Raw genomic sequence first — 56,716 nt, 5'->3', positions numbered from 1 at the left:
GGACAAATCCTTTCTCTACGAATAGGCGAACAAGATTCTCCAATCAGACAAAGGCGCCCAGAGGCGCCTTTTCCATCCATGTCGATCAGGCCGCCAATACCTTGCGGATCTCCTGGATGGAGAGCTTGTACTGACGGGGGCACTGGCGCCATACGGTCAGCATGCGCTGGTACTTGTCACGCATGGCGATGTCGCTGGAGAGCTCGTCGCACGGGCACTTGAGTTCGGGGAAGCGCTTGTCCACTTCCAGCAGGAAGCAGACGTAGTCGGCCAGCTCCCGCTCCTGGCTGCGGCTGTAGCCGTTGAACTCCAGCCGGCTGGCATTGATTTCACCCTGATCGGCGCCATCCAGGTTGCCCCAGGAGATGGCCAGCGCATGGTGCAGCTCCAGGGTGTCGATCACCTCCTGGCAGGTGGCCAGATCCAGATGACCGAAGCTCTTCTCCAGTTCGAGGATCTGCAGGCAGTAGCCGCGCGCTATGATGGTGCTGGCCCGCTGGTAAGACGCCGCTTTCTCCGGATTGAGTTTGGCCAGGATCTCGTACTGGTTGCTCAGGATCAGGCGTTCGGTGTGGCTCATGTTCATGGGCTTTTCTCACTGGAAAATGAAACTGGGGTCACGTTAACCCATATCTCAGATGAATTTTTTGATCTGGCAGGGGAGGTTGGCGAGAAAGCCGGGTCGGGAACTCAAAACGGTTCTGCGACGGGTTAATTAATGGTAGCGGCTGCGCACTTGTGTTTCGGCCTGAGCTGGCAACAATGTGGGTGTCATTTGGCTTGTATCAACGGACTCGCCAAGGCCCCAATACAGGTGCATGCATGACCATCACAACCAGGACTCAGTCGCCGTGACCACAGGTTCTGGCCGACGGGGCAAGGAAAGGGCGGCCGAGATGGCGCCCCGCCGGGATGCGCTGGCTGATGCCGTCATCACGCAGCGAGACTGGCGAGCGGACAAGCGAAGGGCCTGCAGTTGCAGGCCCTTTTTGTATTGGGTGTTTTTCAGGCCGGGCGGGTTCAACCCTTGATGAGGTCGAGCACCACCTGATGGTGGTCGCTGGTCTTGAACTTGTCGAAGCGGTGGGCGACCTTGCCCTCTTCATCGATGAGGAAGCTCAGCCGGTGAATGCCGTCATACTCCTTGCCCATGAACTTCTTCGGGCCCCAGACGCCAAAGGCATCGGCCACCGCGTGCTCTTCATCGGCCAGCAGGCGGAAATTGAGGCTGTCGCGCTCCTCGAACTTCTTCAGGCGCTTGGCCGGATCCGGGCTGATGCCGAGCACCACCACGTTGAGGGCCGCCAGCTCGCTATTGACGTCACGCAGACCGCAGGCCTGCGTGGTACAGCCCGGGGTCATCGCCTTGGGGTAGAAATAGATGAGCACCTTCTTGCCGCGCAAGGAGGCAAGACGAACCGGGTTGCCGTCCTGATCGGGCAGGGAAAAGTCGGGGGCCTGGGTACCAGCCTGTAGTGGTTGCATGGGGTCTCCGAACGCCGTCAGGCGTGTTTGTTGTTGACGATGAATTCGAACGATTCTGCGCCCAGTTCGCGACAGAATCCGGCGAAGGCCGTTTCCGAGCCGGCGGTCTCTCCCTGCTTGGCCAGATTGAGCTGAAAGCTCGCCTTGAGCAGGTTGAAGGGTTGCTGTTCCAGGGTAATGGTCTGCATGGCCTGGATGTCCCAGCCGTGGTCGCTGAAGAACTGGGTGCACTGGCTTACGATACCGGGCTGGTCACGGATCAGGATCTCGGCGTTGGCGCTGATGTCGTACTGCAGTGAGTGGTGGCGCTCGGTGCGTTTCATCATGGTGATGAGATCCCACTCCTGACTGCGCAGGGGCAGGCTTATCTCGAGTTGCATCAGGCTGTTCCAGTCCCCGGACAGCAGCATGATGAAGGTGAATTCATTACCGAAGATACCAAGACGGCTGTCGACAATGTTGCAACCACAGCCACTGACGTGGCGGGTGACCTCATTGACTATGCCAGGCCTGTCCGTGCCTATGGCCGTTACGACCAGGTAGTGAGTCATAAATCTTCTCTCGTCCATTAGCTTGTTGCGAATGTGAGCGCAGTGGGCGTCGCCCTGACCGGGTGCCGGCCTTGGGCCATTCCCTGCGCTGGTACATGGCAACCTTGTAAGAATGCCGTGGCCGCGAGCCTTGTCTCGAGTCGAGAAGACCCGGGATTGGCGCAGGCCGTCGCGCTCGCGCACCGCTTTTTGTGCAGAATGGTATCACGGCTTGCCCCCTGCCTCCCTTGTTTTTCCAAGGGGGCAGCTTTACCATAACGCCCCTGAAAATCGGGAGAAATATCCATGTTACGCGGTAGTATCGTTGCCCTCGTTACCCCCATGCTGGCTTCAGGCGAAGTCGATTGGACCAGTCTGGCCGCCTTGGTCGATTATCATGTCAGCGCAGGCACCACCGCCATAGTGGCGGTTGGCACCACGGGGGAATCGGTGACCCTGAGCGAGCAGGAGCACATTGCCGTCGTGGAAAAAACCGTGGAACTGGCCGCCGGACGCATTCCCGTCATCGCCGGTTGCGGTTCCAACAATACTGCCCATGCCATCGCCCTGGCCAAACGATTCGCCGAAACGGGCGTGGTGGCGGGTCTCTCGGTTACCCCTTATTACAACAAACCCACCCAAGAAGGCCTCTATCGTCACTATTGTGCGATCGCCGAGGCTAGTGGTCTGCCCCAAATTCTTTATAATGTGCCCGGTCGCACCTGTTGCGATCTCAAACCGGAGACGGTAGCCCGACTGGCCAGGGTGCCCGGCATCATAGGTCTGAAAGAGGCCACCGGGGATCTGAGCCGTACTCCGCTGCTGCGTGAGCTGTGCGGAGCGGAATTCGCGCTTTATAGTGGCGATGATGCCAGTGGATGTGATTTTATGCTGCAAGGTGGCGACGGAGTCATTTCGGTCACCACCAATATTGCAGCGGCCCAGATGGCCGACATGTGTCGTGCAGCGCTGGCCGGTGATGCCGGTCTGGCCCATGACATCAACAATCGATTGATGCCGTTGCATCAGACTCTGTTCTGCGAACCGAGTCCCATCCCTGTGAAGTGGGCCTGTGCCCGACTGGGATTGATGGCGACGGCGACCTTGCGTCTGCCGCTCACCGACCTCACCCCCGAGGGCGAACAAGCGATGACGCGAGCACTGACCACTGCGGAGTTGATGGCGAGTGTTTAAAGCAAATGGAAAGGGAAATGCAGTGCGCCTGGTGCTGAGTGTGGCGACCGTTGCCGTGCTGGCAGCCTGTAGCTCACCCCAAGAGCGCAAGATGGCCAACCGTGGTTTCGAGTACGAGGATGCCCGCCTTGAAGGCCGCGCGTTCCTGGTGCCGGCCGGGTTGAGTACCCCCGCCTTTAACAGCAGCTTCGACATCCCGGCGCTGCCCGAGAGCAGCCGCGAAGGTGCCCTCGGCGCCAAGATTGACGTGCGCCCGCCCGCCCAGCTGCTGACCGTGGTACCGGGCAGCCAGGTGGTGCCCAATGCCAGCGAGCCCACAGTGGCCTTCTATGCCCTGAGCACCTCCCAGAGCGTGGAGCGCGATACCTGGGCCTTCCTGATGAACTTCCTGGCCCAGTACAAGGTGACCACTGAGAAGCTGGATCAGCAGGCCGGCGTGTTGCAGACCGGCTGGTTTGACAACACCAAGGCCCTCGACGGCTGGAGCGAAGAGGATGACGACTTCAACATCCGTCAGCGTTACCAGTTCACCCTGCGCAACGATGTCCAGCGTCACGCCGTCAACATGTCGGTGCGGGTACTGGATCACGAAGAGACCATAGACGGCGAGACCAGCACTGTGCTGACGCCGGCCGATGCCCAGCGCTACGCCACCCGCGCCCTGAACCAGTTCTCCCTCTATTACGACAAGCAGCTCAAGTCCCGCGAACAGCACAAGGCCAACGATGGCATGGGGCTGGAGCTGGGGCTGGACAACAACGAGCTGAGTGCCTGGATTGCCGACGGTTCCTTTGATCAGGTGTGGCGTCGCCTCAACCAGGTGTTGCCTGGCTATGGCTTCACCATCAAGGATACCCAGCAGTCTCTGGGCTGGATCGACGTCGAGTACGACGAGCCGGGCAGCGACTTCTGGAAGGCCAAGGGCAGCGAGCCGTTCAAACTGGAAGAGGAAAAGTATCGCTTCCAGCTTGGCGAGATGGCTGGGGGCAAGACCTCCATCACACTGTTCGACAAGGACAAGAAGCCAGTGTCGTCCGGTGTCATCTCCCAGATGTACATCAGCCTGTCCGAGGCATTCGCCAAGGGCCTGGCTGACCAGGCAGCAAAAACAGAATAGAAACAGGGGCCTAGTGCCCCTGTTTTGTTAGGTTAATCCCCCTGTAAATACAGGGTCTGATGCGCTTGATATGTTAACCCCCAGAAACAGGGGCCCTGTGCTCCCGTTTTATTCCTCCCACAAACAGGAAGTGTTATTAGCCATGAGTCTTGCAGATCAAGTATTGGCGGTGAATGACGATTTGCCGATCCGTACCGATAAACCTGTCCATTCCGGCAAAGTGCGCAGCGTCTACTGGTTGACCCCCGCAGACAGTGCCCGGCTCATCAAGGAGAAAGGCTATGATGTGCCAGCCGATGCGCCGCTTGCCCTCATGGTGATCAGTGACCGCATCTCTGCCTTCGACTGCATCTGGCAAGGTGTGGACGGGCTGAACGGCGTACCTGGCAAGGGGGCGGCACTCAACGCTATCTCCAGCCACTGGTTCAAGCTGTTCAAGGAGAAGGGACTGGCCGACAGCCATATCCTGGACATCCCGCACCCCTTCGTCTGGATCGTGCAAAAAGCCCGCCCCGTGATGATCGAGGCGATCGCCCGCCAGTACATCACAGGCTCCATGTGGCGTGCCTACAAGGATGGCGAGCGCGAGTTCTGCGGCATCACCTTGCCGGAAGGCCTGAAGAAGGATCAGAAGCTGCCGGAAATCCTCATCACTCCCTCCACCAAGGGTGTGCTGACAGGGCTGGATGGCGTGCCTGAGGCCGATGACGTCAACGTCTCCCGCGCCGATATAGAGCGTCACTACCAGGGCTTCAACTTCAGCAAGCTGGCCGATATCGACCGCTACGAAGTGCTGCTCAAGGAAGGCTTCAACGTCATCAGTGACGCCCTGGCCGAGCTGGATCAGATCTTCGTCGACACCAAGTTCGAGTTTGGCTATGTCCAGGACGCGGTCGGCAACGAGAAGCTCATCTATATGGATGAAGTGGGTACCCCCGACAGCTCCCGCATCTGGGATGGCGCCGCCCTGCGCGACGGCCAGATCGTCGAGAAGTCCAAAGAGGGTTTCCGTCAGTGGCTGCTCAACCACTTCCCGGATCCGGATATCCTGCTCAACAAGCACCGCATGCCGGAACGCTTCGCCCTGGCCCGTGACAACAAGTTGCCGACCGAGGTGATGATGGATATCTCCAACACCTACGTGGGGATCGCCGAGAAGATCATTGGTCAGCCGCTGGTGCGCAGTGCCAATCCCAAGCAGGAGATCATCGAGGTGCTGCGGGAGCAGTACGGTCTGATCGACTGAGGATCGCCGCTTTTTTTGTCGCCGGGAAACAAACGTTTGCCGGTGGCGAAAGGAACAGCCGACAAACAGACGGGCCCCAGTGCGGGGCCCGTTTTTATTGGTTTTTCAACTGTGTTGGCAAGGCGTCAGCCATTGACTTTGAACACCTGGCCGGTCTGCACGCCGAGCACGGATTTCTGGTAGGCCTGGGCCACCCGGGCGGCCGGCACCGGCACGAAGCCCGGGAAGAAGGCGGCGTATTTGTCCATCGATTCGGTCAGCACGGTCGGGCTCACCACGTTGATGCGCAGCCCCTTGGGCAGTTCGCAGGCTGCCGCCTTGACGAAGTGCTCTATGGCGCCGTTGATGGTGGTCGCACTGGCCCCCCAGTTGATGGGCTCCTCGCTCAGAATGCCGCTGATCAGGGTGATGGAACCCTTGTCATTCAGGTGGGGGATAGCGGCACGGGTCAGATTGATCTGGCCCATCAGCTTGCTCTCTATCCCCACTTGCCACTGCTCGTCCGTCATCTCGGTCAGGCCATTGAAGGCCACGCTGCCGCTGGCCACCACCAGTGCATCGAACGTCCCCAGCTTGGCAAACAGCGCCTTGATGGAGGCGGGGTCACGCATGTCGACAGTGGCATCGCCACGACTGTGACCGACCCGGATCACCTGGTGGTCTTTGGCAAGCAACTCACTGACGGCCGAGCCGACGGTGCCGGAGGCACCCACAATCACAATCTTCATCTGTTTCACTCCTGGTTGGGATGTGTTGATTCTAGCGCGATAAAAAGGGAGAAAAAGCGCGTAAAATAAACGCATTGTTTCCATATTGGAGCTAATGATGGATATCTCCCATCTGACCAGTTTTTACGAGGTGGTGCAGCGGGGCAGTTTTTCCGCCGCCGCCGATGCCCTGGGGGTGAGCAAGGGGATGCTGAGCCGCCATGTCAGCGCCCTGGAAGCCGCCCTCAATGCCCAGCTGTTGCAGCGCACCACCCGCCGCCTCAGCCTGACCGAGGCGGGCAAGACCCTCTACTTGCAGGCGGGGCAGATCTTCGCACTGGCCCGCCAGGCGGAGCAGGACATACAGGCGCTGACCGAGGAGGACAGTGGCCGGCTGCGCTTCACCTGCCCGGTCAGCACGGGGGATCGCATGGTGAGCGAGCTGCTCGGCCGCTTTGCAGAGCTCTGCCCGGGAGTGCAGGTCGAGCTCAACTTTACCAACGCCATGGTCGACATGAGCCAGGGAGAGCACGACATAGCCCTGCGCGCCATGAGCAGCATACCCGACAACCTGGTGGCGCTGCCGCTCGGTCAGCTCAAGGACGTGGTGGTGGCCAGTCCCGCCCTGCTGGCGCGGGAAGGCCTCCCCGCCACGCCCTATGAACTGAGCGGTCGCCCCTGCCTGTTGCAGGGCCACAACCCGGCCTGGGAGCAGTGGCACTTTCGCAAGGGAGAGGAGGAGGCCCACATTCTGGTGCAGGGCAAGGTGCGGGCCAATCACTACAGTACCGTACTGCAACTGGCCCGCGCGGGCATGGGATACGCCAAGTGTCCGCTGATGCTGGTGGAGCCCTGGCTGGCGAGCGGCGAGCTGGTGGCCGTGCTGGATCAGTGGCAGACAGGTCTGCACCCGTTGCACGTGCTGCATGCCCAGCAGCGGCGGGTTCCGCGCAAGATCCGGCTGTTCAAGCAGGTGCTGGCCCAGTGGTTTGCCGAGCGGCCCCACTACCTGTTGTGAGGGCTCTGCGCCGTTATTTTTCTGTCATCTTCGGCTGTTACCCTGCGCCCATCACAGCGATCAGGAAGATGAGCGAGCATGAAGGGTTATCAGGGTTGGGTTGGATTGACGCTGCTGTGCGCGGCGACGGGCATGAGTACGGCGCAGGCCGAGGTCGAGGTGGCGGTGCCAACGGATTTCCAGATCCTGGCGGTGAGCAGTGGCAAGTTGCAGGATGAGCAGCACGCCACCCTGGCGGACGGAGAGCAGCAACTGCTGGTGCGCTATGAGGGGGTGATCCCGAGCCGCAATAGCAGCGAGAACGATCGGCAGGTGCGATCCGAGCCGCAGGTGCTGCGCTATCAGGCCAGTCAACAGCGCCTGCAACTGGTGGCCAGCGTACCGGCCACCGAAAAGGGGATGCAGCTTTATGCCAGGGCCCCCGTGGTGGCGTTGCAGGCGGATGGCCGGGCGCTCTCCATCCAGCAGGATGCGCTGGTGACCAGCGGCATGCTGCTCGGCATGGACTGGCGTGCCCGGCTCGATGAGTACAATCGCGGCGCCGGCAAGGCGGCGCTGACGACAGCCGCCGTGGCCACCACTGCAACCGCAGGCGCCACGGCTCCCGCCTTGGCTACCCGCGAGCTGGAAGGGCAGTTGCAGCAGCTGTTCCTCAAAGCGGATCCCGAGCTTCGCAAGCGCTTCATCGGCTGGGCCGTGCCGCGACTTTAAGTTTGCGGCCCGTTGCAGTAACGTGGGGGCTCTCTTCGTGCATTGCGCCCACCTTATCCAACGAGGTCTTCATGTTTGAATTGCACACTCGCCTGCAGGCGGATACCCAGTTGCTCGGGGATCTGCCGCTTTGTCGTGTCCTGCTTGCCAAAGACAGCCAGTATCCCTGGCTCATCCTGGTGCCACGGGTCGCCAACTTGCGGGAGATTCACCATCTGGCGCCCGCGCAGCAGCAACAGCTGATGCAGGAGTCCTGCGCCCTGGCCACCCTGATGGAGCAGGCGCTGCGGCCGGACAAGATCAACGTGGCGGCGCTCGGCAATCTGGTGCCGCAACTGCATCTGCATCATGTCGCCCGTTTTACCACGGATCGGGCATGGCCAGGTCCCATCTGGGGAGCGCATCCCTCCTTGCCTCATGACGAGGCCAGCTTGCAGCAGGAGGCCGCCGGCTGGCGCCTCAAGCTCAGCCATCTGGCCGGTTTCATTCCGCTTGCCGCTGATAATTGAGTCAAGTGAGAGGCGGCTCGCTATTTCGAAGCCCAAGCCGCGCTATCTGTTAGAGTTATGGTATAGATAAGCCCATTTTCGATGTTCAGGAAGGTCCCATGATAGTGACAAGAGCCGACAACGATGCCGTATTGACCACAGAAGATGTGCTGCTGAGTCTGTGTCATTCGGTTACGGATGTATTGAGTGCGGCGACCCAGAGTCAGGTGCGTTTCTCCGGCATGGTGCAGCGGATCAGCAAGACCTGCCTCAAGCCGGATATCGGCTGTTTCGTGCTGTTTGATGGCGGCTTCTCCGGCCTGGTGGTGATCAACTTCTCCGCCTCTGCGGCCATGGAGCTCTATGAGAGCTACATGCTCAGCATGGGCCTCTCCAAGGAAGATCTCGCCATCTCCCACACCTCGGACGAGGTGAGCAACGTCATGGGCGAGCTGATGAACCAGATAGTCGGCAGCTTCACCGTCAAGGTGGGCCGGGATCTGCAGACTCACATCACCCAGAACCAGCCAAAGATGCTGGCGCTGAACAAGCAGGTGATGCTGAGCGTCGATACCAACCTCGACAACCCGGAAGCGCGCCGGGTCACCTTCTTCACCGCCCGCAACAACATCTTCTATCTGGAGCTGGCGATGGACAGGACAGAGTTCATCCGCATTCACAACGATGGCATGGATGAGGAGGAGCTGGATCCCGATGCCCTGATCGCCCAGACCAAGCTGGCGGCCGCCAAGCCGGCCCCGGTGGCCGCGCCGGTCGCCAACGAGCATGACGATTTGCTCGACTCGCTCGGTATCTGACGTCAGCCCAACGCTGAAGATGCCAAGGCCACCCATGGGTGGCCTTGTTGTTTGTTGCCGGGGGCGGGCTTAGAAGTTGTAGAGCAGGCCGGTACTGACGCGGCTGGACTGGCTGTCGTAGAAGCCGATGTCGGAGTTGGCCCTGGAATAGGCCGCAGTGAAGGTGGCGGCGAGGGCATCGACGCCGAACAGCTTGTGCCAGAAGAAGGTGCCGTTGATGGCAAACTCGTCCGCATCGGCACTTTGGTCGAAGAGAGGGTTTGCCTCGTCATACTTGCGCTTGCCGGCATAGAGGTTGCTGACGATGGACCACTGGGGACCGCGTTGGGCGTAGGTCAGCTTCAGACCCGTGTTCTTGAAGCTCTCGGCGCTGCCGTCGAGGCGGGCTTCCTTGTAGACGATGGCGGGCTCCAGCAACTGGTTGCCGCCAAAGTGCCACTGGTAGGAGAGCTCCATGTCGTGCATCTTGCCGTTGCGATCCAGCATATCGGCGTAGTGGGTGCCGTGGCTCTGGTCATACTGCTGGCCGCTGCGCTCCTCATCCATGTCCACTTCCCGGGTGGTCAGGGTGCCGTAGAAGTTGCTGCCCCAGATCTTGTCCCAGGCAAAACGCACCCCTTTTGACTTCACATCGGTGGAGCTGCGATCCACCCCGGTGGCGAAGGGATCGCTCCACAGTTCGACCGGCATGACGTTGAACACCAGCGAGGTAGCGACTATGCCCTTGTCACCCATCTCCTGACGCAGGCCGAGCTGCTGGGTGAAGTCGAAGCGCACCGCATCCTGGATCAGGTTGCCGAGGAAGATCTGGGTACGGGTATCGGCGAAGGTGTAGCGGATGTCGGCGTTGAGCAGCGGCGTCAGGCCACTCTCGCTGTCGGGGGCGCCGAGGTCATCGATGCGACTGTGGTTGTCATCGCCGGCATAGAAGTTGGACTTGTAGCTGACGGCGTTGACCCCGCCCAGCAGAAAGCCGGACCAGCCGGACTGCTTGGGGATCTCGCCCAGATCGGCGTGGGCGGCATTGGCTGCCAGCAGACCAAGACTCAGCAGGGTGAGATTGCGCATCGATGAGACTCCTGAAATATCAGATGGTTGAATTGAACAGCCGGACATTATAGCCAGCCAGGCTTAACTCGGGCTGACCGAATTGACTCCGGCATGCTACCCCAGTGCAAGGAGGAGGTTAATCGATAATTTATCGTGCGACGGCACAAGAGTTCGGCGCGCCGTGCTGGTATTCTGTTCGGCGAATATGGGGGAGAAAACAACAAGATGAAACAAATCAAATCCTGGGCGCAATATTACGTCGACCTGATGACCAAGCTGGGGCTGGTGCGCTTCAGCATGTTCCTGGCCACCGCCATCATAGTGCTGGCCGTCTCCATCCAGATGGGGGTCACCCTGTTTCTGCGCGGCACAGTGGACGTTGTCGATCTGGTGCGCTCTGTCTTCTTTGGCCTGCTGGTCACCCCCTGGGCCGTCTATTTTCTCTCCATCGTAGTGGATCAGCTGGAGGATTCCCGCCAGCGGCTGACCCGCATGGTGCGCAAGCTGCAAGACATGCGCGAGCGGGATCTGGAGCTCAACAGCCAGTTGCAGGAGAATATCAGCCGTCTCAACGCCCAGATCGCCGAGACCAACCGGGCCGAGACCCTGCGTCAGCAGGCGATCGAGGATCTGGAGAACGAGGTGTTCCAGCGGGAGAAGGCCCAGCTGCATCTGGGTGAGCGCACGGCCCTGCTGCGCTCCTTCATCGACTGCTCCCCCGATCTGGTCTACTACCGCAACGAAGACGAACAGTTCTCCGGCTGCAACCGCGCCATGGAGGAGCTCACCGGCAAGGTGGAGGCCGAACTCATCGGGCTGACCCCGTTCGACGTCTACAAGCAGGAGATAGCGAACAAGGTGGTGGAGACCGACAAGCAGGTCTTTGCCAGCAACGAGCCGCTCACCTATGAGCAGTGGCTGGAGTACCCCGACGGTCGCAAGGCCTACTTCGAGCTGCGCAAGGTGCCCTTCTTCGATCGCTTCGGCAAGCGGCTCGGCCTGCTCGGCTTTGGCCGCGACATCACCGAGCGCAAGCAGTATCAGGACAAGCTGGAGAAGGCGAGCCGCGACAAGACCACCTTCATCTCCACCATCAGCCATGAGCTGCGCACCCCGCTCAACGGCATAGTGGGGCTGAGCCGCATGCTGATGGATACGCCGCTCGATCCCAAGCAGCATCAGCAGCTCAAGACCATCCACCTGAGCGCGGTGACGCTCGGCAACATCTTCAATGACATCATAGATCTGGACAAACTCGACCGGCGCCGGCTGGAAATTGCGCCGACCCCCATCGACCTGCCCGCCTTCCTCGACGAGCTGGAGACGCTGTCGCGCATCCAGGCGGAGCAGAAGGGGCTCTATCTGCATTTCGACCGGGACGGCGACATGCCGCAATTCGTGATGGCCGATGGCACCCGGCTGCGCCAGGTGTTGTGGAACCTGGTGGGCAATGCGGTCAAGTTTACCGATGAGGGCGGGGTGACGGTACGTTGCCTCTCCCACGCGGCCGATGAGCCGGGCAAGCTGGCCCTGCACTTCGAGGTGGAGGATACCGGCGTCGGTATTCCTCGCGCCCAGCAGGAGAAGATCTTCGCCATGTACTATCAGGTGCAGGGCAAGAAACACGCCACCGGCACCGGCATAGGGCTGGCGGTCTCCCGTCAGCTGGTACAGGCCATGGGCGGCCAGCTCTACGTGGACAGCGATCCGGGTGAGGGCTCCTGCTTCACTGCCGAGCTGGAGGTGGACTGCGTCGAGCCTCAGGCCGCCGATGCCGAGCCCGAGATGCCCTCCCTGGATATCCTGCTGGTGGAGGACGTTGAGCTGAACGTGACGGTGGCCTGCGCCCTGCTCAACAAGCTCGGTCATCAGGTGCAGGTGGCACGGGACGGTGCCCAGGCGCTGGCCATGGCCAATCCCGATGACTTTGACCTGATCCTGCTGGACATCCAGCTGCCGGACATGACCGGCTTCGACGTGGCGGCCCAGCTGCTTGAGCGCTACGGCGACAGTTTGCCGCCCATGGTGGCGCTCACCGCCAACGCCACCGGCGATCGCCAGTACTATCGGGATCACGGCATGCAGGATGTGATCAACAAGCCGCTGGGCTCCAGGGCTGTGCGGGAGGTGATTGGCCACCTGTTTGCGGATCTCGCCGACGATGAGGCGGACGAGCAAGCCGATGCGGGCAGCCAGGATGAGCTGCTGGACTTGCCCTTCCTCACCGACTACGCCGATACGGTGGGCAAGCCGGTGCTGCTCTCCAGCGTCGATCTGTTCGAGAAGATGATGCCGGACTACATGGCGGTGCTCGACTCCAACATGATCGCCCGCGATCAGGCCGGCGTGGTGGAGGAGGCACACAAGATCAAGGGGGCGGCCGGCTCCATCGGTCTGCGCCGGCTGCAGCAGCTGGCCCAGCTGATCCAGAGCCCGGATCACCCCGCCTGGTGGGAGAACGTGGAGGACTGGATAGAGTCGCTGCGCCGCGAGTGTCCGGGTGATATCGCCAGATTGAAGCGCTGGCTGCTCTCATAGACGCGAGCCGCAGGCAAGGAGCCGCAACATGTATAGCCGTTTGATTACCCCTGGGCGCATCCATCGCTGGGGCGACGAAGCGCTGCTGGAGGCGACCGAGCTGGATCGCGCCCGCATAGTGCAGGCCGCGCCGGTGCGTCGACTGCAGCAGAAGACCCAGGTCTTTCCGCTCGATGTGAAGGCCTCGGTACGCAGCCGTCTCACCCATTCGCTGGAGGTGCAGGAGACCGGCCGCCAGATCAGCCGCCGCGTTCTGGCGGCGCTGCCGGCGGGCTCGGTGTGCGAGGGGGCCTTTATCAATCTGGTGGAGATGTCCTGCCTCTTGCACGATGTCGGCAACCCGCCGTTCGGCCACTTTGGCGAGCAGGTGATGAGCCAGTGGCTGGCACAGGCGCTGGATGATCTGTTTGCCGCTGCTCTTGGCCAGGCGCCCAGCCCGCAGTGGGCCGAACTGCGCCAGGATCTGCTGGTGTTCGACGGCAACGCCCAGAGCCTGCGGCTGGTGCACAGCCTGCACGAGCTGAATCTGACTCTGGGGCAGCTGGCCGCCCTGTGCAAGTATCCGCAGCAGCCCCTGCACGACGGTCAGCATCATGGCTGGGCCAGCAAGCGCGGCATCTTCTTCAGTGAACAACCCCTCTACCGTTCCCTGAGCCAGAGCCTGGGACTGGCGCCCGGTTGCCGCCACCCGCTGGTCTACATCATGGAGGCGGCCGACGACATCTCCTACTGCATCGCCGATCTCGAAGATGCGGTGGACAGGCGCATTCTCAGCCTGAGCGAGCTGCAACAGGCGCTGCGTCTGGCCGATGAGGGCGCCTACATGGCGGGCTTGCTGGCGGATGCCACCGCCTCTGACAGAGGCTTCTTCCCCCATTTTCGCCAGCAGCTGACCCGGGATCTGATCGCGCTGGCCGCCCACACCTATGTGAGCGAGCACGACATCATACTGAGTGGCGCCTATCCCCAGGCGTTGCTGCACGGTCAGGCGCCGGCGGCGCAGGTGCTCGACACCCTCAAGCAGGTGGCTCGCGAGCAGGTGTTCATGCGGCCCGAGGTGGAGGCGCTGGAGCTGGAAGGCTATGCCGCCCTGCGTGGCGTGCTCTCCACCTATGCCTGCCTGCTGGCGCTGCCTGCCAGCCAGTTCGAGCGACTGCTGGCCGGGCAGGGGGGCAGCGAGCTGTTCTTCGCCCGCCGCCTGTTTCACCGCCTGTCGGCCCGTCATCTCAAGGCATACCGGCTGGCGGTGGCCAACCGGGATCCCCGTTTCGACAAGGGTGCCGAACAGGAGTGGTACTACCGGGTGCGGCTGCTGCTCGACTATGTAAGCGGCATGACGGATACCTATGCGCTGGAAGAGTTCCGCCTCTTGTCCGGGATCTGACTCGCGCCAGGCAAATCCTGTGCGTGCCGTCCGGGAGCGGATGTGTGCGGCTGACGGGCGAGAGACCTGTGTCTCGTCTGGATATTGATAGATGGCTCACTCCCCATATGGGGGGTGAGGTTCTTGTATAAAATTCGGTCTTTTTTTAGACTGTGGCAACTTGTTCAACTTTCACTCGGTAAGGAGACGGATATGCAACATTCAATGCTAAACGTTGCGTTCGACCGCTGCATCAGCAGCGCGAAGACTCGTGCTCTTTTTCTGCCGCGTGGAGGAAACAGGTAACACCTGCTTTTTCATCACCCGCGGTTGTCCCGCAGGGTGATGCCCCCTCTCCGGGAGAACCGCACGTTCAACTGGAGAATATTATGTCTATCGAACTGATCCTGCTGCGCACCGTCGAATCCCTGGTTCAGAAGCGGATCACCCGGCTGGAACGCCGCACCAGTTACCTGCACCTCTCGCCTGCCTTGCTGAAAGACATAGGTCTGGAAGGGCAAAATGTGCAGATCGCCCACGTCCGTGAGCAGGAATATCAAACCGGCTTCCGGCTTGGGAATCGAATAACCTGATGATGTGGGGCTTGGCCCCCTTCTTGCAGGAAAATGGCAGGCTCAGGCCTGCCATTTTTCGTATCCGGTTGAGTTTGGTTACGAATTTTCATTCGCACATTTTGCCAAAATCTCTATCATCGCTCTCCGATCTGTTCAGGAGTTGTCCATGTTGCGTCTTTGCTATCGCGCCTTCCTGTTGTGCTGGCTTGCCTGCTGGAGCCTTGCCGCCGCGGCAGAAACCGGTCTGGACAAGGATCGACTGGGGCTGTCCGAGCGGCTGTGGCTCGCCTCGCGCAGCGACCTGGTGGTCGGTATGCCCTCGGTGGCCTGGCCCCCCTATGTCTATGCCAATAGCCGGGGTGGTTTCAGCGGCCCGCTCGACGATTTTGCCTCCCTGGTCGCGAGCCGGCTGGGACTGACCCTGCGCTACAAGACCTATCCCTACTATGCCGGAGCCCAGCAGGCCTTGCTCGATGGCGAGGTCGACATGCTGATCGGCGTGACCCCCAGCCACTCCCGGCAGCAACAGATGCGTTTTACCTCGGACCTCATGGGGCTGCCCCGTGGCATCCTGCTGGCGAAGGGAGATGACCAGCTGACCCTGCCGGCGGCCCGTCAACTGCGCTGGGTGTGTGAACACGGTTTCAGCTCCTGTGAGGAACTGGAGCAGCTTGGCATGGCGCACCTGGTGGAGGCCGACAGCAGCGACGAGGCTGTCTTCATGGTGAAGAAAGGTCTGGCGGATGCCTATCTGGCGGATCTGCCCGCCCTGGTTCGCTTGCAGCGCCTGCAACAGCAGGCCGGGCTCAAGGTGATCACCCCGGAGTGGGTGACCGATACCTCGCTGGCCATGGCGGTAGGCCCCAACAATCAGGGTCTGCTGGGCCTGCTGGAGCTGGCTCTCAACGATATCCCTCTCGATGAACGACGCCGCATTCTGGAGACTGGCGGCATAGTCGACTACGAACTGGCCAACGGCCCCCGTCAGATAGTGTTCAACCAGAGCGAGCTGGAGTGGCTGGCGCAGCACCCGACCCTGAGATTCGGCGTCGCCCCCGACTGGCCGGCGGTGAGTGAAATTGACGGCAATGGTCAGCTCAAGGGATTCCTCGCCGATCTGCTCAAGCTGCTCAGCATGCGCTCCGGCCTCAAATTCACCCTGGTGCCGACCAGCAGCTGGGCCGAGACTCAAGCGCTGTTCAAGGCGCGCAAGCTGGATCTCATTCCGGCCATTACCCCCACAGCCGAGCGGCGCCAGTACACACTGTTTACCCCGGATTACGCCTTCATTCACAGGGTGATCGCCGCCAGGCAGGGGGGCAAGGAGCTGGAAAACCTCAACGCACTCAAGGGCCACAAGGTGGGCATAGTCGGTGGTTCGGTCGAGGAGCTGATACTTGAGGAGGTGGGGGCCTATCCGGTGACGGTCAGCAGCGACACCAGGCTGTTGCCCCTGCTCGATCAGCATGAGGTCGACTATGTGCTGATGAGCATGACGACCCTGGAGCAGGCGCTGCAGAAGGGGTTCAACAATCGCTATCAGGTGGTCTTCTCCGGCAACGAGCTGCGGGTGCCTGTCGCCATGGCGGTGCACCAGCAAGATCCCATGCTGCAGCAGATCCTGACCAAGGTGCTGATCTCCATCCGGCCGGAGGAACTGGCCAAACTGGAGCACAAATGGCTCTCCTTGAGCATACAGACCGGCATCAATCCGGCGACCGTACTGCTCTGGTCCTCCTTCGGGATCGGCGCCTTCCTGCTCAGCGTCTTGCTGTTCATCGGCTGGAACCGCACGCTGCGCCGCCAGATAGTCCAGCGCCAGCTGGCCGAGCACAAGTTGAACGAGCAGCTGACCTTCGTGCAGACCCTGCTCAACTCCCTGCCCAACATGGTGGCGCTGCGGGATCGCGAGCAGCGTATCACCCTCTGCAATCAGGCCTATCGGGATGCCTTCATCGGGGCCAAGGTCGGCGATGATTGCGACGATCTCGACGGCATGCCGCCCCAGGAGCGGGAGCGGGTGCTCAGGGAGGAGCTGGCGGTGTGGCAGCGCGGTGAGCAGCTGGAAGGGGCGGGGTACAGCCGCCGCCAGGATGGTGCCATGTTCCACGTCATCTATGCCAAGCGCCCCTATCGTTCTCCGAACGGTGACATGCTGGGCGTACTGACCGTGCTCACCGACGTGACCCGCATCAAGGAGGCCGAGGAGCGGGCCCGCAAAGCGGAGACCCGGCTCACCCAGATCACCGACAGCATGCCGGGCATAGTCTATCAATACCTGTGGCAGGGGCCTGGCAAGGGCCGCTTCTTGTATGCCTCCCAGGGGGCGAGCGAGATCCTGGGCGCCAGTCAGCAAGATATTATGTCGGCCGAGTCGGGGGGCGAGGTGTTCGGCTTTACCGAAGAGGCGCTGCAGGACTTTGTCAGCAAGGTGGCCAATCATGCCGAGACGCTGGCGCCGCTCGATCTGGAGGTCAGGGTCGTGCGCCCCGAAGGGGATCGCTATTTGCAGGTACGCGGCAGTTTCGTGCCGCAGGAAGAGGGGGATCTGATCCTCAACGGGGTGATCCAGGACATCACGGCACTCAAGCGTCAGGAGAACGAGCTGCGAGAGGCGCGCGCCTATGCGGAACAGGCGATGCAGGTGCGCAGCCGCTTCCTCGCCACCATGAGCCACGAGCTCAGAACCCCCATCTCCGGCATGCACGGCATGTTGGAATTGCTGCAGATGAGCGAGCTGAACGAAGATCAGCGCTACATGCTGCGCAACGTCATCACCTCCACCAACAACCTGCTCTATCTGGTCAACGACGTGCTCGACTTCTCCAAGATAGAGGCGGGCCAGCTGCAGCTGCATTATCAGGATGGTCGCCTCGCCTCCGTGATCTGCGACGTGATCCGCGGTCATGCCACCCTGGCCCATGGCAAGGGGCTGAAGGTGACGCTGGAGTGGGCGCCCGAGGTGCCGGATCAGGCCCGCATCGACGTCGTGCGAGTGGGGCAGGTGCTCTCCAATCTGCTCAACAATGCGGTCAAGTTCACCGAGCGGGGCGAGATCCGCATCCAGGTCAGCTATCGCGCCGAGCAACTGTTCATCGCCGTCAGCGATACCGGCATCGGCATTGCCGAAGAGAAGCAGGATCGCCTGTTTACCCCGTTCGAGCAGGTGGAGTCCGACATAACCCGACGCTTCGGTGGCACCGGGCTGGGGCTGGCTATCTGTCATCAGCTGGCCCAGAAAATGGGGGGCAGCCTGGCCCTTGAGAGCAAACCGGGTCAGGGAACCCGGCTGACGTTCGGTTTCCCGCTGACGGAGTGCCAATGGGATGCGCCGCCGCTGGCAGGCCAGCACTGGTGGCTGTTTGGCGAGGATGCGGCCCTGCAGTCTGCCATGCTGCGGCTGGGGGCCAGCTTGAATCGTCTGGACCCGCAGCAGTGGCAGCAGCCGGTGAGTGGTTTGTTATTAGCGGAAGAGAGCTGGCTCGAACAGGCGCTGGGCAGCGAGTGGTCGACGCGTTTGCAGCAATCCGCCCTCAAGGGCATAGTGCTCTCCCCGCTGGAAGCGCTGCGTGGCCGCATGGGTTCGGATGCCTGGTGGCGCCTGGGTCAATCCCCGCTTTACCCCGATCTGTTGCTGGAGACCTGCCACCAGTTGCTGGGGGAAAAAGCGATCCATCCGGTGCAGGCCCATGCCGCTCAGTTGCAGGGGCGCGTGCTGGTGGCCGACGATCATCCCATCAATCGCGCCCTGCTGGCGCGCCAGCTTGCCATTCTCGGGGTGGATGCCGAGGTGGTGGACGATGGCGAGAAGGCGCTGCGCACCTGGCAGGGGCAGGACTTTTCCCTGCTGCTGACCGACTGTCACATGCCGGTGATGGATGGCTACAGCTTGACCCGGACCCTGCGGGCGCAGGGGGAGCAGGCTCCCATCATAGGGGTCACGGCCGATACGTCGGAAGGGGCCGGCCTGCAGATGCAGCAGGCCGGCATGAACGACATGCTGTTCAAGCCCTACACCCTGGATACCCTGCGCCAGATGCTGGCCCGCTGGCTGCCGGTGGTCGTGTCGGTGGACGAGGCGGTGCCACAACCGCCCGAACCGGCCAAAGAGCAGGGAGAGTGCTGGATCTCGCTGTTCGGGGATGAGGAGGTGGCCCGCAGCATGGCGCGGGAGTACCTGGATTCCAACCGCCAGGATGGCGATGACATGATGCAGGCGGTGGCCCGCCAGGATACCCATGCCCTGGTGGAGACGGCGCACCGCATCAAGGGCGCTGCCCGCATGGTGGGGCAGTTGGCATTGGCAGAGGAAGCGGCTCGACTCGAAGCGGCGGCCCGTCTGAAGCAGCTGGAAGAACTCACCGAGTTGAGTCAGACAGTACAGGCGCTGATGAACTCTATTACACGCGAAATTGGACTATGGCTCGATGAACAAGACACAGCATGAGTTGGTGATCATGGTGGTGGAAGACCACGCGTTCCAGCGCAAGGCACTGATGCACCAGATCCGTGGGCTCGGTTATCTCTCCCTGCTGGAGGCTCAGGACGGGCTGGAGGCGCTGGCCATGTGTCAGCGTCATCAGGTCGACATCCTGTTTTGCGATCTGCGCATGCCCGGCATGGACGGCATGGCATTGCTGCGCCGCCTCTCCCTTGGCGGCTTTCGTGGTGGCATCATCCTCTCCAGCGCGCTGGAAGATGACGTGGTCGAAGCCGTGCTGCGGATGAGCGCCGCCTATGGTCTGCAGGTGCTGGGGCGCATCGAGAAGCCCTCCAGCCAGCAGCAGATCAGCCAGCTGATCGGTGCCTGGCGGCCGCAACAGGAGCGGGCCCAGGAGGAGGACGGCCACAGCCTGACTCTGGATGAGTTGAGTCAGGCATTGGAGCAGGATCAGTTGCTGCCCTGGTATCAGCCCAAGGTGAGCTTTGGCTCGGGCCAGTGGGTCGGCATGGAGGCGCTGGCCCGCTGGCAGCACCCGGACTACGGCCTCATCTCGCCGGCTCGCTTCATCCCGCTGGCGGAGCACAACGGTCTCATCGACCAGCTGACCGAGGTGATCATCAGCAAGTCCCTGCGCGATGGCCACCTGTGGGAGCAGACCGGGCTCTCCCTCAACCTGTCGATGAACCTCTCCACCACCTCCCTCATCGAGGGGGATCTCTGCAACACCCTGATCAACCAGTGCCAGCGCTGGAGCATCAACCCCGAGCTCATCACCCTGGAGGTGACCGAGAGCTCGTTCGTGAAGGATCTGGGCAAGTCGCTGGAGGTGCTGACCCGGCTGCGAATGCACGGCTTCGGGCTCTCCATCGATGACTTCGGGACCGGCTACTCCTCCATGCAGCAGCTGGCCCTGCTGCCCTTCACCGAGCTCAAGCTGGACAGGTCCTTCGTCGATCGCTGCTATGAGGACCCCTCACGTTTGGCCATAATAGAGTCAAGTATCGAACTGGCCCGCAAACTGGGGCTCAAGTCGGTCGCCGAGGGGGTTGAGGATGAACTGACCTGGCGACTGCTGGCCAGATTGGGGTGCGACGTGTGTCAGGGCTTCTTCTCCGCCCGGCCCATGCCGCGCGATGAATTGATGGGGTGGCATGACACCTGGCGCGAACGGTTACCGGGTCTGATCGGGGACTGAGTGCCGGGCAGCATGCCCGCAGTTGAACAAGGACGTTCATGAAAATTTCAAGCAAGTTATTGCTCAGCTTCTGTTTTATCAACCTGTTGGTGTTCCTCTCCTCCGCCCTGGTCTATCACCAGCTTGGCCGGATCGGGCAGGCCGAAACCAATCTGCTGGAGCAGGCGCTGCCCGCCCTGCAGCGGGATGAGGCGAGCCAGAAGGCGCTGGTGGCGACCGTCTCCTCCTTGCGCGGTTACCTCATCCTTGGCAAGGATCCGGCCCAGGCCGCCCGCCTCAAGCAGGAGTGGGAAGGGGCCTGGCAGGCCATCGAACGGCAGCCGTTCACACCGGCCCTCGCCCAGTCCCTCAAGGCGTTCAAGGGCAATCAGGAGAAGGTGTGGGCCATCGCCCATACCGAGGAGAACCTGCCCGCCCACACACTCATGCTGCTGGAGGCGGGCCCGCTGGCGGAATCGGCCCTCGATCAGCTGCAATCCTTTGCCAATGAAGAGGTGGCCACCCCGCAGGATCAGCTGCCGGGGGATCGCCGGCTGCTGCTCAAGCAGGTGGGGGATGCCTACAACGGCCTCTCCAATGCGCTCTCCGCCCTGCGCGACTTCCTCATCTCGGGTGATCCCGAATATCGCACCAAATATCAGGACTACTACCAGTTCCACCAGCAGCGCGTCGCCGAGGTGAAACAGCAGCAGGCCAACTTTACCGAGGCCGAGAAGGGCCTCTGGTCGCTGTTTGAAGAGATGTCCGCCCCCTTCGCCGAGCTGGTGGGTCAGGTGATCAGCAAGCGTCAGGCGCCGGACTGGGATCAGGCCAACTACCTGATGGCGACCGATATCGAGCCTGCACTGACCCAGCTGGCCGGCCAGCTGGCGGCCCAGGTCACCCAGACCCGCGCCGAGGTGGACAGCATGGGCCACAAGATGGCCAGCGCCGGACAAACCATCAACCGTACCCTGCTGCTGGCCACCCTGACCGTCATAGTGCTGGGCACCCTGGTGGCCCTGCTGTTCAGCCGCCGCTTGACCCGGGACATCGCCAGCCTGGTGGTGCGGGCCGATCTGGTGGCCAACGGCCGTCTGCCGTCCCGCCCTCTGCCGGTGCAGAGCCAGGATGAACTGGGCGGGCTGACGGGCTCCATCAACCAGATGTCCCTGCAGCTGCGCCAGCTGGTCGGCGAGATCCAGGGGGCCGTGGGGCAGGTGGAGGGGGCGTGCGTCGAGGTCGGCGACACCACCCGGGCCATAGTCACCGATCTGGCGAGCCAGAATCAGCGGGTCGACACTGTGGCGGCGGCGATCGAACAGATGTCGGTCAGCACCCGGGATGTGGCGGGCAACATAGCCGACGCGGCCCGGGCCGCCCAGCAGGCCGAGGTGCAGACGCGGCAGGGGGGCAATGCCCTCGGCCGCATGACCGCCACCATGAAGGAGATAGCGACCATGATTGCCCAGGCCAATCAGGCCATGGGGCTGCTCAGCACCCAGAGCGAGCAGGTGGGGCGCGTCACCGAGGTGATCGCCACCATAGCCGAGCAGACCAATCTGCTGGCGCTCAACGCCGCCATCGAGGCAGCGCGAGCGGGGGAGCAGGGGCGTGGTTTTGCCGTGGTGGCCGATGAGGTGCGCCTGCTCGCCAGCCGTACCAGCCAGTCGACGGCCGAGATCAGCCAGACCATCGCCAGCATTCAGCAACAGACTCGCCAGACGGTGAGCACGGTCGGCAGCGGGACCCAGCTGGTGGAACAGGGCCGGGATGCGGTCGCGTCTGTGACGGAGACGCTCAGTGCCATGCTGCAGCTGGTGCAGGATCTGTCCGGTCAGCTGGGGGCGATCGCCACCGCCACCGAGCAGCAGTCCCGGGTTGCCCAGGAGGTGGCGGGCACTGTGGAGGAGATCGCCGGGCTCAGCCGGCAGTCGAGTCAGCGCAGCCAGCAGGGGGAGGAGATAGTGGCCAGACTGGCGCAGGATACGGGGCGGCTGACGTCCGTCATCAGCCGCTTCGAGCTGGATGCCTGAGGCGGCACCAGACGGCAAAAAAACGGGGCAGGCCGATGGGCCTGCCCCGTTTTTCAATCCAGGCGACGGAAGGCCTGATTGTCGAAATTGCTGGATGTCTCCTGATTGAGCGGACTGACCAGCAGGAGCGAGGCCTTGCTCGCCGGGTTAGTCCAGCCGGCGGAAAGACTGGTTGTCGAAACTGCTGGAGGTCTCCTGGTTCAGCAGGCTGACCAGCAGGCGTGAGGCCTTGCTCGCCATGGATGCCTGATGAGGCTTAGTCCAGCCGGCGGAAAGACTGGTTGTCGAAGCTGCTGGAGGTCTCCTGGTTCAGCAGGCTGACCAGCAGGATGGCGCGTTTCTCCCCATCCGGTTCCAGATAGATGGCCTCGAATCCGGCCAAAGGGCCAGATTCGATCAACACCTTGTCGCCCTGGGTCGGCAGGTTGGCGTAGCTGGCTCTCGCCTCGTCGCTGTCGTCGCGGCTCATCAACTGATAGACCAGCTGGCTGCTGATGGAGGTCCACTCCTTGCCGAAGTGGATGATGCGGCTGATGCCACGGGTCGACTTCAGGGTGACGGGGGTGACCTCTTCCAGATCCACATAGATGAACAGATAGTTGGGAAACATGGGTTCCCGCACCGGGACACGCTTGCCCCGCCGCAGCTTCTCGATTTCGACCATGGGGTAATAGGATTCAATCCCCTGGGCTTCGAGATGGGCGCGGGCGCGGGCCTCTTCCTTTGGCTTGCAGTAGGCCAGATACCATTTTTTCATGTTCTGTTACGTTCGTGTTGCCGTGCTCCCGGTTATGATAACCGCGGCAATAAAAAAGGCCACGCTTGGCGTGGCCTTTTTTGCAGAGTGAGTGATTACCAACCTTTGACTATGCCGCCTTTGAACAGTTCGTCAGCAGTTTTGTAGACTTCGTCGCTCTGGAAGGCCTGGACGAACTCCTTCACCTTGGCGTCATCCTTGTTGTTGCCACGGGAGACGATCAGGTTGACATAGGGGGAGTCCTTGTCTTCCACGAACAGACCGTCACGGCTTGGCAGCAGGTCGATCTGGGAGGCGTAGACTGTGTTGATGATGGCCAGATCCACGTCTTCCAGGGAACGGGGCAACTGGGCCGCTTCCAGTTCAACAATCTTCAGCTTCTTCGGGTTGCTGGCGATGTCGAGCACGGTCGCTTCCAGGCCGGTACCCTCTTTCAGGGTCAGCAGGCCCTGCTTTTGCAACAGGATCAGGGAACGGCCCAGGTTGGTCGGATCGTTCGGCACGGCGATCTGCGCACCCTCTTTCAGATCGGCCAGGGCCTTGATCTTCTTGGAGTAGCCGGCGATGGGGTAGACGAAGGTGTTGCCGACCGGCACCAGATCGAAGCCGCGATCCTTGACCTGGCTATCCAGATACGGTTTGTGCTGGAAGGCGTTCAGATCGATGCTGCCATCGTTCAGGGCCACGTTCGGGGTAGCGAAGTCGGAGAAGGTAACGACTTCGACGGTCAGACCGTACTTGTCCTTGGCGACCTTGGCCGCGGCTTCCACCAGCTGGGATTCCGCCCCGGCGATGGCGCCCACTTTCAGGGTCTTGTTCTCTTCTTTCTGACCACAACCGGCCAGAACCAGGCCAGCCAGCAGGGCAGCCGCAACGGATTTAATGCCAAATTTCATAAAAACCTCCTGTCAGAAATCGACGATTAACGATGATCACATGTGTTGACCAGGCGCTCACCTGCGCTCTGGATGAGTTGAACCAGTAAAACCAGAATGACGACGGTTGCCAGCATGACGGTGGGGTCAAAGCGCTGGTAGCCGTAGCGAATACCCACATCACCCAGACCACCGCCTCCGATGGCACCGGCCATGGCGGAGTAGTTCACCAGCGTGACCAGGGTAATGGTGACGCTGTTGACTATGCCGGGCAGGGCCTCGGGCAGCAGCACCTTGGTAATGATTTGCAAGGGTTTGGCACCCATGGCCTTGGCCGCTTCCAGCAAGCCGTCCGGCACCTCCATCAGGGCTCCTTCCACCAGACGGGCGATGAAGGGCACGGCACCTATGGTCAGCGGCACTATGGCGGCTATGGTGCCTATGCTGGTGCCGACGATCAGCCGGGTCAGCGGAATGATGGCGACCAGCAGAATGATGAAGGGCACTGAGCGGCCAATGTTGACCAGGATGCCGAGCAACTTGTTCAGGGCCGGGTTGGCCAGGATCTGGCCCACCTTGGTCACGTGCAGTGCCACACCCAGCGGCAGGCCGAGCAGGCAGCCAAACAGGGCGGAGGCAAACACCATCAGCAGGGTATCGCCGAGCGCTGTGACCAGCAGATTAATCATTGCTTCGGACATGACCCATTACCTCCAGCTGAATGTGATTGTGATCAGGGACTGCGTCTGGCAGCCCTTGAGGGCAGTGATGAGCAGATCAGTCATTGCTGCGGACATAACCCATGACCTCCAGCTGAATATGATTGTCTATCAGGAACTGCTGGGTCGCCTCGCACTGGGCCTCATCCCCGAACAGCTCCGCCAGCAGGAAGCCGAACTTGACGCCCCCGGCGTACTCGATATCGGCGCTCAGAATGCTGATGTCGATGTTGAAGCGACGGCTCGCCTCGGAAATCAGGGGCGTATCGACCGTGCTGCCGGTAAAGCCGAGCTTTACCAGCGGATAGCTGTTGGCCACCCGCTCGGCACTCATCCTGTCCTGATACTCCTGCGGCACCTCCAGATGTATGGTGGAGTGGATGAAGTCCCGTGCCAGCTGGGTCTTGGCGTTGCTGAAGAACCAGGCGACCTCGCCCTGCTCGATCAGGCTGCCGTCGCTGATGATGGCGACGTCATCACAGATCCCCTTCACCACGTCCATCTCGTGGGTGATGAGCAAGATGGTGAGCCCCAGTTTGACGTTGATCTCCTTGAGCAGGCTCAGGATCGAACGGGTAGTCTGCGGATCCAGGGCCGAAGTGGCCTCGTCACACAGCAGTACCTTGGGGGCCGGCGCCAGGGCGCGGGCGATGGCGACGCGCTGCTTCTGACCGCCTGACAGCTCGGACGGATAGGCGTGGGCGCGCGCTTCCAGCCCGACCAGGGCCAGCAATTCGTCGACTCTGGCCTGGATCTGGGCCTTGCTCCAGCCTGCCAGCTCCAGCGGGAACGCGATATTGGCGAACACGGTACGGGAGGAGAGCAGGTTGAAGTGCTGAAAAATCATGCCGATCTGGCGGCGGGCCTGGGTCAGCTCCCGCTCCGGCAGGGCGACCAGATCCTGGCCATCGACGATGACCTGGCCCTCTGTCGGGCGCTCCAGCAGGTTGACACAACGAATGAGGGTACTCTTGCCGGCCCCCGAGGCGCCGATCACCCCGAAAATCTTGCCTTGTGGCACATGCAGGCTCACGTCACGCAGGGCGTGCACGGCATCACTGCCTTTACCGTAGACTTTGTTGAGACCGTTCAACTTAATCATGGATTCTTCCGTGCTAACAGCCTTAAAGCACAGGGCGCTACAGGCGGGTGAATTGGGCAGAGGTTCCACTGGGTTGCTCTGTCATCATGGAGGATGATGCTAAGATGTCTGGATGGCTGTGTCAACGCGTGTTTATACTTCTAGACGTCTAAAAAAGTGCTAAGGATTCCCGTCTGCCGACTAACGCGGACGGTGATCTCGCTCACATCAATATTGTATTTGGCAGTGTAGCCATATCGCCGAATATCACATGGCAAATGTGGTCTTATCTCCTTCTTTATTAGTCTCGAGTCGGGTTTACCTGGTCATGCTGCTATCGCACCCGGATCGGCACAAATCATTCCACTTTGTTCTGATCGCTGCTTTCTTGGCCTGCGTCTTGATGCAGCGCAACAAGCGCCACGCTTGGGCTTGGATTGCAATTGCCTGTTTTTTATACTGAAAGGGCATGGTATGCAGGAGGGCAGAGCAATGCGATTTCAACAGATCAAGGACTTGCTGCTGTATCTGGAACTGGTTCATCACCAGCTCGGGCTCTGTTACGGGCGGCTGATGGCCGAGGTGGATGGCGAGCGCAGCCGCATGCTGCTGGCCTATCTGCAAGAGCGGGAGGAAGCGGCCAGGGCCCATCTGCACGACTACCTGGGCCAGCTGGGGGGCGGGATCAGGGAGACCTGGCTTGAGCGAGGGTTCAGCGAGGATCTGCTGCCTGACATCCAGCGGCTGTCACTGTCTGCCACGGCCCAGACTCAGGACATAGTGCAGCAGGTGTGCCGTCAGGAGGAGAAACTCATCGGCGAGCTGGGCCACCTGGCCCGCGAATGCCCGACGGAAGAGACGGCCGCCCTGCTGAGTGCGCTGTCATCGCTGGAGCAGACCCGCCTGACCCGGCTGGTGCACGGGGTGCATAGACTCGACGATATCTAGCACAGAGGCAATGAGAGAGGCCCGGCATCTGCCGGGCCTCTCTCATTCTCTGCCAGGCGTCCGGCTCAGCGGGGGGCCTGTTCCCGGCTGAGCTCGGCGGCATGGAGGGCGGCGCCTATGATGCCGGCCTGATTGAGGTTGGCGGCCGCCACCAGGGGGGCCCGGGTCTCAATCTTGTCGATGAACTTGTCGAGCTTGGAGGAGCTGCCGCCCCCCAGGATGAAGAGGTCGGGAGAGAACAGAAACTCCAGTCTGGCCAGGTATTTGTTGAAGCGTTTGCCCCAGCGGCTCCAGGAGAGATCCTCGCGTTTGCGCACCGCATCCGAGCAGTAGTGCTCGGCAACCATGCCTTCCAGCATCAGATGGCCCAGCTCGGTGTTGGGCAGCAGCTGGCCGTTGACGAACACGGCTGTGCCTATGCCGGTGCCGACCGTGATGAGGATGATGACACCCTTGCTGCGATCCTTGCCGGTCCCGAAGCGCATCTCGGCCAGGCCAGCCGCATCGGCATCGTTGATCACGTGGCAGGGCAGGCCGGTCACATCGGCAAACAGGTGGGCAGCATCGGTCTCAATCCAGCTCTTGTCGATGTTGGCCGCGCTCTTGGCGATGCCGTTGTGGATGGTGGCGGGAAAGCCGCAGCCCACCGGGCCCTTCCATTGGAAATGTTCCACCAGTGCCTTGAGGGTATGTGCAACGGCGGCCGGGGTGGCCGGTTGCGGCGTCACCAGACGATGGCGCTCGCCAATCAGCTCGCCCGTTTCGGTATCGACCAGGCATCCCTTGATCCCTGAGCCACCGATATCCACTCCCAACATCTGCATCAGATTGTTCCTTTTATAGTGCCGACGGTTAACCGTCGGCAGAGCATGAAAAAATGACGTGTATCCGGCAAGGGGCAGATCACTTATGCGTGATCCGGCAGACCTTTTTCGATGCAACGGATCAACAAGCGGGTTTTTTTGCTGTCATCCTGCTGGCGCCGGGCCAGGGTCGCCAGCGCCCACGCTATGTGCTCGGCCACCATGGGCTCTGCCTCGTTCTGCGCCAGCTGCAACGCGGCTATGACGTCTGGGGTGGCCGGGCCGTTGCCGAGTGCCACCGCCAGGTTGCGGCGCCAGCGCTGATAGCCGATACGCCGGATCGGGCTCCCCTCAGTGTGCTTGAGAAACTCGCTCTCGCTCCAGCGCCACAATTCGAGCAGCGGCGGGCGGTGCAGGTTGGGGCGCGGGCTGAAGTCGGGCTCGGGGCTCACATCCGCATAGCGATTCCAGGGGCAGATGAGCTGGCAGTCGTCACAACCATAGATGCGATTGCCCATCAGCGGTCTGAACTCTTCCGGGATGGGGCCGTCGTTCTCTATGGTGAGGTAGGAGATGCAGCGGCGCCCATCCACCATATAGGGCGCGACTATGGCGCCGGTCGGGCAGATATTGATGCAGGCCACGCACTTGCCGCACTGCTCTTTTTCCACCGGGGCATCCAGCGGCAGCGGCAGGCTGATCAGCAGCTCTCCCAGAAAGAAGAAGGAACCCGCCGACTCGTTGAGCAGCAGCGAATGCTTGCCGATCCAGCCCAGCCCAGCCTTGGCGGCCAGCGGCCGCTCCAGTATGGGGGCCGAGTCGACGAAGGGGCGCCACTCTCCCGTGGCCTGACAGAGTTCCCGGCAGCGTTGTTCTATGCGATCGCCCAACTGCTTGAGGCGGTTGCGCAGCACCTTGTGGTAGTCGCGGCCGAGGGCATAGCGGCTGATGTAGCCGAGGGTCGGGTCGCGCAGGGTGGCGGCGAAGCCGGCCTCGAAGGGGAGGTAGTTCATCCGCACCGACAGCACCCGCTGGGTGCCCGGCAGCAGCTCGTGGGGTCTGGCCCGCATCATGCCGTGGCGGGCCATGTAGTCCATGCTGCCGTGATGGCCGGCATCCAGCCAGGCCTGCAACCTGGGCTCTTCGAGGCTGAGATCCGTGTCCGTGATGCCGATCTGGTCAAATCCTAGCTCGCTCGCCCATAGCTTGATATCGTGGGCCAACTGCTGCAAATCAGGCGTGCTCATGCTGCATCCGGTCCCAAGGGCTGGATGTCCTGAGTCAACCTGCGGTGAAACTCAGGCGCGCTCATGCTGCATCCGGTCCCAAAGGCGGGATGTCCTGGGTCAACCGGCAGTGAAAATCAGCTGTGGTCATGTCGCATCGGGTGCCCGGCGCGTGTCAGCCAGGGCCAATGGATGAAAGTCAGGAGCCATCATGGTACAGGTCATCGGGGATGCTATCAGCGGGAAAGAGGTGCGCAGTTTACCACAATCACTGTGGCGGACTGAACAGATCCGCGCGCTGGAGCAGCGCTGGGCCGAGCGCGAAGGGCAGGAGCTCTACGCCCTGATGGAGCGGGCCGGTGCGGCGCTGCGCACCTATGCCACCCACCATTGGCCGCAGAGCCGCAACTGGTGGATCTTCGTCGGCCCGGGCAACAACGGCGGTGACGGCTATGTGCTGGCCCGCCTCGCCAGGCAGATCGGCCTCGAGCCCCAGGTGATCGGCGCGAGGGATCCCGCCGGGCTGAAGGGGGATGCCAGACGGGCCGCCGATGAGTGGCTGGCGCAGGGCGGGACAGTGCTGATGGCCGGCGCGAGCGAGCTTGATTCACTGCCGCCGCCGGATCTGGTGATAGATGCACTGCTCGGCACAGGTGTCCATACCCCCCTCTCGCCGCTTCTGACAAAGATCGTCGCAACAATCAATAGCTTGGGAGCGCCGGTGTTGGCGGTGGATCTGCCCTCCGGCCTCGATGCCGACACGGGCCGTGCCATGGGGGCCCTGGTCCGTGCCAGCCGCACCCTCACCTTCATCGGCATCAAGCAGGGCATGCTCACCGGCGAGGGGGTGGATGGTGTCGGCCGGCTCGATTGCGATCCCCTCGGCGTCACGCCGGAGGCTGGCCTGCAAGCGGCTGCCGAACGGATCGATTACCCCGGCCTCAAACACCTGCTGACACCGCGCCAGCGCTCGGCCCACAAGGGTTCTCACGGCAAGGTGCTGCTGGTGGGGGGCAATGTGGGCATGCAGGGCGCCATAGTGCTGGCGGGTCTTGCCTGCCTGCGGGCAGGAGCCGGGCTGGTACGGGTATGTCAGCACCCGAGTCATGGTTCCGTCAGCCTTTATCAAGCCGAGTTGATGAATACGCAGGTCGATACGGATGAGCACTGGGCCTCGGTGCGACTGGTGGGGCCGGGACTCGGTCAGGACGAATGGGGTCGCCGCCATTTTGAGTCCTTGGTCAATGAGGGGACACGGCTGGTATTGGACGCCGATGGATTGAATTGGCTGGCGCTATGTCCCCGTCATCAGGATAATTGGGTGCTTACGCCTCACCCGGGTGAGGCGGCCCGCCTGCTGGGCTGCTCCATTGCCGAGATTGCAGCAGATCGTTTTGCCGCCGTGCGGCGCTTGCAGCAAGTTTTTGGCGGTGTCGTGCTGCTCAAGGGGGCGGGAACGCTCATCTGTGACGGCAAGGGGATAGCGCTCTGTGACGAGGGCAATCCCGGCATGGCCAGTGGCGGCATGGGCGATCTGTTATCTGGTATAATCGCCGCCCTTTTGGCCCAGGGCTGGTCTGCCGTCGAGGCAACCCGGCTGGGCGCAGTGATCCACGGGGAAGCGGCCGATCTGGCCGCCGCAGACGGAGAGCGGGGCATGCTGGCATCGGACCTGCTGCCTTTTATCCGTCGACTGGTTAATCCCGACACCATAACAAGTTAAAGAAGAACATGGCAAAACAGTTGATGATGACACTGCCGGACGAGGCAGCAACAGTGGCACTGGGTGGCCGTCTGGCACACGCCTGCCAGCAGGCGACCACGGTGTTCTTGCACGGCTCCCTCGGGGCCGGAAAAACCACCCTGACCCGTGGCTGGGTGCAGGGGCTGGGCCATCAGGGCAAGGTCAAGAGCCCGACCTACACCCTGGTCGAGCCCTATGAACTGGCCGAGTGGCAGGTTTACCACTTCGATCTCTACCGCCTGGCCGATCCGGAAGAGCTGGAGTTCATGGGCATTCGGGACTACTTTGCCGCCAATACCCTCTGCCTGGTGGAGTGGCCCGAAAAGGGTGAAGGCTGGCTGCCGGCGCCCGATCTCGACATTACCCTGACTTATGTAAACGAGCAGCGTGAGGCTCTGATAGAGGCTCGCACTGCGATTGGCGAAGCCATTCTGGAACGGTTGTCATCTACGTGCGCTTGATCCTTGTTATTGCCCTCTCTCTGATGGCCTTACCCTCCTGGGCGAATCAGCTCAAGAGTGTGCGGGTGTGGCCATCGCCGGATAACACCCGGGTGGTGCTCGACATGAGCAGCGCCCCCAATTACAACTACTTCACCCTGACAGGCCCGGATCGGCTGGTGATCGACCTCAAAGGGGCGAACAACGTCACCAATCTGGCCCGCATCGAGAACAACAGCGAGCTGGTGCGCAAGATCCGCGAGAGTTCTCCGCTGGAGAAGGGCGGCCTGCGACTGGTGCTGGACTTGAGCTCCACCATCAAGCCGGTGGTGTTCCCGCTGGCGCCGGCTGGCCCCTATGGCCACCGGCTGGTGATCGACCTGCCCTATGAAGAGAAAGCCTCCGCCGCCGTGCAGGCCGCGCCTGTTGGCGGCAAGGGCCGGGGGGTGGTGATCGCCATAGACCCGGGCCATGGCGGGGAAGATCCGGGCTCCATAGGTCCGCGCCGCACCTATGAGAAGCGGGTCACCCTGGCTGTCTCCCAGAAGCTGGCGGCACTCATCGACAGGGAACCCGGCATGCGCGCCGTGCTGACCCGTCGTGGCGACTACTTCGTCGATCTGAACAAGCGCTCCGAGATAGCCCGCAAGGCCAAGGCCGACCTGCTGGTGTCGGTGCATGCGGACAGTTTCCACAATTCCACCCCGCGCGGTGCCTCTGTCTGGGTGCTGTCGACCAACCGTGCCAATCGCGAGATGGGCAGCTGGCTGGAGAAGCAGGAGAAACAGGGCGAACTGCTGGGCGGGGTGGGCAAGGTATTGGCCGAATCCGATCCCAACCCCTATCTGGCGCAGACCTTCCTCGATCTCTCCATGGACAAGTCCCGCGCCGAGGGCTACGACGTCAGCCGCCAGATCCTGCGCTCCATGGGCAAGGTGGCCAGGTTGCACAAGAAGGCGCCGGAGCACGCCAGTCTGGCGGTGCTGAAAGCGCCGGACATCCCCTCTGTGCTGGTGGAGACGGGCTTCATCTCCAACCACGCAGAAGAGAAGCTGCTGGCGACCCCGGCCTATCAGGATCAGCTGGCTCGAGCCATCTTCGAAGGCATCCGCAACTACTACCGTGCCCACCCGACCAAGGGCGCCATGTTGACCGGCAAGGGGCAGGCCAGCAAGCCTGCGGCGGTCAGCAGACCCGTGGCGGTGAGCAAGCCTGCCGCCGTGAGCAAACCGGCGCAGGTGCAGTCGCAGCCCGTGGTGACCAACCGGATGCCGGCCACCGAGCCAAACCGCAGCAGTGATGGCGGCGCCCCGGTCAGCAGCGTCAGCAGCTCGTCCGGCGCCGGTGTGATCAAGCCCTATGTGGTGGCCGCCAAGGAGCCGAGCGTGCCTGTCAGCAGCGTGCAGAGCAACGACAAGGCCAGGATGATCCGCCATGTGGTCACCCGCGGCCAGAGTCTCTCTCGCCTCGCCGAGAAGTTCGGGGTGAGCCAGGCGCGCCTGGTGGAGATCAACAAACTCAAATCACGGGATATCCAGATAGGGCAGGTGCTCTATATCCCCCAAGAATAGAGACAGTGGGCAGCCAAGCCGCTCCCTGTTTTATCGCCTTTCCTGGCCAACCAGATTGCCGCAGGAGAGAGGGGGAGCGGCCCTGCTCAGTGGTGACTGGGTCTGGATCCCGCAAGACTAAAGGTCAGGAGCAAGCCATGCCGATCCGTATTTTACCGCCCATTCTGGCCAACCAGATTGCCGCAGGCGAAGTGGTGGAGCGGCCCTCTTCGGTCGTCAAGGAGCTGGTGGAAAACAGCCTGGACGCGGGGGCCGACCGGGTTGAGATCGACATCGACAAGGGCGGCGCCAAGCTGATCCGCATCCGTGACAATGGCTGCGGTGTCGCCAAAGATGAGCTGGTGCTGGCGTTGTCGCGCCACGCCACCTCCAAGGTGGCGACTCTGGATGATCTGGAAGGGATCTGCAGCCTGGGCTTTCGCGGCGAGGCGCTCGCCTCCATCAGCTCTGTCTCCCGTCTCACCTTCACCTCCCGCACCCAGGATCAGTCCGAGGCCTGGCAAGCCCAGGCGGAAGGGCGCGAGATGCAGGTCACCGTCAAGCCGGCGGCCCATCCGGTGGGCACCACGGTGGAGGTGGTGGACCTCTTCTTCAATACCCCCGCGCGGCGCAAGTTCATGCGCAGCGAAAAGACCGAATTCGCCCATATCGACGAGCTGGTGCGCCGCATCGCGCTCTCCCGTTTCGATGTCACCCTGATCCTGCGCCACAACGGCAAGGTGATGCGCCAGTACAAGGCCGCCAATACGGTGCCCGAGCAGGAGCGCCGCCTGGCCGCCGTCTGTGGCACCCCCTTCATGCACCACGCGCTGGCGGTGGAAAGCGAGCACAGCGACGTGCGCCTGTGGGGCTGGCTGGCGACCCCGCAGGGGGCCAGACCGCAAAACGATCTGCAATACACCTATGTGAACGGCCGCATGATGCGCGACAAGCTCATCAATCACGCCATCCGCCAGGCCTATGATGAGCTGCTGCCCGCCGACCGCTTTGCCGCCTATGTGCTCTATATCGAGCTGGATCCCCATCAGGTGGATGTGAACGTCCATCCGGCCAAGCACGAGGTGCGCTTCCATCAGGCGCGCCTCATCCACGACTTCATCTTTCAGGCGCTGTTCACCGCCCTGCACCGGGAGGCGGCCGCCAGAGCCGAACAGGGCGAGCCGCTGGCCGAGACCCTGGTCGAGCTGCCGGTCAGCGGGCAGATTGAATACCCGGGCCAGGCGCCCCGTCCCGAGTGGTACGGCGCCGAGCACAACTATCGGGCGCCGGCCCAGGAAGTGCGGGAAGGGGGCGGTGCAGGGCGGGCCGGCAATTATCAGCCACCCGAGCCCCCCAGCCGGGAGGCGATGCGTGGCATGGGCGCGCTGCTCACCACCTTGCCCGGTGCTGTGCCCGCGCCTGTCGTACCCGTCACCTCGGCGGTGACCGCCAACGCAGCCGTTCAGGCCGCGCCAGGCGTCTGGCGGGCGCTCACCCTGGTGGAGCAGGCCTATCTGCTGCTGGCGCGAGACGGCCAGCTGGCACTGCTCTCGCTGGTGCGGGCCGAGCGCCTGCTGCTGCGCAACTGGCTGCTGGAGGCCTGGGGGCAGGGACTGGCGGCGCAACCGCTGCTGCTGCCGGTCTCCTTCAAGTTGCCAAAGAACCTGATAGCGCTGGTTGAAGAGCAGGAACGTTTGCTCAAACGCATGGGGCTGGAGTTGAAAAACGGGGGGCGCGACACCATGATCCTGACTCGGGTGCCAGCCTTGCTGCGCCAGACCGATCTGGTGCGGTTATTACCCGAATTGTTGCAAATTATCGAGAGCGGATCTGACAGTGATGCGAGTCAGCTGGCTGAAGTATTATGCCAATGGTTGGTGGAGCAGGGGATAAGCCGCGAAAAAGTATATGATTTTTCAACTGCCAGTCGTTTGCTGACGGAACTTGTGACCGATTACGGTGACCAACTGGCAGACACGCGCATGGTGCGCCCCGTGTCGTTGGCGAGCGTGCTGGCCGAGTTTGCCGATGGCAACTGAGGGGCGGGATGACCGCCTCTTCGACCAATAGATAAGTTTTTGCAGGTGCGCCCGCTCCGGTGGCGACCATGCAAGGGGAGTTTTTCACGTGGCTGACTTGCCGACTGCAATTTTTCTGATGGGGCCGACGGCCTCCGGCAAGACGGATCTCGCCATCAATCTTTGTCAGGCCCTGCCCTGCGACATCATCAGCGTGGACTCTGCGCTCATCTATCGCGGCATGGACATAGGCACTGCCAAGCCGACGGCCGACGAGCTGGCCCTGGCACCCCACAAGCTGATCGACATGCTCGATCCTGCCTTGAGCTATTCGGCGGCGGATTTTTGCCGCGATGCCTTGCGGGAGATGGACGGCATAGTCGCCCGTGGCCGCATTCCGCTGCTGGTGGGGGGCACAATGCTCTATTTCAAGGCGCTGCTGGAGGGACTCTCGCCGCTGCCATCCGCCGACCCTGTCATTCGTGTCGGGATTGAGGAAGAGGCAGCTCGCCTCGGCTGGCAGGCGCTGCACGAGGAGCTGGTGCGCATAGACCCGGTTGCCGGGGCGCGCATCCATCCCAATGACCCGCAGCGTCTGAGTCGGGCACTCGAGGTCTATCGCATCAGTGGCAAGACGCTCACCGAGCTGACCCAGGTACAGGGGGAAGGATTACCCTATCGCGTGCATCAATTTGCCATCGCCCCGAGCGATCGCGCCCTGTTGCACCAGCGCATCGAACAGCGCTTTGACAAGATGTTGCAAAGCGGGTTCGAACAAGAGGTCAGGGCGCTCTATGAGCGGGGCGATCTCACCCCCGACTTGCCCGCTATTCGCTGCGTTGGCTACCGCCAAATGTGGGACTACCTGGCAGGGGAAGTGGAGTATGATGAGATGCGCTATCGCGGAATTGTTGCCACCCGCCAGTTGGCCAAGCGTCAAATGACCTGGTTGCGCGGTTGGCCTGAAGTCACCTGGTTGGAATCTGGTGAGTCTGGCAATCTGGCAAGGGTCGTTGCCCGTGCCGGAGTGGCTTGACACTCCTGTATAATCAGGTTGTTATATTGATATCCGGTGTTTAAAAACAACAAACTATAAGGAAAAGAAGATGGCTAAGGGGCAATCTCTCCAAGACCCGTTTTTGAATGCGCTGCGCCGTGAGCGGATTCCTGTTTCTATCTATTTGGTGAACGGCATCAAACTGCAGGGTCAGATCGAATCGTTTGACCAGTTTGTCATTTTGCTGAAGAACACCGTGAGCCAGATGGTCTACAAGCACGCCATTTCCACCGTGGTGCCGGCCCGTGCCGTCAACCATCACCAGCACGTCCCAGGCGCAGCTGGCGAAGAACAGGGTGAAGCCGAGGCGTGATATCCCGAGGCGAGACGACTCGCCAACCCAGATTCATCATGATTCCTGTCAAGGAGCAAGCGCTTGTTTGACCGTTATGAAGCCGGCGAACAGGCCGTTCTGGTACATGTCAACTTCAGCGATGAGGGTGAGCGGGAGGATCTGGAAGAGCTCAAGATGTTGGTGAGCTCGGCCGGGGTCAATGCGTTGGGGGTGGTCACCACCAACCGCAGTGCACCCAGCGCCAAATTTTTTGTCGGCAGCGGCAAGGCTGAAGAGATCGCGTCCCAGGTGCAGATGCTGGGCGCAGACGTGGTGATCTTCAACCATGCCCTGACCCCTGCCCAGGAGCGCAACCTGGAACGCCTGTTCCAGTGTCGGGTCGTGGACAGAACCGGCCTGATCCTGGATATCTTTGCCCAGCGCGCCCGTACCCACGAAGGCAAGTTGCAGGTCGAACTGGCCCAGTTACGCCATCTTTCTACTCGCCTGGTGCGAGGCTGGACCCACCTTGAGCGTCAGAAGGGCGGGATCGGTCTGCGCGGCCCGGGCGAAACCCAGCTGGAAACCGACCGCCGCCTGTTGCGTGAACGCATCAAGGCGATTTTGCGTCGGCTCGACAAAGTGGCCAAACAGCGGGAGCAGGGCCGTCGCGCCCGCAATCGCAATGAGGTGCCGACGGTTTCACTGGTGGGTTACACCAACGCCGGAAAGTCCACTTTGTTCAACCAACTTACAGCTGCCAGCGTGTATGCTGCCGACCAATTGTTCGCAACACTGGATCCCACCCTGCGTAAATTGGTGATCCGGGATGTGGGTGATGTGATCTTGGCGGATACAGTTGGATTTATTCGACACTTGCCCCATGATCTGGTCGCGGCCTTCAAGGCGACGCTGCAGGAGACCCGTGAAGCTGACTTGCTGCTGCACCTGGTGGACTGCGCCGATGAGCAGATGCAGGAAAATATCGATTCGGTGCAGCAGGTATTGGCCGAGATTGAGGCCGACGACCGACCCCAGCTGATGATCTGCAACAAGATCGACAAGCTGGCTGATCGTCCGGCGGGTCTGGAGCGGGATGATGAGGGGCGCCCGGTGCGGCTCTGGTTGTCTGCCCAGACGGGTGAAGGCTGTGAATACCTGTTTACGGCCCTGACCGAGTTGCTGGCCGGCTCCATGGTGCATCACACCCTGCAGTTGCCCCCTTCGGCCGCCAGATTGCGCAGTGCGCTCTATCGTCTGAAGGGCATTGAACAGGAAGGTTTCAGCGAGGAGGGGGATTTTGTCCTGGAGGTACGCTTGCAGCTTGCCGACTGGAACCGCCTCGTGAAACAGGAAGGCGAGAATTTACAACGCTTTATCAGGCATTGATTCGTCGATGAAGATGAATGCTTACAGGCTTCATCAGCGATTGATGGCCAGATAGAGTTGATATCCATCCGCTTGTATTAATGGAGATGCTGATGGCTTGGAATGAGCCTGGAAACAACGGCAAAGACCGTGACCCTTGGGGGAACAACGGCAAGAATCAGGGACCCCCTGATCTGGACGAGATGTTGCGCAAGGTAAGCCGCCGTTTTGGTGGTTTGCTGGGTGGTGGCAAGTCAGGTGGCGAGATGGGCCGTTTTGGTCTCTCTATCGCACTGGTCGTGGCCGTGGTGGTGTGGGTCGTCAGCGGCTTCTACACCATTCGCGAAGCCGAGCGGGGCGTGGTGCTGCGTTTTGGGGAGTATTCCCATAACGTGGATCCGGGCCTGCGCTGGAAACCGACCTTCATCGACCGGGTGATCCCGGTGGACGTCGAGTCTGTACGCTCCCTGCCGGCCTCCGGCTTCATGTTGACCCAGGACGAGAACGTGGTGCGGGTCGAGATGGACGTGCAATATCGCGTGGTCGATCCCGAGCAGTACCTGTTCAGCGTCACCAATGCTGACGAGAGTCTGGGTCAGGCCACCGACAGCGCCCTGCGCTATGTGGTGGGTCACACCCGGATGGACGATGTGCTGACCACGGGTCGTGAAAAGGTCCGTCAGGAAACCTGGCAGGTGATCGACAGTATCGTGGAGCCATATCACATGGGTCTGCAGATCGTCGACGTCAACTTCCTGCCGGCGCGTCCGCCGGAAGAGGTGAAAGACGCCTTCGATGACGCCATCTCCGCCCAGGAAGATGAGCAGCGCTTCATTCGTGAAGCGGAAGCCTATGCCCGTGAAGTGGAGCCAAAGGCCCGCGGTTCGGTCAAGCGTCTGGAACAGGAAGCCGAAGGTTACAAGTCTCAGATAGTGCTGAAGGCCAAGGGTGAAGTGGCTCGCTTCAACGAGTTGCTGCCCCAGTATCAGGCCGCGCCCGAGTTGACTCGCGAGCGTATCTACCTGGAAACCATGGAAGAGCTTTATCAACAGGCCAACAAGGTGCTGGTGGACATGCCGGCGGGTAACAACAGCATGATCTATCTGCCGCTCGACAAATTGTCTGGCAAGGCGAATGCGGTACAACCGGCTCGTCCGGCTGGCACGCCGGTAGTTGAATCGACCACGCCGTCCAACGAAGGGGCCAACTCCACACCGACCCCGCTGCGCAGCGGTGACCGTTTCAGCTCAGGGAGAAACTAATAGATGAAAAAAATAGCTATTGGTGTCATCGCTGTGGCCGCCATGGTCTGCTTCTCTTCCATCTTCATCATTGATGAAGGCCAGAAGGGCATAGTGGTGCAGTTTGGCAAGGTGAAGCGGGTTGAATCCGGCGAGCCGCGGCTCTATGAGCCTGGTTTGCACTTCAAGGTGCCGCTTATCGACCAGGTTCGCAAGATGGATGCCCGCATCCAGACCCTGGAAGGCCAGGCGGATCGCTTCGTCACCTCGGAGAAGAAAGACCTCATCATCGACTCCTACGTGAAGTGGAAGATCGAGGACTTCTCCAAGTACTACCTGGCAACCGGTGGTGGCAACAAGATCCAGGCCGAAGACCTGCTCAAGCGCAAGATCAACAACGGTCTGCGTTCCGAGATCGGTAACCGCACCATCAAGGACATAGTCTCTGGTGAGCGCAGTACCGTGATGGAAGATGCGCTGATGAAGATGGCGCGCTCCTCCGAGCTCGGCATCAAGGTGGTCGATGTGCGGATCAAGCAGATCAACCTGCCGGTGGAAGTCTCCAGCTCCATCTATCAGCGGATGCGTGCCGAGCGGACTGCCGTGGCCCGTGAGCATCGCTCCCAGGGCCGCGAGCAGGCCGAAATCCTGCGTGCCGACATCGACCGCAAGGTGACCGTCATGATCGCCGACGCCGAGAGTAATGCGCGTCAGTTGCGTGGTGAAGGGGATGCCGAAGCCGCCAAGATCTATGCCGACAGCTACAAGAAAGACCCCGAGTTTTTCAGCTTCGTGCGTAGCATGGAGGCCTATCGCAAGAGTTTTGCCGGTGGCAACGACCTGATGGTGCTCAAACCAGACAGCGAGTTCTTCCGCTACCTCAAGTCTCCTCACGGCACCAAGCAGTAAGGGACAAGCAATAAGACCAAAGGGCCTGATGATTCAGGCCCTTTTGCTTTATGGCGCCAGACCCCGTCGATACGGGCGGCTTTTTTGTGCAAGGAGCGGGAATGTTGACATCCATCTTGATGGGATTGGGGCTGCTATTGCTGTTTGAAGGGCTTGGCCCCCTGTTGATGCCGAAGGCCTGGCAGCAGATGCTGCGGCTGCTCAGTGATCAGCCACCCGAGCAGCTGCGCCGCATCGGTGGTTCGCTGGTGGTGGCGGGCACCGTGATCCTCTGGATGCTGAGCCATTGAGCCATCTGGCCGGCTCGGGCTACCAGCAAAGCGCAGACAATAAAAAAGAGGCCCCAGGGCCTCTTTTTTCATCCAGCAGGAGTCGTTGACTCAGGCGCTGCGCTGTACCGCCATCTGGGCCAGGGTTTCCAGCGCCTGCTTGTGCTGGGAGTCCGGCAGGACGGAGAGCGCTGCGATGGCCTTGTCGGCCTCTTGCCGGGCACGCATGCGGGAGTACTCCAGCGCACCTGTGCGATCCAGAATGGCCAGGATCCGGTCGAGATGCTCCATGCCGTTGCGGTGCTCGATGGCATCGCGCACCAGCTGACGCTCCTCGGGCGAGCCCACTTCCATGGCTCGCAGCAGCGGCAGGGTTGGCTTGCCTTCGGCCAGATCGTCACCGACGTTCTTGCCCATCTCATCGCTCTGGGAGCAGTAGTCCATCACGTCGTCGATGATCTGGAAGGCGGTACCCAGATACTTGCCGTAGTCGGTCATGGCCTGCTCGACGGGCTCGGGCTGATGGGTCAGCACGGCAGCGAGGCGGGTGGCGGCCTCGAACAGCTTGGCGGTCTTGCAATAGATGACCGTCATGTAGCTCTGTTCCGTGGTATCCGGATCGTTGCAGTTCATCAGCTGCAACACTTCGCCCTCGGCTATGGTGTTGGTGGCATCCGACAGTATCTCCATCACCTTGAGGTTGGAGAGTTCGCTCATCATCTGGAAGGAGCGGCTGTAGAGGTAGTCACCCACCAGCACGCTGGCGGCATTGCCAAACAGGGCGTTGGCCGTCTCCCGGCCGCGGCGCAGGTCGGATTCGTCGACCACGTCGTCGTGCAGCAGGGTAGAGGTATGAATGAATTCTATGATGGCGGCGAGCTTGAGATGATCCTGACCTTCGTATCCCAATGCGCGGGCGGCCATCACTGTCAGCATGGGGCGCATCCGTTTCCCGCCTGCACTGACAATATAGAAACCCAGCTGGTTGATCAGGCTGACATCGGATTGAAGTCTCGCCAGGATCAGTTCATTCACCGCCGTCATGTCGGCGGCACAGAGCGCACGGATAGTCTGTTGGTCCATAAGTCTCGTAACGTGACGGCAGCAATAACTGCGGTTTTAGTAATGGCGGGGATTCTACACGATTTCACAATGGGTTACAGTTAAGCGTTTATTCACGGCGGCAGATATGCGCACAAAATAAACTTTTTGCTAAATTGGCCTTGCCTGAGCAAATCGATTTGCGTAGAATGCCGGCCCATTGTTATAGGTTTTTGCGCGTGTCTGGCCTTGAGCAAAAGACACGCCTTTACGGAGTTAATCAAATGTACGCGGTATTCCAAAGCGGCGGAAAACAACACCGTGTGGCCGAAGGTCAAATCGTTCGTCTGGAAAAGCTGAACGTTGAGACTGGCGCTACCATCGACTTCAACGAAGTTCTGATGGTTGCTGCAGGCGACACTTTTAAAGTAGGTGCTCCTTTCGTTGAAGGTGGCAAGGTTGTAGCTGAAGTTGTGGCTCACGGCCGTGGCGAGAAAGTGACTATCGTCAAGTTCCGCCGTCGTAAGCACCATCGTAAGCAAGCGGGCCACCGTCAGTGGTTCACTGAAGTCAAAATCACTGGCATCAGCGCTTAATTAGAGGAGTCCGATAGATGGCACACAAAAAAGCTGGCGGTTCATCCCGCAACGGTCGCGATTCTGAAGCTAAACGCCTTGGCGTTAAGCGTTTCGGCGGCGAAACAGTTCTGGCAGGCAGCATCATCGTTCGTCAACGTGGTACCAAGTTCCACGCTGGCACCAACGTTGGTCTGGGCACCGATCACACCCTGTACGCGAAAGCGACTGGCAAGATCCTGTTCGAAGTTAAAGGTCCGCTGAATCGTAAGTACGTTAGCATAGTTGCTGAGTAATTACGGACCGCAAGGATCCGAAGCCCCGCCAACAGGCGGGGCTTTTGTTTTTCTGACGCAGTTTACGAAAAAACGGAACGCAGATGTGCCTGGTGTTGCACGAGGCATTCATCGCTAAGATGCGTATCGCCCGCAGGGGCCTGTACCACTATAATTGCGTATCGGTTTTTCGAATTAAGGTGACGGTTACCTATGAAGTTTGTTGATGAAGTCCAGATTCGAGTCGATGCCGGTGACGGTGGTAACGGTTGTGTCAGTTTTCGCCGGGAGTTGTATATTCCCAACGGTGGTCCGGATGGCGGAGACGGTGGCGATGGCGGCGATGTCTATCTGATTGCCGATGAAAACCTGAACACCCTGATCGATTACCGTTTCGAACGCTTCCATGCGGCCGAGCGCGGTGAGAACGGCCGCAGTGCCAACTGTACCGGTCATCGTGGCAAAGACAAGGTACTGCGCGTTCCTGTCGGAACCCGCGCCAGTGATGAAGATACCGGTGAGCGACTGGGCGACCTGACCACTCATGGTCAGAAGTTGATGGTTGCCAAGGGTGGTTTCCACGGTCTGGGCAACACCCGCTTCAAGAGCTCCGTCAACCGGGCGCCGCGCCAGAAGAGCAGCGGTACGCCGGGTGAAGTACGTACCCTGAAGCTGGAACTGCTGCTGCTGGCCGACGTCGGCATGCTGGGTCTGCCCAACGCGGGCAAGTCCACCTTTATCCGCGCCGTCTCTGCGGCCCGTCCGAAAGTGGCTGACTACCCCTTCACCACCCTGGTGCCCAACCTGGGCGTGGTGCGTGGCGAGAACTCCCGCTCCTTCGTGATCGCTGACATTCCGGGTCTGATCGAGGGTGCCGCCGAAGGCGCAGGTCTGGGGATCCGCTTCCTCAAGCACCTGGAGCGTTGCCGCGTGCTGCTTCACCTGGTGGATATCTGCCCGGTAGATGGCTCCGATCCGGCCGTGAATGCCGTGACTATCGTCAAGGAGCTGGAAAAATACAGCCCCGAGCTGGCGGGCAAGCCGCGCTGGCTGGTGTTCAACAAGATGGATCTGATCCTGGAAGAGGAAGCGGTCGAGGTGATGGAGCGCGTCAAGGCTGCGCTGGCATACGAAGGCCCTGTCTACCAGATCACGGCCATCAGCAAGGAAGGCACCAAGAAGGTGTGCTACGACATCCTGGATCTGCTGGATACCATGCCACGCACGCTGGTCGAAGATGCCAAGGACGCCATCGAGAAGGTGGAGTTCAAGTGGGACGATTACCACAAGAACCAGCTGGCCCAGGCCGAAGCTGAGGCCGCAGCGGCTTCCCTGGCCTTCGATGCGACCCTCGACGATGACGACGACTGGGATGATGACGAAGATGATGGCGTTGAAGTCATCTATGTTCGTGACTGATCACCCTGTCCTGCCTGATCGGTGTGGCATCCTGGCCCATCGATGAGAAAAACCGGAGTCTGGCAACAGACTCCGGTTTTTTTATGGGGCTCATCCGGCTGGCCCGATCATCATATAGATATATTTCTTATGTCACTTATTGCCTGCCAACCGCAACTGATTATACTGCGCACCTGAATGTAACCTTGTCGAAACAATATGCTAACCAATTGCAATGAATTGATATGCGTATCTGCTTGCGTGCATTCTTATGGAAGGTTTGCCTGTGAAAATATTTATGCTTGAAATGATCCATTAAGAGCTTGTTTGTGCATTTTATTGGGGTATTCTTGCGCCCGTTTTGCCGGGCGAGAGCATGGATATGCAGGTTTGCCTGGCTAAGGAAAAGTAACATTAAGGCTGTAGACCATGCTGGAAAAGACTCTGCAAGCACCTGCGCTCAATACCCGCCGCAATGTGCTGATGTTCCTGGTCCCGTCACTCATCGGGATCCTGCTGTTCATGACCCCCGTCATCTATGACGGAAACGTCACCATACCCGTGGCTGTGCTGGCGAAGCTGGTACAGACGGTGTTTGCCGATTATCTGGTGGCCATGGTCAGCGCCATCATCACCACCACCATGCTGATGACGCTGGTAGCCTGGCTGTTCAAGCCGGCCATCCTGGTCAGGCGCCCCTTCCTCAACAGCCTGTTCAACGTCTCCCCCTTCTGGGCCTGCGTACGGGTACTGGGCGGCATCTTCGTGCTGTTGACCTTCTTCGAAATCGGGCCCGAGGCACTGCGCTCCGGTGCCACCGGTGGTTTGGTGCTGCACGATCTGCTGCCTGTGCTGTTCTCGGTGTTCATTTTCGCCGGTCTGCTGTTGCCCTTGCTGCTGGACTTCGGTCTGCTGGAGTTCGTCGGCACCATGATGACCCGCATCATGCGCCCCGTGTTCCGCCTGCCAGGCCGTTCCGCCGTGGATTGCTTCGCTTCCTGGCTGGGGGATGGCAGCGTCGGCATTCTGCTGACCAGCAAGCAGTACGAAGGCAAGTTCTACACCCAGCGCGAAGCCGCGGTCATAGGTACCACCTTCTCGGCGGTTTCCATTACCTTCTGTCTGGTGGTGATCTCCCAGGTCCGGCTGGAACACATGTTCGTGCCCTTCTACCTGACCGTCTGCCTGGCCGGTGTGGTGGCTGCCATAGTCGTGCCGCGCCTGCCGCCGCTCTCCTGGAAGCAGGACGTCTATGCCGATGGCACCCCCCTGTGCCGTCAGCAGGAGTCAGTGCCTCATGAGCACAGCGTGCTGAGCTACGGCTATGAGCGGGCGCTGACCAAGGCCGAAAGCATGACGGACATGGGCGCGGTGGCGCGAGAAGGTGTGAAGAACGCACTCGACATGGTATTCGGCGTGTTGCCTGTGGTGATGGCCATAGGGACTTGTGCCCTGATGCTGGCCGAGCACACCTCCATCTTCAACTGGTTGGGGGCGCCCTTTGTGCCCTTGCTGGAGCTGCTGCAACTGCCGGATGCGGAAGCCGCCTCCAAGACCATCATGGTGGGCTTCGCCGACATGTTCATCCCGGCCGTGCTGGCCTCTACCATAGAGAGCGACATCACCCGCTTCGTGATCGCCGCCATGTCGGTCACCCAGCTCATCTACATGTCGGAAGTGGGTGCCCTGCTGCTGGGCAGCAAGATCCCGGTCAAGCTGTGGGAGCTGTTTGTCATCTTCCTGCTGCGCACCCTGGTCACGCTGCCGGTCATCGCCGGTGTGGCGCATCTGTTGTTCTAGGGCAGTTGTGCTGGATGCAAAACGGTCAACATAGGTTGGCCGTTTTTTGTGGTCGGCATTAGACCAAAGTGAGTCTTTTTAATAGTGGGGCTTTACATTAATGTAACAAGCTGAAAAAAGCGTGCCAGCCGAGCAGTAGGCAATTCAAATCGAACGTGGCCAGGAGTCACCCCATGACCTCACTGCTCAGCTACAGGGCCGGTCCCTGCGATCAGCCCCTGCTTCATCAGACCATAGGCGAATACCTGCAAGAGATAGCCGACCGCTTTCCCGAACGGCCCGCCGTTGTGGTGCGCCACCAGCAGATCCGCTGGAACTACCGCGAATACCTGACCCAGATAGACAGGTTGGCGCTGGGCTTGCTGGCGCTCGGCATCCAGCCGGGAGACAGGGTCGGCATCTGGTCACCAAACAACATAGAGTGGTGTCTGGTGCAGTTCGCCACCGCCCGCATCGGCGCCATCATGGTCTGCATCAATCCTGCCTACCGCAGCTACGAGCTGGAGTTTGCCATCAACAACGTGGGCTGCCGTGCCCTCATCTGTGCCAGTGCCTTCAAGGGCAGCGACTACCTCGCCATGCTCAATGAGCTGGCCCCGGAGCTGGCCAGTTCGCCGCCCGGGCAGCTGGTCAGCGCCCGCTTGCCGAGCCTGGCGATGGTGATCCGGCTCGGGGAGGAGGCCAGCGCCGGCATGCTCAACTTCGGTGCCGTGCTGGCGCTGGGGGACGAGCAGGATCCGGCCCGGCTTGCCCAGGTGGCGGCCGGCCTCAAGCCGGACGATGCGATCAACATCCAGTTCACCTCGGGCACCACGGGCAACCCCAAGGGCGCGACCTTGAGCCACGGCAACATACTCAACAACGGCCGTCAGGTGGCGCGGGGCATGGCGTTCAGCGAGCAGGACAGGCTCTGCATACCTGTGCCGCTCTATCACTGTTTCGGCATGGTGCTCGGCAACCTGGTCTGCATCAGCGTGGGGGCCTGCGCCCTGTTTCCATCGGAGGCGTTCGACCCTGTGGCGGCCCTGCAGATGGTGAGCGAGGAGCGTTGCACCGCCTTGCACGGCGTGCCGACCATGTTCATCGCCGAGCTGGAGCTGCCCGGCTTTGCGGAGTTTGATCTCTCCTCCCTGCGCACCGGCATCATGGCCGGGGCCATCTGCCCCGAGCCCTTGATGCGCAAGGTGCAAACCCTGATGCACATGACCGAGGTGACCATAGCCTACGGCCAGACAGAGTGCAGTCCCATCAACCACATGACCGCCATCGATGCGCCGCTGGACAAGCGGGTCACCACGGTCGGCCGCGCCCTCGATCACACCGAGATCAAACTGGTTGACCCGAGTGGAGAAACGGTGGCCATCGGCGAGCGGGGGGAGATCTGCTGTCGCAGCAAGGGGGTGATGCAGGGTTACTGGCAGGATCCTGCCAAGACGGCGGAGACCATAGACGAGGAGGGGTGGCTGCACTCGGGGGACATAGGCATCATGGACGAAGAGGGCTATGTGCAGATCGTCGGGCGCAGCAAGGAGCTGATCATCCGTGGTGGCGAGAACATCTATCCGCGCGAGATAGAGGAGCGGCTCTACGACCATCCGGCGGTGCAGGATGCGGCCGTGTTCGGGGTCGACAGCGAGCGCTATGGCGAGGAGGTGTGCGCCTGGGTCAAGCTCAGGCCCGGGCAGGAGGTCAGCGAGGAGGAGCTCAAGCACTTCCTGTCGGCCCGCATCGCCTACTTCAAGGTACCCAGGCATATCCGCTTCGTGGAGGAGTACCCCATGACGGTGACCGGCAAGCTGCAGAAGTTCAAGATGCGGGAGGCAATGAGCGATGAGCTGGCCCGCCAGCATGTCGAGGCGACGCGCTGAGGCGGTTCTGGTGCGATAAAAAAGGGCCCGCGGGCCCTTTTTCGTTGCCGGCTGCTTGCTAGCGCGGCGTGATGCTCAAGTCAGTGGGGCACTGAATGGTCAGCGAATGGACTGTACTGGCCACGCGATAAGGCTTGCCCGCCTTGTAGAGCTTCTTCTCCTCGTCATAGCTGCCCGTCGTGTATTGGGTGGAGTAGAGCGTCTGCTGACGGCGATCCGTCTCCTTGTAACCCTGGGGGCAGGTCTGGTTGGCCTGATTGAAACAGGCCGCCATGCTGCTGCACTCGATATAGAAGCCGTGCTGGCTGGCATCGGCCAGGTGCACCGGGGTGACTGTGGGCGGGGGAGGCGACAACAGGGAGCAGCCGGACAGCGCCAGTGCGCCCAGCATGATGAGATGTTTTGACATGGATAACCTGAACAGTGTGGTGTGACAAAGAGTGAGGGGGAGTCTTTTGCTTCCCCTTCGCTATAGGGGCACAGTTATAACCAAGCCGGTCCGCTCAGACCAGCGCACAAATGTAAGAAAATATGATCCCGCCCCCCCCCCCCCCCCCCTAGGCCAGTGTGGCCAGCAGGGCGGCTTCATCTACCTGGTCCAACTGCTCCGGCGCCAGAAAACGCTCGGCATAGTCGCGCCAGATGCCGCTGCCGACGAACAGGGCAAACAGCGCCGGGTCTATGTGCTGCTCGCGCACCATGCTCTGCATGATGGCCAGCGACTGGGCCACCGTCTTGCCCGACTTGTAGGGGCGATCGCTGGCGGTCAGCGCCTCGAAGATGTCGGCGATGGCCATGATGCGGGCCGGAATGCTCATCTGCTGCCCCAGCAACTGACGGGGGTAACCCTTGCCGTCCATGCGCTCATGGTGACCGCCGGCGATCTCGGGCACGCTGCGCAGGTGGCGCGGGAAGGGGAGCCGCTCCAGCATGCGGATGGTCTGGATGATGTGTTCGTTGATTTTGTAGCGCTCCTCCTCGGTGAGGGTGCCGCGGCCTATGGCCAGGTTGTAGCGCTCCCCCCGGTTGTAGAGATGGGTGGGCACCTTGACCTTGAAACCCCAGGGGTTGTGCTCATCCAGGCGGTCGTGGACGGGGCGGGGAATGAGGTGGGCCGCCTTGTCGGCCAGCAGCGGCTCGACGCAGGGCAGCGGCGCGGCGGGCTCGCTCTGGCGCAGCTTGAGTTCCTCCCGGCTGATGCCGAGTCTGTCATCCAGGGTGCGCAGCCAGGTGCGGCTGGCGATGGCATCCAGCCGTGTCAGCTTCTCCGGCGCCATCCACTCGCCCCCCAGGTTGCACTCGGCGACGAAGCCAAACTCCTGGTCCAGGATGCTCCAGAGCGGTGCCACCTCCGCTCTGGCCGCTTCCCGTTCGGACGCCGGCAGGCGGGCCGCCAGCGCCTCTATGTAACCGTCGCGCTTGAGCACCTCGAAGCGGGTGCGGATCTCGTGGATCCGGTCGTAGAGGGTCTCCAGCTTGGTGGCCTTGTCGACCACGAACTCCGGCGTGGTGACCTTGCCGCAGTCGTGCAGCCAGCTCGCGATATGGATGGCCTCCCACTCCTCCTCATTGAGCCGAAAGCCGGCGAACGGGCCCTGTTGCTGGGTACAGGCCGCCTCGGTCAGCATCCGGGTCAGCTCGGGCACGCGCTGGCAGTGACCCCCTGTGTAGGGGCTCTTGGCATCGATCGCGCCGGCCATCAGCTCGATGAAGGACTCCAGCAGCTGTTTCTGCTCCTCCAGCAGCCGCTGGTTCTCGATGGCGGAGGCCGAGGTGCCCGCCAGCGCCTCGATCAGGCTGATGCGCGAGGCCAGCTCGCGGGCGGAGCAGTCGGGCAGGATCAGCAGCAGGCAGCCGATCAGCTCCTGTCTATGGTTGCGCAGGGGCTCGGCCACCAGCTGGCAGGGGCCGGGGAAGGGGCCCCAGCTCGCCAGATGCTGCCGCCAGCCGCGCTCGTCGACGGCCAGGGTGAGCCGCTCTGTCTGGGCCAGCTTGCCGAGCAGCGCCTCCTGCCAGGGGACTTGCCCGGCAGGCAGGGCTTGCTGTCGCCAGCTCGCCTGGACCGCCACCATGCTCTTCTCCTGCGCCAGGTAGAGGCAGCCCCCTTGGGCCTGCACCGCGGCTATGGTCTCCTGCAGTATGCGGCTGAGCAGGGAGTCGAAGCGGTGTTCGGCCGCCAACGCCCGGCCCATGTTCATGAAGTTGCCCAGGGTCAGCCGCATGCCGGACATGGTACGGGCCAGATCGTCGATCTCGCGGATCGCCGACTCAGGCACCCGGCTCTCGCCGAAGTCGAAGTGCTGGATCCGCTCCGCCTCCTGGGTCAGGGCCAGCAGTGGGGTGGCGGTACGGCGGGAGACCAGCCAGATCACCGGCAACAACAACAACAAGCCCGCCAGCGCCCAGCCGAGATTGACCAGTGCCTCGTCGCGGGCCTGCTGGTAGAGCAGATCGGCCGACACCAGCAGGGCGATATGGAAGGGGGAACCCTCGCCGAGGGGGGAGAGGTTGACCAGCCAGTCGCTGTCATCGGCGGCGGTCAGGTTCAGTTCCACCGGACTGCTCAGCAGGGCGGGTTGGCGGCTGATCTGCTGTTGCAGGCGGGTCAGCACCGGATGGGATAGCGCCGACAGCGTGGGCAGCTGGCTCAGCTGCTCGAAGCTGGGCAGATGCCTGGGATCGGCGGCCAGCAGGGTGGCGTATTCGTCGAACAGGATCACCTGGCTCTGCGCCGGCAAGCGCAGCTTGCCGATCAGGGCCGACAGCCCCTCGACGCTGGTATCCAGCCCGATCACCGCCCGTCTGTCATCGCTCTCCACCGCCAGCGTCATGCCAGGCTCCTTGGTGGTAAAGAAGAGATAGGGACTGGTCGTGGCGATCCCCGTGCGCCAGCGTGCCTGCTTGTACCAGTCGCGGCTGCGGGGATCAAACTGGTACAGGGGCATGGCCCGGCGTTCGAGCAGGGTCAGCCGCTGATCGAAGTAGAGAAACTCCCCCTTGCCCTGATGCAGGCTCTGCACCAGCAGGGTGCTGGCGGCAGGCACCTTGTCCAGCTGGGCTCTGGCCCGTCCGGTCAGCTTGCGCACCAGGAAGAAGTCGCCATCCTCATAGCCGGCGTAGACGGCGCCATAACTGGGGCTGTTGGCCAGTACCTCCGCCAGTTGCGGCAGGTAGCCCAGGCGAGCATCCAGGCTGGTCATGGCCGCCAGCTGGCCGCTGCGCAGCAGGCTGAGCGACATGCGGGCCGGTCGCTCGTTAAGCTGGAGCGCGAGGGACAACTGTTCCCGGTATTGCAGAAAGTTCTGTCGCTCATGCTCCAGCCCCTGGCGCGCCCCTTGCTGGAACTGCAGTGCTATGAGGGCGCTGCCCAGCAGGGTAAACAGCAGGATGAAGAGGGTGGCGATATGCACATAGAAGGGTTTACGACCTGGCCTGGCACTTGTCATGGACGCATCCTTGTCACACGGGCGATTGCAGAGACGATCAACTACCAGTGTGCCAACAGGATGACAGAAAACACAATAAATGATTGAGCGGTATCAGGATATGGCATCGGATGTGACGGCCCCTGGCGGGGCCGTCTTGGGGATCACGCCAATACGGCGGCGGGGACCAGCTTGACGGGGGCGTCTTTCACCTCGTGCCACACCAGGTGGCTGTCCTGGTACTTGTAGTTGGCCGTGCCTGACTTCCAGTCTTCACTGAGCACCATGCGCAGCTCGAAGTTGGGCTGGATCACGGGGCCGATCCCGCCACCCTGCGGCCACTTGATGATGGGATAACCCTGAGCGGTTACCAGGATATGGCACAGCTTGGGCATGACACACATATAGGTGTACTGGCCCTTCAGTTCGGAGGCCATGTCCAGCGGTGGATTGGTTGCCTGGGTCAGGTGAGCGACGCCGTTTACCGTCTCCCCCGGGGTATAGACGGCCAGGTTCAGGTGCAGCAGTTGTGCTCCCGGCATGGCTTTGCCAATCTCGAAAGAGGCGAGGAAGAGGCCGGTCTTGGTGTCTGTGATTGCATTCATGCCTGTATTCTCCTGCAAGAAGAGGGTGGGTGTAGCTCACAACCAGACGACGAGCCACAGCATGCTAGCGCCTGCGGCCGGAGAGAGTAACTGTGCAACTTGTCAGTTGACGCCCCGTCAGGGCTGGCATAGCGCCACCCCACCTGATGCCAGGGCAGGGTAAATCAGGTGTGCGGCCTGTGTGACGCTTTCGGTTGTCGGCCTGCCAGAGATTGAGCGGGGCAATTCGCCGGCCCGATGCGTGATTCATTCAGGTATCTCGTGCTACATTGCCCTCCTTGTTACTGGTCTGTGAATCAATGGAGTGACCCATGTCTGCCATCCCCTATTCCGTGCTCGATCTGGTGCCCGTCCCCGAAGGATCCCAGCCGGCCGAGTCGTTCCGTCGTTCGCGTGAGTTGGCACAACATGCCGAGCGCTGGGGCTACCTGCGTTATTGGCTGGCCGAACACCACAACATGCCGGGCATCGCCAGCGCCGCCACCTCTGTGCTGATCGGCCACCTGGCGGGTGCCACCAACACACTGCGGATCGGCGCTGGCGGCATCATGCTGCCGAACCATTCGCCGCTGGTGATCGCCGAGCAATTCGGCACCCTGGCCTCGCTCTACCCTGATCGCATCGATCTGGGGCTGGGCCGGGCGCCCGGCACAGATCAGCGCACCATGCAGGCGCTGCGGCGCCAGCGCAGCGGCGAGGTGGACGAGTTCCCGGCGGATGTGCGCGAACTGATGAGCTACTTTGGGGACGAGGCGGGAGCGGTACAGGCGGTGCCGGGTCAGGGACTGCACCTACCCATCTGGTTGCTGGGCTCCAGCCTCTACAGCGCCCAGCTGGCGGCGGCCATGGGGCTGCCATTCGGCTTTGCCTCCCACTTCGCCCCCGCCCTGCTGTTGCGGGCACTGGAGATCTACCGTACCCAGTACCGCCCTTCGGTGCGCTGGCCCAAGCCTTATGCCGTGGTCTGCATCAACATGATCGCCGCCGACAGCGAGCGGGAGGCCCGCTTCCAGTTCACCACTGTGCAGCAGCAGTTCCTGCGCCTTTACCGCGGTGACGCGGGCAAGCTGCCCGCGCCCGTGGTCGAGCTGGGGGAAGAGTGGTCCCCCCGCGAACTGATGGCGATGGAGCAGACCCTGGCCCGCTCCCTGGTCGGCGATCCGGAGCGGGTGCGTCACGGCCTCAAGGCGCTGCTGGCCGAGACCCGGGCCGATGAGCTGATGTTCAACGGCCCCATCGTCGATCATCAGGCCCGTCTGCGCTCGTTCGAGATTGCGGCCGAGCTGATGAATAGCCTGTAAGCTGGCAGGCAGGGCTTGTCACTGTGGCGGGTCGAGCCAGGTGCTTGGCCCGCCGATTGACAACAGTGCTCATAACATGTTTTCAACGTATTGATTTTAAAGGATAGTCAGGTTGATGTCGGGCATCTGTCGTGTCACCGCCCTCCACTCAGGCCCTATGCTGGCCCTGTCAATCACCACAAGGAGCTCATGATGATCGTCAGGAAGTTGAGATTGCAGCGGGGTTGGTCCCAGGATCAATTGGCGACCCTGACTGGCCTGAGCGTTCGCACCATACAGCGGATCGAACAGGGTCAGCAGCCCGGACTGGAGTCTCTCAAGGCCCTGGCCTCCGTCTTTGAACTTGATGTGGCTCAGTTAGACGGGACGCAACAACAGGAGCGCGAGATGAGAGGGAATGAAACCATGGGTCAGGATGCGGTACAGGTGTCGGCAGAGGAGCGGGCGGCCATGCGTTATGTGGAGGGGCTCAAGGGCTTCTACTACCATATTGCCAGCTATGTGCTGGTAATTTGCGGGTTGTTTGTCATCAACTACCTCAGCAATCCGGATTATATCTGGGCCTGGTGGCCGGCGTTGGGCTGGGGATTGGGGTTGATCTCCCATGCCATCAATCTGTTCCAGCCCTTCAAGTTGTTCGGGCCCGAGTGGGAACGGCGTCAGATAGAGAAACGGCTGGGACGCAAGCTGTAACAGGTTCGTATGTCATGACCAATAAAAACGGGCCCGGCAGATGCCGAGCCCGTTCTATTTCAAATTCCTTGCATCACTTGGCGTGAGTGGGGCAGGGTGTCGCTATCAGGGCATCGTCTTCATAACGCCACAGGGTGAGACTGTTGCCCCAGACGCAGCCGGTATCCAGCGCCTTGATATCCTGCTTGCCGGTGTTGCCCATCAGGGCTGCCCAGTGGCCGAACACCAGTATGGGGTCATCCACGTGGTGTTCACGCTGCTCGAACCAGGGACGCAGGCCGGGTGTGGACTCCGTGGGGCCCTTCTTGCACTTGAACTCGAGCCGGCCGTCGAAATAGCAGAAGCGCATGCGGGTGAAGGTGTTGATGATGTAGCGGTAACGCTCGATACCGGACAGATCCTCACTCCAGCCATCGGGCAGATCGCCATACATGTTGTGCAGCAGCCAGCTGTACTGATCGCCGCGCAGCAGACTCTCCACTTCACGGGCACAGTTGCGCGCCGTGCGGGCGTCCCAGGCGGGGGAGATGCCGGCATGCACCATCATGATGGGCAGGTCAGGGTGCTCCGCCAGCAGGGGGCGATGACGCAGCCACTCCAGCAGTTCATCCCGATCCGGGGCCTCCATCAGGGCTTGCAGCTTGTCTTTCTTCTTGAGCGGCGCGACACCATCGGCCACCGCCAGCAGGTGCAGGTCGTGGTTGCCGAGCACCGTGACGGCGCGGCTTCCCAGTGACTTGACGAAGCGCAGTGTGTTGAGGGAGTCCGGGCCGCGGGCGACCAGGTCACCACAGAGCCAGAGCACATCGTTGCCGGGATCGAACTCGGCCAGATCCAGCAGACGGCGCAAGTCGTCATAACAGCCCTGGATATCGCCAATAAAACAGTTCGCCATGAAACCTCAGTTGATAATGTGGGGGACGGCCAGCGTAAAAGGCGCTATGGGCGCCTCGAACTGCTGTCCCGACGCATCTTGCAGGGTGTAGCTCCCTTCCATCACCCCCAGCGGGGTGGCGAGTGGCACGCCGCTCTGATAGCGAAAGGTCTCCCCTTCCGCAATCAGGGGCTGCTCCCCGACGACGCCGGGGCCCTCGACTTCCAGCATCTTGCCATTGGCATCCGTGATGAGCCAGCGCCGGTGCAGCAGCTGCGCCGGGCCGGGCCCCAGATTCTCAATTTCGATCAGATAGTGGAACTGGTAAGGGTCTTGGGTATCCGCCACATAACTGGGGTATGGGCGGATCACTATGTGCGGGTGTGCCACGGGATCAGGCCTGTTGCTGATCCGCCAGCCAGTTGGCGATCATGACGAACTGCTCGAGGGAGAGATTCTCCGGGCGCAGGTTGCCATCGATGCCAAGCTCGGTCAGCTGGGCGTCCGTGATGAAGTTGGCGAAGCTGTTGCGGATGGTCTTGCGGCGCTGGCCAAAGCCTTCGGTACAGACGCGGCTCAGGCAGCGGATGTCTTTGGCGACGATTGTCGGGTTCTTGTGCGGCACCAGACGGACCACGGCAGAATCCACTTTCGGTGCCGGTTTGAAGGCGCCGGGGCCCACTTCCAGTACCGGGATCACCTGGCAGTAGTACTGCACCATGACGCTCAGGCGGCCATAGGCCTTGCTGCCCGGACCGGCGGACATCCGCAGGACCACTTCCTTTTGCAGCATGAAGTGCATGTCTTCTACCCGATCGGCGAAATCGCACAGATGGAAGATGAGCGGGGTTGAGATGTTGTAGGGCAGGTTGCCGAAGATGCGCAGCGGCCCCTTGCCTTCCCCCATCAGGGTGCCGAAGTCGAAGCGCATGGCGTCGGCCTCGATCACGGTCAGCTTGTCCTTGAGGGTCGGATGCTCACGCAGGCGCGCAGCCAGATCCCGGTCAAGCTCGACCACGGTCATCTTGTCCATCTGGGAGGCGACCGGTTCGGTCAGCGCGGCCAGACCTGGACCTATCTCCACCAGGTTCTGACCCGGCTGCGGATTGATGGCGGCCACTATCTGATCGATCACATAGCGGTCGTGCAAGAAGTTCTGACCGAAACGCTTACGGGCCGTGTGGCCCATGTGCACCTTGTTGCTCTGCACCTTACTGCTCATATCTTTTTTTCTCTACCATCTTGATGGCGTGGTTAATCGCGGTGATCAGACTGCCCGGATCCGCCAGGCCCTTGCCTGCCAGATCCAGCGCAGTGCCGTGATCCACCGAAGTGCGGATGAAAGGAAGTCCAAGGGTGATATTGACCGAACTGCCGAAGCCCTTGTATTTGAGCACGGGCAGTCCCTGGTCGTGGTACATGGCGAGTACCGCATCCGCATCCTTGAGGTATTTGTCCTGGAACAGGGTATCAGCCGGCAGCGGGCCGACCAGATCTATCCCCTCCTGGCGCAAGCTGGCCAGGGCGGGTTCGATCACGTCAATCTCTTCACGGCCGAGATGGCCCCCTTCCCCGGCATGGGGATTGAGGCCGCAGACGTAAATTCGGGGTTTGGCGATGCCAAACTTGGTTTTGAGATCCGCATCCAGGATGCGGATCACCTTGCCGAGACGATCTTCGGTGATCGCCATCGCCACGTAGGCCAGCGGGATGTGAGTGGTCGCCAGCGCTACCCGCAAGCCTTCCGTCGCCAGCAGCATCACCACATCGGCGGTGCCCGACTGCTGGGCGAAGAACTCGGTATGACCGCTGAACGAGACACCCGCCTGGTTGATGATCCCCTTGTGCACCGGGCCGGTCACCACGGCGGCGAACTCGCCGCTGAGGTTGCCGTCGCAGGCGCGCTGTAGGGTCGCCAGCACATAGGCGCCATTGCCTTCATCGAGTTCACCCGGCACCACGGGGGCGCCCAGGGTGACCGGACAGAGGGTCAGGGTACCCGCCCGCTGCGGCTGGGCAGGGGCCTTGGCATCATAGGGTTCCAGCTCGATGGGCACCCCCAGCAGGGCGGCCCGTTCGAGCATCAGGGCGGGATCGGCGATCACCACCAGCTGGTGGGGCCAATCCTGCTGGGCTATCTGCAGCACCAGGTCCGGGCCTATCCCGGCCGGTTCACCCGGCGTGACGGCGAGACGACGACAGCTCATCAGCTGCCGGCGCCTTCGATCTGGATGTAGGCCTCGTCACGCAGCTCGTCCAGCCAGGCCTGGGACTCTTCGGTGAAGCGACGGTTGAAGATCAGCTGATAGGCGCGCTGTTCCTGGGCCTTGTTGGTGGCATCCTGGCTGCGACGCTCTTCCAGCTGGACAATGTGCCAGCCGTGGGTCGTGCGGAAGGGGGCGCTCAGCTCACCCGGCTTGAGGCGGTTGACCATGTCGCGGAATTCCGGCACGTAGACGTTGGGATCAGACCAGCCCAGTTCGCCGCCCTGCACCGCAGAGCCCGGATCTTCGGAATACTTCTCCGCCAGACTGGCGAAGCTGGCCTTGCCGCTCTTGATGTCGTGCAGTATGCCATCCAGCATGCCCTTGGCTTTTTCTTCGCTCAGGATGATGGAGGGCTTGATCAGGATGTGGCGGGCGCGCACTTCGGTCTGCACGACCTGCTGCTGACCCTTGGCATCGAACACCTTGATGATGTGCAGACCGGCGCCTGAGCGCAGCGGACCCACTATATCACCCTTCTTGGCGCCCTGTACCGCTTCGGCCATCAGGGTCGGCATCTCTTGCGGGCTCATCCAGCCCCAGTCGCCCCCTTCCAGCGCCTTGGGACCGTTGCTCTCGGCAATGGCCAGCTTGCGGAAGTCGGCCCCCTGCTTGAGGGCTGCCAGGATGCGTTCAATCTTGCTCTTGGCGGCGTTGAGCTGCTCGGCGCTCGGGTTGTCTGGCAGGGCAATCTGGATATGGCCGACATGGTACTGCTGTTGCTGCTGGCCCTGCTTGGCGAGTATGTCCACCACCTGCTTGACCTCCTGCTCGGAGATGTTGATGCGGCGGCGCACCTGGTTGCGGCGCACCTCGTTCATCAG

The 56,716-nt window shown here is 61.5% G+C and carries 52 protein-coding genes (2 of these 52 cut by a window edge); 32 read left to right on the top strand and 20 right to left on the bottom strand.

Going from position 1 to position 56,716, the window contains the following annotated elements; genetic code table 11:
• Positions 1–25, top strand: the end of a protein-coding gene (gene yfbV / locus CK910_RS00515; protein WP_042865674.1) for a terminus macrodomain insulation protein YfbV. The gene continues 416 nt to the left of window position 1, outside the view; only the last 25 of its 441 coding nucleotides appear in the window; its start codon lies off the left edge, out of view; the stop codon is at positions 23–25.
• A 60-nt stretch (positions 26–85) separates the two neighbouring features.
• Here yfbV and CK910_RS00510 read toward each other — a convergent pair whose 3' ends face one another.
• From CK910_RS00510 to CK910_RS00500, 3 genes are all read right to left on the bottom strand, one after another.
• The gene (locus CK910_RS00510) at positions 86–586 is read right to left on the bottom strand and encodes a YfbU family protein (protein ID WP_043556017.1); all 501 of its coding nucleotides are present in this window, start codon (positions 584–586) and stop codon (positions 86–88) included.
• 434 nt (positions 587–1,020) lie between these two features.
• Positions 1,021–1,485, bottom strand: a complete 465-nt coding sequence (gene bcp / locus CK910_RS00505; RefSeq protein ID WP_098980664.1) for a thioredoxin-dependent thiol peroxidase — start codon at positions 1,483–1,485, stop codon at positions 1,021–1,023.
• Between the two features lie 17 nt (positions 1,486–1,502).
• Positions 1,503–2,036, bottom strand: a complete 534-nt coding sequence (locus tag CK910_RS00500; protein ID WP_042865677.1) for a glycine cleavage system protein R — start codon at positions 2,034–2,036, stop codon at positions 1,503–1,505.
• A gap of 285 nt (positions 2,037–2,321) precedes the next feature.
• Here CK910_RS00500 and dapA point away from each other — a divergent pair, with 285 nt between their 5' ends.
• The 3 genes from dapA (at position 2,322) to CK910_RS00485 (ending at position 5,572) form a co-directional block, all read left to right on the top strand.
• The gene (dapA, locus tag CK910_RS00495) at positions 2,322–3,209 is read left to right on the top strand and encodes a 4-hydroxy-tetrahydrodipicolinate synthase (RefSeq protein WP_042865678.1); all 888 of its coding nucleotides are present in this window, start codon (positions 2,322–2,324) and stop codon (positions 3,207–3,209) included.
• Entirely contained in the window at positions 3,202–4,326 is a 1,125-nt protein-coding gene (gene bamC, locus CK910_RS00490) for an outer membrane protein assembly factor BamC (RefSeq protein WP_098980663.1), read from the top strand. Before dapA ends, bamC begins: the two co-directional genes overlap by 8 nt.
• Before the next feature lie 142 nt (positions 4,327–4,468).
• Entirely contained in the window at positions 4,469–5,572 is a 1,104-nt protein-coding gene (locus tag CK910_RS00485) for a phosphoribosylaminoimidazolesuccinocarboxamide synthase (protein WP_172955191.1), read from the top strand.
• A gap of 125 nt (positions 5,573–5,697) precedes the next feature.
• On the opposite strand, the gene CK910_RS00480 is transcribed toward CK910_RS00485, so the two are convergent.
• Entirely contained in the window at positions 5,698–6,300 is a 603-nt protein-coding gene (locus CK910_RS00480; protein ID WP_043141788.1) for a short chain dehydrogenase, read from the bottom strand.
• 97 nt (positions 6,301–6,397) lie between these two features.
• Here CK910_RS00480 and CK910_RS00475 point away from each other — a divergent pair, with 97 nt between their 5' ends.
• The 4 genes from CK910_RS00475 (at position 6,398) to CK910_RS00460 (ending at position 9,314) form a co-directional block, all read left to right on the top strand.
• Positions 6,398–7,297, top strand: a complete 900-nt coding sequence (locus CK910_RS00475; protein WP_098980662.1) for a LysR family transcriptional regulator — start codon at positions 6,398–6,400, stop codon at positions 7,295–7,297.
• Positions 7,298–7,375: 78 nt separating this feature from the next.
• Positions 7,376–8,008, top strand: coding sequence for a DUF2057 domain-containing protein (locus CK910_RS00470; RefSeq protein WP_043141793.1), 633 nt, complete (start codon positions 7,376–7,378; stop codon positions 8,006–8,008).
• Between the two features lie 71 nt (positions 8,009–8,079).
• Positions 8,080–8,517, top strand: a complete 438-nt coding sequence (locus CK910_RS00465) for an HIT domain-containing protein (RefSeq protein WP_098980661.1) — start codon at positions 8,080–8,082, stop codon at positions 8,515–8,517.
• Between the two features lie 98 nt (positions 8,518–8,615).
• Entirely contained in the window at positions 8,616–9,314 is a 699-nt protein-coding gene (locus CK910_RS00460; protein ID WP_042865686.1) for a DUF3334 family protein, read from the top strand.
• A 69-nt stretch (positions 9,315–9,383) separates the two neighbouring features.
• On the opposite strand, the gene CK910_RS00455 is transcribed toward CK910_RS00460, so the two are convergent.
• A complete protein-coding gene (locus CK910_RS00455; RefSeq protein WP_098980660.1) occupies positions 9,384–10,382 on the bottom strand; it encodes a DUF2860 family protein in 999 nt (332 codons plus the stop codon).
• Positions 10,383–10,589: 207 nt separating this feature from the next.
• Between CK910_RS00455 and arcB the strand changes: the two genes are divergently transcribed.
• From arcB to CK910_RS00425, 6 genes are all read left to right on the top strand, one after another.
• A complete protein-coding gene (gene arcB, locus CK910_RS00450) occupies positions 10,590–12,902 on the top strand; it encodes an aerobic respiration two-component sensor histidine kinase ArcB (protein ID WP_043554868.1) in 2,313 nt (770 codons plus the stop codon).
• Positions 12,903–12,930: 28 nt separating this feature from the next.
• A complete protein-coding gene (dgt, locus tag CK910_RS00445; protein WP_098980659.1) occupies positions 12,931–14,286 on the top strand; it encodes a dGTPase in 1,356 nt (451 codons plus the stop codon).
• 368 nt (positions 14,287–14,654) lie between these two features.
• Positions 14,655–14,858 carry a hypothetical protein gene (locus CK910_RS00440; protein WP_098980658.1) on the top strand — a complete coding sequence of 68 codons (204 nt, stop codon included), beginning with the start codon at positions 14,655–14,657 and terminating at the stop codon, positions 14,856–14,858.
• Positions 14,859–15,006: 148 nt separating this feature from the next.
• Complete coding sequence (locus tag CK910_RS00435) at positions 15,007–19,287, top strand: ATP-binding protein (protein WP_098980657.1); 4,281 nt, start codon at positions 15,007–15,009, stop codon at positions 19,285–19,287.
• Positions 19,268–20,479: an EAL domain-containing response regulator gene (locus tag CK910_RS00430; RefSeq protein WP_172955190.1), complete on the top strand. Its 1,212-nt coding sequence runs from the start codon at positions 19,268–19,270 to the stop codon at positions 20,477–20,479. Before CK910_RS00435 ends, CK910_RS00430 begins: the two co-directional genes overlap by 20 nt.
• 38 nt (positions 20,480–20,517) lie before the next feature.
• A complete protein-coding gene (locus CK910_RS00425) occupies positions 20,518–22,494 on the top strand; it encodes a methyl-accepting chemotaxis protein (protein WP_098980656.1) in 1,977 nt (658 codons plus the stop codon).
• 256 nt (positions 22,495–22,750) lie between these two features.
• Here the strand turns inward: CK910_RS00425 and rfaH are convergent, their stop codons facing one another.
• From rfaH to metN, 4 genes are all read right to left on the bottom strand, one after another.
• On the bottom strand, positions 22,751–23,251 hold the full coding sequence (rfaH, locus tag CK910_RS00420) for a transcription/translation regulatory transformer protein RfaH (protein ID WP_043141811.1): 501 nt from the start codon (positions 23,249–23,251) through the stop codon (positions 22,751–22,753).
• A gap of 95 nt (positions 23,252–23,346) precedes the next feature.
• Positions 23,347–24,147 (bottom strand): methionine ABC transporter substrate-binding lipoprotein MetQ, encoded by an 801-nt coding sequence (metQ, locus tag CK910_RS00415; protein ID WP_043141813.1) that lies wholly within the window; start codon positions 24,145–24,147, stop codon positions 23,347–23,349.
• 26 nt (positions 24,148–24,173) lie between these two features.
• Positions 24,174–24,827, bottom strand: coding sequence for a methionine ABC transporter permease (locus CK910_RS00410; RefSeq protein ID WP_098980655.1), 654 nt, complete (start codon positions 24,825–24,827; stop codon positions 24,174–24,176).
• A gap of 76 nt (positions 24,828–24,903) precedes the next feature.
• Entirely contained in the window at positions 24,904–25,947 is a 1,044-nt protein-coding gene (gene metN / locus CK910_RS00405; RefSeq protein WP_043141816.1) for a methionine ABC transporter ATP-binding protein MetN, read from the bottom strand.
• Between the two features lie 471 nt (positions 25,948–26,418).
• On the opposite strand from metN, the gene CK910_RS00395 reads away from it, so the two are divergent.
• Positions 26,419–26,874 carry a hypothetical protein gene (locus tag CK910_RS00395; RefSeq protein WP_098980653.1) on the top strand — a complete coding sequence of 152 codons (456 nt, stop codon included), beginning with the start codon at positions 26,419–26,421 and terminating at the stop codon, positions 26,872–26,874.
• Between the two features lie 65 nt (positions 26,875–26,939).
• On the opposite strand, the gene ppgK is transcribed toward CK910_RS00395, so the two are convergent.
• Together ppgK and queG are read right to left on the bottom strand one after the other, a co-directional pair.
• Positions 26,940–27,698, bottom strand: coding sequence for a polyphosphate--glucose phosphotransferase (gene ppgK / locus CK910_RS00390; protein ID WP_043141820.1), 759 nt, complete (start codon positions 27,696–27,698; stop codon positions 26,940–26,942).
• 83 nt (positions 27,699–27,781) lie between these two features.
• On the bottom strand, positions 27,782–28,924 hold the full coding sequence (gene queG, locus CK910_RS00385; RefSeq protein WP_098980652.1) for a tRNA epoxyqueuosine(34) reductase QueG: 1,143 nt from the start codon (positions 28,922–28,924) through the stop codon (positions 27,782–27,784).
• Between the two features lie 190 nt (positions 28,925–29,114).
• Between queG and CK910_RS00380 the strand changes: the two genes are divergently transcribed.
• The 10 genes from CK910_RS00380 (at position 29,115) to CK910_RS00335 (ending at position 39,794) form a co-directional block, all read left to right on the top strand.
• The gene (locus CK910_RS00380; protein ID WP_098980651.1) at positions 29,115–30,626 is read left to right on the top strand and encodes an NAD(P)H-hydrate dehydratase; all 1,512 of its coding nucleotides are present in this window, start codon (positions 29,115–29,117) and stop codon (positions 30,624–30,626) included.
• Between the two features lie 8 nt (positions 30,627–30,634).
• Entirely contained in the window at positions 30,635–31,108 is a 474-nt protein-coding gene (gene tsaE / locus CK910_RS00375) for a tRNA (adenosine(37)-N6)-threonylcarbamoyltransferase complex ATPase subunit type 1 TsaE (protein WP_042865703.1), read from the top strand.
• The gene (locus tag CK910_RS00370; protein ID WP_043141827.1) at positions 31,099–32,658 is read left to right on the top strand and encodes an N-acetylmuramoyl-L-alanine amidase; all 1,560 of its coding nucleotides are present in this window, start codon (positions 31,099–31,101) and stop codon (positions 32,656–32,658) included. The genes tsaE and CK910_RS00370 overlap by 10 nt, the downstream gene beginning before the upstream one ends.
• Positions 32,659–32,795: 137 nt before the next feature.
• Positions 32,796–34,676, top strand: a complete 1,881-nt coding sequence (gene mutL / locus CK910_RS00365) for a DNA mismatch repair endonuclease MutL (protein WP_098980650.1) — start codon at positions 32,796–32,798, stop codon at positions 34,674–34,676.
• A 97-nt stretch (positions 34,677–34,773) separates the two neighbouring features.
• On the top strand, positions 34,774–35,691 hold the full coding sequence (gene miaA / locus CK910_RS00360) for a tRNA (adenosine(37)-N6)-dimethylallyltransferase MiaA (RefSeq protein WP_098984940.1): 918 nt from the start codon (positions 34,774–34,776) through the stop codon (positions 35,689–35,691).
• A 70-nt stretch (positions 35,692–35,761) separates the two neighbouring features.
• Entirely contained in the window at positions 35,762–36,025 is a 264-nt protein-coding gene (hfq, locus tag CK910_RS00355; protein ID WP_005311664.1) for an RNA chaperone Hfq, read from the top strand.
• A gap of 63 nt (positions 36,026–36,088) precedes the next feature.
• Complete coding sequence (gene hflX, locus CK910_RS00350) at positions 36,089–37,375, top strand: ribosome rescue GTPase HflX (RefSeq protein WP_043135158.1); 1,287 nt, start codon at positions 36,089–36,091, stop codon at positions 37,373–37,375.
• Positions 37,376–37,467: 92 nt separating this feature from the next.
• The gene (gene hflK / locus CK910_RS00345; RefSeq protein ID WP_043135178.1) at positions 37,468–38,616 is read left to right on the top strand and encodes an FtsH protease activity modulator HflK; all 1,149 of its coding nucleotides are present in this window, start codon (positions 37,468–37,470) and stop codon (positions 38,614–38,616) included.
• A 3-nt stretch (positions 38,617–38,619) separates the two neighbouring features.
• Positions 38,620–39,504: a protease modulator HflC gene (hflC, locus tag CK910_RS00340; protein ID WP_005311670.1), complete on the top strand. Its 885-nt coding sequence runs from the start codon at positions 38,620–38,622 to the stop codon at positions 39,502–39,504.
• A gap of 101 nt (positions 39,505–39,605) precedes the next feature.
• Complete coding sequence (locus CK910_RS00335) at positions 39,606–39,794, top strand: DUF2065 domain-containing protein (protein ID WP_065403357.1); 189 nt, start codon at positions 39,606–39,608, stop codon at positions 39,792–39,794.
• 90 nt (positions 39,795–39,884) lie between these two features.
• Here the strand turns inward: CK910_RS00335 and ispB are convergent, their stop codons facing one another.
• Positions 39,885–40,856 carry an octaprenyl diphosphate synthase gene (ispB, locus tag CK910_RS00330; RefSeq protein WP_043554642.1) on the bottom strand — a complete coding sequence of 324 codons (972 nt, stop codon included), beginning with the start codon at positions 40,854–40,856 and terminating at the stop codon, positions 39,885–39,887.
• A gap of 242 nt (positions 40,857–41,098) precedes the next feature.
• Here ispB and rplU point away from each other — a divergent pair, with 242 nt between their 5' ends.
• The 5 genes from rplU to CK910_RS00305 all read left to right on the top strand — a co-directional run bounded on the left by rplU (position 41,099) and on the right by CK910_RS00305 (position 46,730).
• A complete protein-coding gene (rplU, locus tag CK910_RS00325) occupies positions 41,099–41,410 on the top strand; it encodes a 50S ribosomal protein L21 (RefSeq protein ID WP_005304210.1) in 312 nt (103 codons plus the stop codon).
• Between the two features lie 17 nt (positions 41,411–41,427).
• Positions 41,428–41,685, top strand: a complete 258-nt coding sequence (gene rpmA / locus CK910_RS00320; RefSeq protein WP_005311678.1) for a 50S ribosomal protein L27 — start codon at positions 41,428–41,430, stop codon at positions 41,683–41,685.
• Positions 41,686–41,877: 192 nt separating this feature from the next.
• Positions 41,878–43,083, top strand: coding sequence for an Obg family GTPase CgtA (gene cgtA / locus CK910_RS00315; RefSeq protein ID WP_098980649.1), 1,206 nt, complete (start codon positions 41,878–41,880; stop codon positions 43,081–43,083).
• A gap of 408 nt (positions 43,084–43,491) precedes the next feature.
• A complete protein-coding gene (locus CK910_RS00310; protein ID WP_098980648.1) occupies positions 43,492–44,862 on the top strand; it encodes a YjiH family protein in 1,371 nt (456 codons plus the stop codon).
• A 173-nt stretch (positions 44,863–45,035) separates the two neighbouring features.
• Positions 45,036–46,730, top strand: coding sequence for an AMP-binding protein (locus CK910_RS00305; RefSeq protein ID WP_098980647.1), 1,695 nt, complete (start codon positions 45,036–45,038; stop codon positions 46,728–46,730).
• Positions 46,731–46,788: 58 nt separating this feature from the next.
• Here the strand turns inward: CK910_RS00305 and CK910_RS00300 are convergent, their stop codons facing one another.
• The 3 genes from CK910_RS00300 to CK910_RS00290 all read right to left on the bottom strand — a co-directional run bounded on the left by CK910_RS00300 (position 46,789) and on the right by CK910_RS00290 (position 50,760).
• Entirely contained in the window at positions 46,789–47,139 is a 351-nt protein-coding gene (locus tag CK910_RS00300; protein ID WP_043135148.1) for a hypothetical protein, read from the bottom strand.
• Between the two features lie 148 nt (positions 47,140–47,287).
• Complete coding sequence (locus CK910_RS00295) at positions 47,288–50,260, bottom strand: HD domain-containing phosphohydrolase (protein WP_098980646.1); 2,973 nt, start codon at positions 50,258–50,260, stop codon at positions 47,288–47,290.
• A gap of 59 nt (positions 50,261–50,319) precedes the next feature.
• On the bottom strand, positions 50,320–50,760 hold the full coding sequence (locus CK910_RS00290; protein ID WP_098980645.1) for a DUF1842 domain-containing protein: 441 nt from the start codon (positions 50,758–50,760) through the stop codon (positions 50,320–50,322).
• 311 nt (positions 50,761–51,071) lie between these two features.
• On the opposite strand from CK910_RS00290, the gene CK910_RS00285 reads away from it, so the two are divergent.
• Both CK910_RS00285 and CK910_RS00280 read left to right on the top strand, forming a co-directional pair.
• On the top strand, positions 51,072–52,061 hold the full coding sequence (locus tag CK910_RS00285; protein WP_098980644.1) for a luciferase-like monooxygenase: 990 nt from the start codon (positions 51,072–51,074) through the stop codon (positions 52,059–52,061).
• Positions 52,062–52,253: 192 nt separating this feature from the next.
• Positions 52,254–52,754, top strand: coding sequence for a 2TM domain-containing protein (locus CK910_RS00280; protein WP_043135144.1), 501 nt, complete (start codon positions 52,254–52,256; stop codon positions 52,752–52,754).
• 73 nt (positions 52,755–52,827) lie between these two features.
• Here CK910_RS00280 and CK910_RS00275 read toward each other — a convergent pair whose 3' ends face one another.
• The 5 genes in view from CK910_RS00275 to surA are tightly spaced (at most 6 nt apart) and all read right to left on the bottom strand, a layout consistent with a single transcriptional unit that may run on beyond the window.
• Positions 52,828–53,649: a symmetrical bis(5'-nucleosyl)-tetraphosphatase gene (locus tag CK910_RS00275; protein WP_098980643.1), complete on the bottom strand. Its 822-nt coding sequence runs from the start codon at positions 53,647–53,649 to the stop codon at positions 52,828–52,830.
• Positions 53,650–53,655: 6 nt separating this feature from the next.
• Positions 53,656–54,018 (bottom strand): Co2+/Mg2+ efflux protein ApaG, encoded by a 363-nt coding sequence (gene apaG / locus CK910_RS00270; RefSeq protein ID WP_043135142.1) that lies wholly within the window; start codon positions 54,016–54,018, stop codon positions 53,656–53,658.
• A gap of 4 nt (positions 54,019–54,022) precedes the next feature.
• Positions 54,023–54,850, bottom strand: coding sequence for a 16S rRNA (adenine(1518)-N(6)/adenine(1519)-N(6))-dimethyltransferase RsmA (gene rsmA, locus CK910_RS00265; protein WP_011899041.1), 828 nt, complete (start codon positions 54,848–54,850; stop codon positions 54,023–54,025).
• A complete protein-coding gene (gene pdxA / locus CK910_RS00260) occupies positions 54,840–55,835 on the bottom strand; it encodes a 4-hydroxythreonine-4-phosphate dehydrogenase PdxA (protein WP_098980642.1) in 996 nt (331 codons plus the stop codon). Before pdxA ends, rsmA begins: the two co-directional genes overlap by 11 nt.
• A protein-coding gene (gene surA, locus CK910_RS00255; protein ID WP_043135140.1) for a peptidylprolyl isomerase SurA crosses the window boundary here: on the bottom strand, positions 55,835–56,716 show its 3' portion. Its footprint extends 417 nt past the window's final position; the window shows 882 of its 1,299 coding nt (coding positions 418–1,299); the start codon falls outside the window, past its right edge; the stop codon is at positions 55,835–55,837. Before surA ends, pdxA begins: the two co-directional genes overlap by 1 nt.

This window comes from Aeromonas sp. CA23, from assembly GCF_002587065.1.
Classification (GTDB): Bacteria; Pseudomonadota; Gammaproteobacteria; order Enterobacterales; family Aeromonadaceae; genus Aeromonas; species Aeromonas bestiarum.
Note: the sequence above shows the minus strand (reverse complement) of the source record. Positions and strands in the feature narration are given on the sequence as shown.

Excerpts from the sequence above, each read along its gene's own strand:
- CK910_RS00305 (WP_098980647.1), top strand. The coding sequence starts at position 45,036 with ATGACCTCACTGCTCAGCTACAGGGCCGGTCCCTGCGATCAGCCCCTG.
- CK910_RS00280 (WP_043135144.1), top strand. The coding sequence starts at position 52,254 with ATGATCGTCAGGAAGTTGAGATTGCAGCGGGGTTGGTCCCAGGATCAA.
- CK910_RS00425 (WP_098980656.1), top strand. The coding sequence starts at position 20,518 with ATGAAAATTTCAAGCAAGTTATTGCTCAGCTTCTGTTTTATCAACCTG.
- rpmA (WP_005311678.1), top strand. The coding sequence starts at position 41,428 with ATGGCACACAAAAAAGCTGGCGGTTCATCCCGCAACGGTCGCGATTCT.
- CK910_RS00510 (WP_043556017.1), bottom strand. The coding sequence starts at position 586 with ATGAACATGAGCCACACCGAACGCCTGATCCTGAGCAACCAGTACGAG.
- CK910_RS00480 (WP_043141788.1), bottom strand. The coding sequence starts at position 6,300 with ATGAAGATTGTGATTGTGGGTGCCTCCGGCACCGTCGGCTCGGCCGTC.
- CK910_RS00430 (WP_172955190.1), top strand. The coding sequence starts at position 19,268 with ATGAACAAGACACAGCATGAGTTGGTGATCATGGTGGTGGAAGACCAC.
- CK910_RS00470 (WP_043141793.1), top strand. The coding sequence starts at position 7,376 with ATGAAGGGTTATCAGGGTTGGGTTGGATTGACGCTGCTGTGCGCGGCG.
- CK910_RS00335 (WP_065403357.1), top strand. The coding sequence starts at position 39,606 with ATGTTGACATCCATCTTGATGGGATTGGGGCTGCTATTGCTGTTTGAA.
- CK910_RS00455 (WP_098980660.1), bottom strand. The coding sequence starts at position 10,382 with ATGCGCAATCTCACCCTGCTGAGTCTTGGTCTGCTGGCAGCCAATGCC.
- CK910_RS00395 (WP_098980653.1), top strand. The coding sequence starts at position 26,419 with ATGCGATTTCAACAGATCAAGGACTTGCTGCTGTATCTGGAACTGGTT.
- CK910_RS00460 (WP_042865686.1), top strand. The coding sequence starts at position 8,616 with ATGATAGTGACAAGAGCCGACAACGATGCCGTATTGACCACAGAAGAT.
- ppgK (WP_043141820.1), bottom strand. The coding sequence starts at position 27,698 with ATGCAGATGTTGGGAGTGGATATCGGTGGCTCAGGGATCAAGGGATGC.
- tsaE (WP_042865703.1), top strand. The coding sequence starts at position 30,635 with ATGGCAAAACAGTTGATGATGACACTGCCGGACGAGGCAGCAACAGTG.
- CK910_RS00485 (WP_172955191.1), top strand. The coding sequence starts at position 4,469 with ATGAGTCTTGCAGATCAAGTATTGGCGGTGAATGACGATTTGCCGATC.
- arcB (WP_043554868.1), top strand. The coding sequence starts at position 10,590 with ATGAAACAAATCAAATCCTGGGCGCAATATTACGTCGACCTGATGACC.
- queG (WP_098980652.1), bottom strand. The coding sequence starts at position 28,924 with ATGAGCACGCCTGATTTGCAGCAGTTGGCCCACGATATCAAGCTATGG.
- CK910_RS00310 (WP_098980648.1), top strand. The coding sequence starts at position 43,492 with ATGCTGGAAAAGACTCTGCAAGCACCTGCGCTCAATACCCGCCGCAAT.
- metN (WP_043141816.1), bottom strand. The coding sequence starts at position 25,947 with ATGATTAAGTTGAACGGTCTCAACAAAGTCTACGGTAAAGGCAGTGAT.
- dapA (WP_042865678.1), top strand. The coding sequence starts at position 2,322 with ATGTTACGCGGTAGTATCGTTGCCCTCGTTACCCCCATGCTGGCTTCA.
- cgtA (WP_098980649.1), top strand. The coding sequence starts at position 41,878 with ATGAAGTTTGTTGATGAAGTCCAGATTCGAGTCGATGCCGGTGACGGT.
- CK910_RS00380 (WP_098980651.1), top strand. The coding sequence starts at position 29,115 with ATGGTACAGGTCATCGGGGATGCTATCAGCGGGAAAGAGGTGCGCAGT.
- hfq (WP_005311664.1), top strand. The coding sequence starts at position 35,762 with ATGGCTAAGGGGCAATCTCTCCAAGACCCGTTTTTGAATGCGCTGCGC.
- rplU (WP_005304210.1), top strand. The coding sequence starts at position 41,099 with ATGTACGCGGTATTCCAAAGCGGCGGAAAACAACACCGTGTGGCCGAA.
- pdxA (WP_098980642.1), bottom strand. The coding sequence starts at position 55,835 with ATGAGCTGTCGTCGTCTCGCCGTCACGCCGGGTGAACCGGCCGGGATA.
- CK910_RS00300 (WP_043135148.1), bottom strand. The coding sequence starts at position 47,139 with ATGTCAAAACATCTCATCATGCTGGGCGCACTGGCGCTGTCCGGCTGC.
- dgt (WP_098980659.1), top strand. The coding sequence starts at position 12,931 with ATGTATAGCCGTTTGATTACCCCTGGGCGCATCCATCGCTGGGGCGAC.
- ispB (WP_043554642.1), bottom strand. The coding sequence starts at position 40,856 with ATGGACCAACAGACTATCCGTGCGCTCTGTGCCGCCGACATGACGGCG.
- rfaH (WP_043141811.1), bottom strand. The coding sequence starts at position 23,251 with ATGAAAAAATGGTATCTGGCCTACTGCAAGCCAAAGGAAGAGGCCCGC.
- hflK (WP_043135178.1), top strand. The coding sequence starts at position 37,468 with ATGGCTTGGAATGAGCCTGGAAACAACGGCAAAGACCGTGACCCTTGG.
- CK910_RS00285 (WP_098980644.1), top strand. The coding sequence starts at position 51,072 with ATGTCTGCCATCCCCTATTCCGTGCTCGATCTGGTGCCCGTCCCCGAA.
- CK910_RS00410 (WP_098980655.1), bottom strand. The coding sequence starts at position 24,827 with ATGTCCGAAGCAATGATTAATCTGCTGGTCACAGCGCTCGGCGATACC.
- bcp (WP_098980664.1), bottom strand. The coding sequence starts at position 1,485 with ATGCAACCACTACAGGCTGGTACCCAGGCCCCCGACTTTTCCCTGCCC.
- rsmA (WP_011899041.1), bottom strand. The coding sequence starts at position 54,850 with ATGAGCAGTAAGGTGCAGAGCAACAAGGTGCACATGGGCCACACGGCC.
- CK910_RS00500 (WP_042865677.1), bottom strand. The coding sequence starts at position 2,036 with ATGACTCACTACCTGGTCGTAACGGCCATAGGCACGGACAGGCCTGGC.
- CK910_RS00475 (WP_098980662.1), top strand. The coding sequence starts at position 6,398 with ATGGATATCTCCCATCTGACCAGTTTTTACGAGGTGGTGCAGCGGGGC.
- mutL (WP_098980650.1), top strand. The coding sequence starts at position 32,796 with ATGCCGATCCGTATTTTACCGCCCATTCTGGCCAACCAGATTGCCGCA.
- CK910_RS00465 (WP_098980661.1), top strand. The coding sequence starts at position 8,080 with ATGTTTGAATTGCACACTCGCCTGCAGGCGGATACCCAGTTGCTCGGG.
- CK910_RS00290 (WP_098980645.1), bottom strand. The coding sequence starts at position 50,760 with ATGAATGCAATCACAGACACCAAGACCGGCCTCTTCCTCGCCTCTTTC.
- CK910_RS00440 (WP_098980658.1), top strand. The coding sequence starts at position 14,655 with ATGTCTATCGAACTGATCCTGCTGCGCACCGTCGAATCCCTGGTTCAG.
- metQ (WP_043141813.1), bottom strand. The coding sequence starts at position 24,147 with ATGAAATTTGGCATTAAATCCGTTGCGGCTGCCCTGCTGGCTGGCCTG.
- CK910_RS00435 (WP_098980657.1), top strand. The coding sequence starts at position 15,007 with ATGTTGCGTCTTTGCTATCGCGCCTTCCTGTTGTGCTGGCTTGCCTGC.
- hflC (WP_005311670.1), top strand. The coding sequence starts at position 38,620 with ATGAAAAAAATAGCTATTGGTGTCATCGCTGTGGCCGCCATGGTCTGC.
- CK910_RS00275 (WP_098980643.1), bottom strand. The coding sequence starts at position 53,649 with ATGGCGAACTGTTTTATTGGCGATATCCAGGGCTGTTATGACGACTTG.